The sequence below is a fragment of the Halorubrum rutilum genome (assembly GCF_042665015.1).
Classification (GTDB): domain Archaea; phylum Halobacteriota; class Halobacteria; order Halobacteriales; family Haloferacaceae; genus Halorubrum; species Halorubrum rutilum.
Genome location: NZ_JBHTBL010000004.1, coordinates 156,990 through 213,997, shown reverse-complemented (window position 1 = coordinate 213,997; position 57,008 = coordinate 156,990). Strand labels below are relative to the sequence as shown.

Genomic DNA, 57,008 nt, shown 5'->3' with positions numbered 1-57,008 from the left:
ACGGCGCGGTCGGCGCGGCTGCGCGCGAACGCCTGCTCGATCGTATCTCGGTTCGCCTCGGGCGCGCCCGCCTCGCCGAGCGCCCAGTCGGCGCCGACGTGACCCACGGCCCACGCCGTCTCGCGGACGATCCGCGTGAACCGCGGCGCGTAGTGGCCGCCGCCGAAGCCGACGACGTGGCGGGGACGGGCGTCGGCGGGGTCCTCAGCCCAGGGGTCGGTCGCGTCCTCGGCCCGAGCGTCGGTCGCGTCCCCGACTCGGGCGCCGACCAGATCCGGTCCGGTACCCCGGAGGTCGAGGACCGCCCGCGCGACCGCCTCGGCCGCCTCGGCGTCCTCCCACTGCGGCTCGTCGGACCCGAGTTCGACGAACAGCGAGGGGACCGACACGTCGGTCGGCCCGTGGTGCGTGCACTCGATGCCGACATCGTACCCCTCGGGGGCACGCGCCGCCAGCGCCTCGACGACGCGCTTCTCGGCGCCGGGAGCGGCAATCGCGAGCGTCTCCGGCTCGCCGCCGTACGGCGCCGGGCCGAAGTTGCCGGTGACGTGCGCGGTCAGGAGCTTCCCCGTCTCACCGGAGTGCCTGGAGACGAAGACGAGGAAGTCGATATCGGCGTCGGGTTCGTCGGCGTTTTTCTCGTCGGCCTCGCGGCCGCCGCCGAACGCGGCGGTCGGGTCGTTCAGGTCGATGTGGAGGTCGTCGAACTCCCGCAGCTCGAACCCGTCGGTCCGGTAGTAGGTCCCGCCGCCAGCGGCGTCGGGTCGGGTCTCGTCCTCGCGCTCCTCCCAGTCGCCGACCGCGAGCAGCCGCTCGCCGATGTGTTCGGAGGCGCTGTCGGCCCGGCTGACGACGATCGCTATCACGGACACCGGTCGGGGACGGGACGCCGAATAGGCGTCGGTTTATGCGCGATACGACATCGTGTAGTCGGTATTCGATTCCGGTGCACCTACGCCCAAAGTCGAGTGTATATAAATCGTAGGTGGCGGAGCGCCGACGGACTCCTCCAAAGCCCCAGCCGCTCGGTGATACGTCGTTGACTACGGAACGACGGTGGACACCTCCAAAGCCCCAGCCGCTCGGTGATACGTCGTTGACTACGGAACGACGGTGGACACCTCCAAAGCCCCAGCCGCGAGGGCTCGCGCGCCTTGCTGCGCGCCTCGCTCGTTCGCTCCGCTCACTCGCTGCGGTGCTTACTGCGGCGTGCTTCGCCCTTCCGAGAGACTTCGCCTCTCGTCTTCCCGCTCGCTCCGCTCGCGGGAATCGCGGCTGCCCCTTTAAGTCCACCCCACCCTGCACAGCATCGCACCTCACACCTCTCCAGCCTCGTCGCTGGCGGCAGTAGCCGCCAGCGACTCCCTCGCACGCGCTCTCGCCGGCGGCGGAGCCGCCGGCTGTCAGAGAGACCGAAGGTCTCTCTTTACTCGCGGCCTATCGGCCGCTCGGAGGCGCGCGCCACCGCAAAATCCGGACCGATTTATATTACAACATCGCTCGTCGACGACTGTCGTCTGCGATACCTCGTTCGCCCTCACGGGAACAGCAGGTACGCGAAGACGCCGTAACCGGCGACGAGGACCGCGCCGTCGACGCGGGAGATCCGCTCGCCGCGGTACATGAGTCCGACGAGGAGGGCGGTGAACGCGAGCAGCGCGGGGAACTCGAAGCCGCGGACGCCGGGGGCGACGCCGATCGGGCGAATGACCGCGATGAGCCCGATGACGGCGAGGACGTTGTAGATGTTCGACCCGACGACGTTGCCGACGCTGAACTCGGCCTCGCCGCGCACGGCGGCGACGACGCTCGCGGCCAGCTCGGGGAGCGAGGTGCCCAGCGCGAGCACGGTGAGCCCGATGAAGATGTCCGAGAAGCCGGCCGCCGAGAGCAGCGACTCCCCGCCGTCGATCAGCCACTGCGAGCCGAGCACCAGCGCGGCAATGCCGCCGACGACGGCGGCGACGTCGCGGAGGCTCGCGTCGGGCATCTCGGCGCGCTCCGCGGTGGTGATCCCGGACTGCGTCTGCCGGATCCGGCGCATGACCACGACGGTGAAGACGACGAGCGTCCCGAGCATGAGGAGCCCGCCCGGCCGACCGATGCGGCCGTTCCAGCCGAGCCCGACGAGCAGCAGCGCGGCGAGGGCCATGAACGGCACGTGGCGCTCGAACACCGTCTCGGAGACGTCGAGGGGGCGGATGAGCGCTGAGACGCCCAGCACGAGCCCGATGTTGGCGATGTTCGAACCGAGGATCGTCCCGAGTCCGACATCGGTCGACACCGTCACGGCGCCGAGCAGCGAGACGAACAGCTCGGGGGCGGTCGTCGCGAACGCGATGACGGTGACGCCGACCGTCGACGCCTTCAGGCCGACGGCGAGCGCCAGGTCGCTGGCGCCCTTGACGAGCAGTTCGGCGCCCGCGTAGAGGAGGGCGGCGCCCGCGACGAGAAGCAGCAGTTCCGTGAGCGGCGACCCGAGCAACACGGCTCTCGGTTGGCGGTGTCGTTTTAAAAAGCGTCGTGGTTCGGACTCGCCGAGGCGGTGTGTCGCCGTCGTTGAGGGGGACCCGATTCGGTGGGTTCTCAGGCGTGGGTCGCCCGGAACTGGCCGTGTTTTACGCCGATTGCGAACGCGAGCGCCCCGAAGACGAGCATCGACGGGACAACCATCATCAGCGTGATACGCAGCGGCATCACGCCGCTTCCGATCAGTCCCGCGGCGCCGACCGCGACGATCAGTACCAGAAGCGCCGCCGCGCGTGGGAGGTCAAACTCCATGTCCATGATACGTTCCGGGACCGCCTAAACGTTCGGCTCGACGACGGCCGTCGCGTCGGGCGGGGGCACCCTCTCACGCCTCGATGATCTCGTCGTCGTCCGCCTCGTCCGGCAGCGTCAGTTCGCCCTCGGTCGAGACGACCGCGCGGCCGCCGACCCGGACCGCGTCGCCGTCGACGCGCACCCTGACGTGCCCGGGGCGGTCGACGAAGTGACCCTGCTCGAAGCGGAGCTCGTCGGGGAAGTCGCCGTCGAACGCGTCGACCGCCCGGAGGTACGCCCCGACCGCGCCGTTCGCCGCGCCCGTGACGGGGTCCTCGGGGATGCCGAGCCCGGGCGCGAACGCCCGGCCGTGGAGCGTCGATTCCGCGTCGAGCGCGTCGAACGTGAACGCGTAGATCCCGGCGGCGTCGTGCGCGTCCGAGATCGCCTCGACGGCGGCCGCGTCGGGCTCGGCCTCGCCGAGCCGCTCCAGGAAGTTGACGGGGACGACGAGCCACGGGAGCCCGGTCGAGGCGACGGCGACCGGGAGGTCGGCCCCGACGTCGCGGAGGGCCGCGGGGTCGATCCCGAGCGCGGCGCCGAGGCGGTCGGCGTCGAGCTCGGGATCGTCCACGGCGTCGACCGTCGGCGGGTTCTGTCGCATCCAGACGGTGCCGTCGTCGTCGATCCGGACCTCGAGGTCGCCGACGTTCGTCCGGAGGGTGCGCTCGCCGGCGTCGACCTCGCCCGCGGCGTGCAGGGCGGCGTAGCTCGCGATCGTGGCGTGGCCGCACATCTCGACCTCCGTGGAGGGGGTGAAGTACCGGACCCGCTCGTCGGCGCCGTCGCCCGCGTCGGACAGGAACGCGGTCTCGGAGGCGCCGAGCTCGGCGGCGATCCGCCCCATCCGGTCGTCGCTCAGGCCCGCGGCGTCCGGCACCACGCCGGCGACGTTCCCGGCCAGCGGTTCGTCCGTGAACGCGTCGACGAGCAGCGCGCGTCGCGTCTCCATGCCTCACCCTCGCGGGGGCGCCTGAAAAGGGTCCCGAGCCGGCTCGGGGCGATGTCAACCCTTTTGCCCTCGACGGCGGATGTACCCCTATGGGCCTCTTCGACCGGTTGCGCGGGACCGACACTCCGCGCGTGGCGTTCATCGGGATCGACGGTCTCCCGCACGGTCTCGTCGCCGACAACCCGGACACGTTCCCGACGCTCTCGGCGATCGCCGACGCCGGCGACGGCGGACCGATCGACAGCGTCGTGCCGCCGGAGTCGAGCGCGTGCTGGCCCGTCCTCACCAGCGGTCGAAACCCGGGCGAGACCGGAGTCTACGGCTTTCAGGACCGAGAGATCGGCACCTACGACACCTACGTGCCGATGGGGCGGGACGTGCAGGCGACCCGCGTGTGGGACCGCGCCACCGACGCCGGGCTCGACGCGACGGTGATGAACGTCCCCGTCACGTTCCCCCCGCAGCGGACGGTGCAGCGGATGGTGTCGGGCTACCTCTCGCCCGACCTGGACAAGGCCGCCCACCCCGACGAGCTCCGCAAGTACCTCACGGGGAGCGACTACCGGCTGTCGGTGAACGCGAAGCTCGGGCACAAGGCCGATAAATCGGCGTTCGTCGAGCACGCCCGCGAGACGCTCGACGCCCGCGCCGCCGCCTTCTCCCGGTACGTCGAGCGCGACGACTGGGACCTGTTCGTCGGCGTGTTCACGGCGCCGGACCGGGTCAACCACTTCCTGTGGGGCGACTACGCGGAGTCGGGCGAGTACCGCGAGGCGTTCCTCGACTTCTACGCCGCGCTCGACGAGCACGTCGGTGCGATCCGGGAGGCGCTCCCGAGCGACGTCCGCCTCGTCGTGGGGTCGACGCACGGCTTCGCGCGGCTCCGCTACGACGTCTACTGCAACGAGTGGCTGGAGCGGGAGGGGTGGCTCTCGTACACCGACGGCGACGACCACGGCGCGCTGACGGACATCGACGGCGACACCCGCGCGTACTCGCTGGTCCCCGGCCGGTTCTACCTCAACCTGGAGGGCCGCGAACCGGACGGGGTCGTCCCCGAGTCGGAGTACGAGACCGTGCGCGCCGAGCTGCAGGACGCCCTCGAAGCGTGGGAGGGGCCGGACGGGCGGCCGGTCGCGAAGCGCGTCGTCGAGCGCGAGACCGTCTTCCGCGGCGACCACGACGAGATCGCGCCGGACCTCGTCGTCATCCCGAACGAGGGGTTCGACCTCAAGTCCGGCTTCCGCCCCCACGACGAGGTGTTCGACCCGGACGGCCCGCGGACGGGGATGCACACCTTCGAGGACGCCGCCCTCTTCGTCGACCACCCGGACGCGAAGGTCGAGGACGCGGACCTGCTCGACGTCGCGCCGACCCTCCTGCGGCTCCTCGACGTCGACTACGGCCGGACCGACCTCGACGGCGCGAGCCTGATCTGAGATGGAAGAGACGCCGGACGGGACCCCGGTCGGCGTCGACGACCCGTACGCGGTCGCCGGCGTCTGCGACCACCTGACCGACGACGGTCGGTGTCGGTTCGCGCTGACGCGCGCCGGCGACGACCCCGAGTTCGCCGCCGCGCGCCGCGCCGACGGCTACGCCTGCCACGTCGGCCCCGACGGCGACTGGCGGCGGTGTCCCCACTACCGTTCGACGACGGACGGCCGCGAGTGCCGCCGCTGCGGGCTCGAAGAGGTCCGGATCGCTCACGACGACGCCCGCCCGCTGGTGGAGGAACACCACCTCTCGTACGGCGGCGGGGACGGCGGGGAGGCGGATCGGGAAAGCGTCGACGGCGACGTCGACCGAAACGCCGACGATGACGGGGACGCCGACGGGAATCGCGACGCCGACCGAAACGCCGACGGCGACCGCGCCGCCGACGCCGGCCCCCACGAGATCACGGTCGCGCTGTGTCGCTGGTGTCACACGAAGGTTCACAAGTCGTTCGCGCGGATCGACGACGACGCCAGTCCGGATCCCGAGGCGATCGCGGAACGCGAGGGGCGCCGGAGCAAAGAGCGGTCGGAGTCGGCCTTCGAGACGGCCAGCGAGCGCTTCGACGAGACCGAGTAGCCCGGTCCCCGGTCGCCGCCGGCGTCGAGGCCGGAGACCCGTCTCAGGCGTCGTCCGGCTTCGGCCGGATCAGGTTCGCGAGGGCGACGAGCGCGCCGAGGAACCAGCCGAGGGGCACGGAGATCCCGACCCACATCAGCACGTAGCCGAGGCCGGCGACGCCCCACTGCTCGCCGAACGTCTCCAGGTCGAAGGCGCCGCGGAGCGTCTCGTTGATCCCGCCGACGCCGAGGAGCGTGTCGAGGATCCAGACCGCGAGGTCGTAGCTCGGGTCTAAGACGAAACCGGAGACGGCGGGCGTGAGCAGCCCGGCGACCACCGGCGGGAGGAAGATCGCGGTCATCGCGAACGGGTACGCGAGGAGCACGCTGACGAACCGCCCGCCGACCTTCGAGAAGCCGGCGGCCGCGCCCGCGGAGACGACGGCGACGACGCTGGCGCCGCCGATCCCGAGCATCACCGCGGTCGGCAGCTGGAAGTGCGCGAGGAGGGTGAGCGACCCCCAGACGAGCGTCGCGACGACCACGACGCCCGCCACGCCGATGCGGGCGACGGCCGAATCGAGCTTCGCGGCGTAGAACCGCGTGGCGAACCCGACGAGCAGGAGCGGGTACACGACCGCGACGAGCGGGCCGCCGAGTACCGCCCAGAGGTAGTACCCGACCGTCTGGACGGGCGTCTCCGGTTTCCACTTCCCCAGCACCGAGCTCGGATCGAGCTGCCGCGGGAAGACGACCTCCATCCACGTCTCGTGGAGCCGGACCACGTCAAGGAGGAGCGCTTCCACCAGCCCCGTCTGTCCTCGGCGTTCCATTTGACTCATCTCGCACACGCCGCAACGTGAACTTTGTGCCTTCGCTCGCGGATCCGATACTCGTCGCACCGCCGATTATCGGACCGGGATCCGCGCGCCGATCCGGTTAAGCGTACCAGAAGGCCCCTCCGGAGATGGAGGGACGTGAACCGCTCGCGGCCGCCGCCGCATCGGCGTCCGTCGCCGTCGCGGGGTGTACCGCCGGCGAGGACGGGGCCACGATTCCGACGCGAGCCCGGCTCGGATCCCGTCCGACGCGTCGGTCGGCGGGCGGTCGGGCACCCCCTCGTCCGCACGGACGACGCGGAGTTGATCCGCCGGCTGCTGGAACAAGCTAACCGGCGCGGAATCGGCGGCGAGAGCGTTCCGGTGTCCCTCTGCGTCGCGACCGTCACAAGGGGACGCAATCGCGTTCGCCGGCGTCCACCCGACCGCGACCGACGGCGGTGACGCCCTCCTCTCGCTGATGGAACAGGTCGAACACCGGTCGTCGGAGTGGGCGTCGATCCGGTTTCGAGACCCTCTACCGGCCACACAGTGACGTCTCCGATCTCCCGACCGAAGTCCGTTTGTCAACGACGTTTTCGCGATCGGAAACGTCTCTCTCCGTAACTGATTTAATAAACAATCAACCGAGTGAGCGTGTTCCACGACACGAGACCGTGGCGGCGTAGCGAGCTCGTCGGATGTCGCGGCGCGAGCGCTCCGTAGCTCCGGCTCCGTCGATCGTGGCCCTTCACGATGGACCGAAGAAACCCAACTCAACACCGACCGGTTACCGTCCTCGTCATCTGTGTCATTGTTGTTTCAGTTGCTGCGATAATTATATGCGCAGTACCAGTAGATGGTGTTTTGTGGAACGTTGATCAGGTGGAGAATGTTTCGGTGAGCTCCAGCGAAAATCAGACAATCAGCGGAATAAAAGTATATAGTAAAACAGATCCAGTCAAAATTAAGGTAGGAAAGTTGGTTGAGGCAGGTGCTGAGTTTGATGAGAATAATACTTCCTATGATCTTAAGAATGGTAGGGCGACAGATGATTCAGAAGTTATTATCAAAGATCCAGATACTACTGAGGCAACTATTATCGTGAAATCTTCTGCATTACATGATACAGAGTTATTTGGCGTTGAGATTGAAAATATGAACACTTCGAACCTGAGTATGTTCAATCAGGGACTTAATAGGATAAATAGAGAATTCATATATAATTCATCGCAGTCCGGAATATACAATAAAACAGAATTTTCAGTTCAGCCATCTGCAAATATTTCGGTTAAGTCGGAGTCGTATGATAATGAGACAGATACACTCAGCCTTGATGAGGTCAATCTTGGGGATAATCCAGATAACCAGATAGTCGTTTGGAATAAATCCTCAAATGGAAACCTTACTGAGAGGATCAATACAACCCAAGAGAAGCAAAAATCAATATCATTTGAGAATAGTTCTATTGAAGGCGAAGAAAACATTGCAATTACAATTCAGCCAGAGTGGTCAAGTTCATCAAAAGTAATCTATGCAGTAGATAGTACAACAATTACGATACCAAGGTCTCCGGTACAAACCGCAGAGGATAAAGATACGAATATTACTCTCAACTCAAATTTGACTCAACCAGTTTTGGGAGGTGTATACAATGCTAAAATAGGCCCCACATACAATAAATCAAGAATAAGATTGGTCAAAATTTCTAGCAATAGAACCTTCGCTACAGCGAATCTGTCCACACCAGATTCGGGACGGACAACGATCGGTCTCAACACCTACGCGTTCGGTAACGAGTCACTCACCGACGATCTCATCACGGCGGGACCGAACGCGACCGTCGAGTCCGTTAACGCGACGGCGTCGGACGGGACGCTCCCTCCCGGAGAGTACCGGATCGAAGTTCGTTCCGAGCAGGGACTCGCCACGACGACCGATGAGGCGACCGTCGCGATCGGGAGCCGATCGACGAACGGGATGCGCGCTTACGCGACGACCGACCTCGATCGGGCGGACCTCGGAACGACCGACGCGGTGCGGCGAGCGATCGCGAACGGAACGCTCTCGCCGACCTCGACCGTCGCGCCGAACGAGACCGTGGCGTACGCCGTCAATGCCACGGGATTGAGCGGACTGCCGGCCGCCCGGGGCGCCGCGTTGGAGAACGGCTCGGACCTCGCCCGGCTCGACGGGCTCGCGTTCGGCGTGCGGTCGAACGCGTCGACAACGGCGACGGGGGACGCCGGGTCCGACTCGGACGGGGCGGTTCCGAGGAACGCGTCCGTGCACGTCGACGGGAAGGGGCTCTACCTCGTCGCCGAGGGCGACGACGCGCTCGCGACCGACGAGACGCCCGCCGACGGCGAGGCGTTCACCGCCGAGTTCCGCGTGGAGGACGAACAGCTGCGGGAAGCCGCAGCGGATCCGACGAGCGACCACGCCGCGTCGACGACCGTCTCCTTCGAGGCGGCGACATCGGAGGGCGGCGTCGACCCGAGCGACGGGTCGCTTGAGGTGGATGCCGATCAGACCGGTGAGGCCGGAGGCGGTAGCGGCGGGGGCGGTGGCGGAGCGGGTGGTGGTGGAGGAGGTACCAGCGCCGTGGCGGGCGGTGGTGGTGGCGGCGGTGGCGCGGGTGGCGGCGGTGCCAGTGGTGGCGGCGGCGGGGGTGGGGGCGGCGGAGCCGGTGGGACGCCGGGAGCGGGGTCCTCGGTGGAGAACTCGGAAGCGGGCGGCGGCGGTGACGAGACGCGGGCCGGGGTCGGTCGGACCGGTCTCCGGTTCGTGAGTCAGCGGGGTACGAGCGTCCGGCGGGGTGCGCGTAACGGCCCGGACAGGTCGCCCGTGGCCGTCGCGCCCGCGGGAATCGGCTCCGCCGGCGGGGGCGCTGCGTCGGAGGCGGACGAGAGCGAATCGGCCGTGAGCGAATCGACCGAGAGCGAGTCGGAGGCGAGCGAACCGACCGAGGGCGGCGGTCCGAACTCGCCCGCGCCGGAGTCCGACGCGGACGCCGGAGAGCCGGTGACGCCGGCCTACGAGGACGCGCCGATTCGGGCGACCGCCGAGGACGTGCCGGGGTTCGGGCCGGTCGGCACGCTGATCGCGCTTCTCCTCGCCGGGAAGGTCGCCGGATACCGACGGGGCTCGGAACGGTGAAACCGGAACGAGCCGCGGAGCCGGCGGTATCCTTTTGCTGGACCGCTCCCTTCCGTCGCCTATGAGCGTGACGATCACCCCGCCACGGGAGCGCGAGTGCGAGCTGTGCGGTCGCCGGGAGCGGTGGGACGAGGACGCCACCGGCTGGCAGATAGCCGACGAGCCGGGCGAGGTCTACTGCATCCACGAGTGGGACATCAACGGGACGTTCACGCCGCTTCGGGAGTGACCGACTCCGCGGCCGGGGAGGTCGCCGACTCCGACGCCGTCGGCGATCGGACGCCCGCAGTCCGACGACCGGACACCCACCGTCCGACGACCGGCGTCCCGCTCGATCGACGGGGAACCAGGACGCGCCCGCTCCTCGGTTCGGTGCCGCTCGACCGCCGATCGGTTCGGAGTTGACGAAGCCCAACCGAAACGCCGAATATACGCTCGTCTGAGTGAAGATTCGCCTTCGGATTCGGATCGATATGGTTACCGGGCGTCTAAACTGATCGAACAGGGACCGTGTTAACGGTTATCAACCCCTGATGAATAATTACCTTATATTCCCTAATGTGTGTACGAGGGATCCTACCCGTATCAGGGTCATACCTTTAAGCGATCGTTCGTGAGTGGTAGGTATGACCGAGCCACGTAGTAACACCCGGGGGGGTTCGGAGTCCTCGGGTCGCGGTGGGGGGCTTGCGACGGTAACGGACGAGCGATCGAACTGCGGGATCGGCGGCATCGTCGACCTCGACGGCGACCCGAGCCACGACACGGTGACCGACGCGGTCCGGTTGCTGGAGAACCTCGAACACCGCGGCACCACGGGCGCGGAGGAGAACACCGGCGACGGCGCCGGGATCATGGTCTCGCGCCCGGACGAGTTCTTCCGCGACGTCGTCGACGCCGACCTGCCCGAGGAGTACGCGGTCGGCTCCGTCTTCATGCCGACGGAGGGAAGCGTGCAGGCGGAGATCCACGACGTCATCGCCGAGGTGTTCTCCGTCTACGGGCTGGAGGTCCTGGAGTGGCGTTCCGTCCCGACGGACAACGCGGACCTCGGCGCGACCGCGCTCGACTCCGAGCCGGAGGTCGCGCAGCTGTTCGCCGCGCCCGTCGAGGGCGCCGGCCTCGCCGAGCGGTTCACCAGCGAGGAGACCCGCCCGGACGACGTCGACCCGGAGCTGCTCGGCTTCGACCGCGCCCTGTACGCGGCCCGACGCGAGATCGAGAACGCGGTCGCCGACGTCGACGGCGCCGGGCGCTTCTACGTCTGCTCGCTCGACCGCCAGCGCGTCGTGTACAAGGGCCTGCTGAAGGGATCACAGCTCGCCGACTACTTCCCCGACCTGACCGACGAGCGTTTCGCGAGCCACGTCGCCTTGGTCCACGCCCGGTTCTCGACGAACACGCTCGGCGCGTGGCACCTCGCGCACCCGTACCGCAATATCGTCCACAACGGCGAGTTCAACACGATCCGCGGGAACGTGAACTGGATGCGCGCCCGCGAGAACGACCTCGACCACCCGGCGTTCGGCGCCGAGCTCGACACGATCAAGCCGGTGATCGACGACCCGAACCAGTCCGACACCGCGAGCGTCGACAACGCGGTCGAGCTCCTCCTGCAGGCCGGTCGCGACCTCCCGCACACCCTCCGGATGCTGATCCCGGAGGCGTTCCGCGACGACGACCTGATGGACGCGGCCCGCACCGACTTCTACGACTACCACGCCTCCCTCGTCGAGCCGTGGGACGGGCCCGCCCTCGTCATCGGCTTCGACGGCGAGCAGGTCGCCGGGGTCCTCGACCGCAACGGGCTCCGTCCGTGCCGGTACGAGGTGACCGACGAGAACCGGCTGATCGTCGGGAGCGAGGTCGGCGCGCTGCCGACCGATCCCGCCGACGTGCAACGCCGCGGACGGCTCCAGCCCGGGGAGATCTTCGTCGCCGACCCCGAGGAGGGACGGATCGTCCCGGACGACGAGGTGTTCGCCGAGCTCACCGACGAGAAGTACGGCGAGTGGGTCGAGGAGCGGCAGGTCGACCTCGACGACGTCGCGAGCGAGGTCGACGCCGAGGCGGAGACGGTTGACACGCCCGACGCGCCCGACGAGAGCGACGGGAGCGCCGGGGACGACGAGCCGACCGTCCGGGCGCATCAGGCCGCGTTCGGCTACACGACCGACTCGCTGAACCACCTCGTCGAGCCGATGGCGACGGACGGGAAAGACCCCGTGGGATCGATGGGCGACGACACGCCGCTGTCGGTGCTCGCCGACGTCGACCGCCCGCTGTTCACCTACTTCAAACAGCTGTTCGCGCAGGTGTCGAACCCGCCGATCGACTACATCCGCGAGGAGCTCGTCACCTCGCTGGAGACCCGGATGGGGAACCAGCGGAACCTGCTCGACGAGACCCCCGAGCACGCCGAGCAGATCGTCTCGGACTCGCCGATCCTCACCGACGCCGAGGCGGCCGCGCTGAAGGCGCTCGACGGTGAGCCGGTCGACGGCGACGGGCCGGCGTTCGACTCGGTGACGGTCGACATCACGTACGACCGCGACGCGTCGCTCGTCGACGCCGTCACCCGGATCCGCAACGAGGCCGCGGCCGCGATCGAGGACGGCGTCGACGTGGTCGTCCTCTCCGACCGCGCGGTCGGCCCCGACCGCCTCGCGGTCCCGAGCCTGCTCGCGACCGGCGCGGTCCATCACCACCTCGTCCGGAACGGGCTGCGGAACCGGGCCGGGGTCGTCGTCGAGTCGGGCGAGCCGCACGAGGTCCATCACGTCGCGACGCTCGTCGGCTACGGCGCCGACGCGATCGACCCGTACCTCGCGTACGACTCCATCGCGGACGTCGTCGCGGGGCCGGACGGCGCCGACGAGGACGAGGCCCTGGCGGCGTACCGCGGCGCGCTGGAGGACGGCCTCCTCAAGACGATGGCGAAGATGGGCATCTCGACGATGGAGTCGTATCAGGGCGCCCAGATCTTCGAGGCGGTCGGGCTCGCCTCCGAGTTCGTCGGCGAGTACTTCGAGGGGACCGAGATCCGCACCGAGGGGATCGGGATCGAGGAGATCGAGGACGACCTCCGGACGCGCCACGCGATGGCGTTCGGCGCCGATCCCGAGCTGGCGACCACGGGCGAGTACGAGCACCGCTCGTCGGGGATCAAACACGGTTGGAACCCGCAGACGGTCGGTACGCTCCAGCAGGCGGTCCGGGGCGGCGACTACGAGCAGTACCGGGAGTTCGCGGAGCTGGTGAACGACCAGTCCGAGGAGCTCCAGACGCTGCGCGGGCTCTTAGAGTTCGATTCCGACCGCGACCCGGTCCCGGTCGAGGAGGTCGAGCCGGTCGAGTCGATCGTCGAGCGCTTCTCGACGGCCGCGATGAGCCTCGGGAGCATCTCGCCGGAGGCCCACGAGAACAACGCGATCGCGATGAACCGGATCGGCGCGAAGTCGAACACCGGCGAGGGCGGCGAGCCGCCGGAGCGGTTCGACACCGAGAAGGAGTGTTCGGTCAAGCAGGTCGCCTCCGGGCGGTTCGGCGTCACCGCCGACTACCTCGCGAGCGCGGACGAGCTGCAGATCAAGATGGCCCAGGGGTCGAAGCCCGGCGAGGGCGGCCACCTCCCCGGCGAGAAGGTCAACGAGATGATCGCGCACGTCCGGTGTTCGACGCCGGGCGTCGGGCTCATCTCGCCGCCGCCGCAACACGACATCTACTCGATCGAGGACCTCAAGCAGCTCATCTTCGACCTGAAGGCCGCGAACCCCGACGCCGACGTCAACGTGAAGCTCGTCTCCGAGGCCGGCATCGGCACCATCGCGGCCGGCGTCGCGAAGGCGAACGCGGACGTCGTCCACGTCTCCGGCCACGACGGCGGGACTGGGGCGTCTCCGAAGACCTCGATCAAGAACGCGGGGCTCCCGTGGGAGCTCGGCCTCGCCGAGGCGAACCAGATGCTCCGCGCGACCGGCCTGCGCGACCGCATCCGCGTCACCGCGGACGGCGGGCTCAAGACCGGCCGGGACGTGGCCGTGGCGGCCGCGCTCGGCGCCGAGGAGTACGTGTTCGGCACCGCGTCGCTCGTCACCTCCGGCTGCGTGATGGCCCGCCAGTGCCACGAGAACACCTGCCCGGTCGGCGTCGCGACCCAGCGCGAGGACCTCCGCCAGCGCTTCCCCGGCCAGCCGGACCACGTCATCAACTACATGACGTTCATCGCCCAGGAGCTCCGCGAGATCATGGCCGAGCTCGGCTACACCGAGGTCGAGGAGTTCATCGGGCGGCCGGGGCTCCTCTCGCAGCGCGAGACCGACCACGAGAAGGCGAAGCACCTCGACCTCTCGGCGGTGATCGCCGAGCCCGCGGGCGACGCCCGGACCAAGACCCGCGAGCAGGACGACGCCGACATCGAGGACCTCCTCGACTGGGACCTCATCGACGAGGCGACCCCGGCCATCGAGGACGGCGCGCCGGTCGCGCTCACCCGCGACGTGGCGAACGTCGACCGCGCGGTCGGCGCGACGCTCTCGAACCGCGTCGTCTCCGAGCACGGCGGCGAGGGGCTCCCCGACGACACCGTCACCTGCCGGTTCGACGGCTACGCCGGCCAGAGCTTCGGCGCGTTCCTCGCGCCCGGCGTCACCCTGGAGCTGACCGGCGCCGCCAACGACTACCTCGGAAAGGGGCTCTCCGGCGGTCGGATCGTCGTCAACACGCCGGAGGAGGCCGGCTACGACCCCGCCGAGAACGTCGTCGCCGGCAACGTCGGGCTGTACGGCGCCACCGACGGCGAGGCGTACGTCAACGGCGTCGCCGGCGAGCGGTTCGGCGTCCGCAACTCCGGCGTAAAGGCCGTCGTCGAGGGCGTCGGCGACCACGGCTGCGAGTACATGACCGGCGGCGTCGTCGCCGTGCTCGGCGACACGGGGCGGAACTTCGCGGCCGGGATGTCCGGCGGCGTCGCCTACGTGTACGACCCCGACGACCGGTTCGACGACCGCGTGAACCGCGGGATGGTATCGGTGTCTCGGACGCTCGACGAGTCCGACGAGCGCATGCTCCGCCGCCTTGTAGAGAACCACCGCGCGTACACCGGGAGCGACCGCGCGGCCGAGCTGCTCGACGACTGGCCCGCGACGCTGGACGACTTCGTCCGGGTCTTCCCCGACGCGTACGCCGACGTCATCGCCGAGGGCAAGGGCGCCGACGTGCGCGACGAGCCGCCGGCGCCGGCCGAGGCCGTCCCGGGCGCCGCGACCGACCCGACCGGACAGGCGTCGAGCGACGACTGACGCGGACGGGGGTCGGTCGTCTCTGTCGGTAGTTTTAATCGATCGTCGCCGTCGGGGATGTCGGAACCGACACCGTCCGGTTTAAGCCGGGCGGGGACCTGAATACGACATCGCAGCCGTGACCGACGATGAGTGAGGGAATCTCGGAGGGCGACGCCCTCCGTCGAATGTACCGGATCACCGCCGACCAGGAGCGGTCGTTCGAGGAGAAGCTCCCGGAGCTGTTGGACCTCGGTCGCGCGTACCTCGGCGTGGAGGCCGGCTTCCTCACCGAGATCGACGACGAGACGCAGGTGATCGTGGACGCGCGCGGCGACCACGAACTGCTGCAGGCCGGCCGGAGCTGCCCGCTGTCGAAGGCGTACTGCAGGCGGACCGTCGACCTCGACGGCGCGCTGACGGTCCAGCACGCCCGGGTCGAGGGCTGGGAGAGCGACGCCGCCTACGAGGAGTTCGGGCTGGAGGCGTACATCGGCGCGAAGGTCGTGGTCAACCGCGAGGTGTACGGCACCTTCTGTTTCGCCGACACCGAGGCGCGCGACCGGCCCTTCTCGGACGACGAGGAGACGTTCGTGGAGCTGCTGGCCCAGTGGGTCGGCTACGAGCTGTTCCGGAAGCAGGCGACCGATCGGATGCAGCGCCAGCGCGACCAGTTGGAGGAGTTCACTCGCGTCGTCTCGCACGACATCCGGAACCCGCTCGGGATCGTCGACGGCTACCTCGACATGGCGGAGCGGACCGGCGACCCGGAGCACTTCCAGCGGTGCCGCGACGCGCTCGACCGGATGGAGTCGCTGATCGACGACCTGCTCTTCCTCACGCGGGAGGGACAGACGATCGGCGGTCGCGAGGAGATCGACCTCGCGACGCTCGCCGACGAGTCGTGGTCGTTCGTGAGCGGCGAGGCGGCGACGCTCTCGGTCGAGACCGACCGGGTCGTCCTCGGCGACTGGAGCCGCCTCCAGCAGGTGTTCGAGAATCTGTTCAGGAACGCGATCGAACACGGCGGCGACGACGTGACGGTCCGGGTGGGCGACCTCGCGGACGGGACGGGGATCTACGTCGAAGACGACGGAAGGGGGATCCCCGAGGACGAGCGCGACGACGTGTTCGTCGACGGCTACTCCACGGCCGCCTCAGGCACCGGGCTGGGGCTGACGATCATCCAGCAGGTGGTCTCGGCGCACGGCTGGGAGATCGCCGTGACGGAGAGCGCCGAGGGCGGAGCGCGGTTCGAGATCAGCGGAATGGAGTTCGTCGAGTCGGAGACGGACGACGGCGAGTAGCTGAGGGGCCTAGTTGCGACCTCCGCTAAGTGAGGGTCTGTCTCGGTCGCGGTCGATACGGACACAGTGGCGATCGACTGCGGGAGTGAGTGTTGCAGATTGGTAGTGGCAACAGCGTGTTTAAAACAGAACTGAGCGATGGCGACAATCACTTATAACTGAATGCGGTGCGGTGGCGCGCCTGCGAGCGGCCGCCACCGGCGGCCGCGAGCCAGCCCGCGAGGGACGCGGTGAGCGCTCGCAGAGCGCGAACCGCGAGGCTGGGGAGGCGTGAGGCTGCGGTCGCTGTGCGGGGTGGGACTCAAAGGGGCAGCCGACGAGGACGGCGTAGGCGACGTAAGCACCGGAATGAGGGAGCGAAGCGACCGAATGAGAAGCGCAGCGAGCGTACGCCGTCCTCGTCGGCTGGGGCTTTGGATGCCGTCACCGCAGCAGCGTCGATCACTTATAAAACACCGACAGCAACATCGTAATCCGTCTTACAAATAATCACACTCACAACGTGCTATACCCTCTCCCGCGATCGATCGGGGACTGATCATACGCGAACGGGCCTTTCGGACGAACCCGCCTGAAGGAGATGATTTCATCAGCGCCGTCGGAGAGAGCCGATCGCCGTCAGTCGTGGCGGAAGCAGCGCGAGCCGGTGAACGCCATCGCCATGTCGCGCTCGTCGGCGGCGGCGATCACGTCCTCGTCGTTGACGGAGCCGCCGGGCTGGATCATGGCCTCGACCCCGGCCTCGGCGGCCTCCTCGATCGCGTCCGGGAACGGGAAGAAGGCGTCCGAGGCCATCACGGCGCCCTCGGCGGACTTCCCCTCGGCGTCCTTCTCGGCCTTCATCGCCGCGAGCGTCACGGCGTCGACGCGCGACACCTGCCCCATCCCGACGCCGACCGTCTCGGTGCCGGTCGCGAAGAGGATGCCGTTCGACTTGACGTGTTTGAGCGTCTTCCACGCGAACAGCATCGTCTCCAGCTGCTCGTCGGTGGGCTCGCGCTCGGTGACGACCTCCAGGTCGTCGGCGGTCGGCGACTGCCGGTCGCGCTCCTGGACGAGGCGGCCGCCGACGATCGGCTTCTCGGCGAACCGCTCGGCGAAGCGGTCGCCGCCCTCGCCGAGCGGGCCGACGTCGAGCACGCGCAGGTTCTTCTTCTCGCGGAGCACGTCGAGCGCGCTGTCGGTGTAGCCGGGCGCGACGACGACCTCCTTGAACGAGTCGACGATGGCGTCGGCGGTGTCGGCGTCGCACTCGCGGTTCAGGGCGACGATGCCGCCGAAGGCGGACTTCGCGTCGGTCCGGAGCGCGCGGTCGTACGCGTCCGCGAGGTCGTCGCTCGTCGCGCAGCCGGCGGGGTTCGTGTGCTTGATCACGGCGGCCGCGGGCTCATCGAACTCCTTCACGAGGTCCAGGGCGGCGTCGGCGTCGTTGTAGTTGTTGTACCCCATCCCCTTCGCGCCGGGGTTGAGCTGGTCCGCGCCGACGACGCTCGCCTCCTCGCGGCCGTCGTCCGCGTAGAGCGCGGCGTCCTGGTGCGGGTTCTCGCCGTAGCGGAGCGTCTCGACGCGCTCCTCCGAGACGAACCGGCGCTCGGGGAAGTCGCCGCCCGCGTCGCCCTCGACGGTCACGCCGGTCACCTCGTCGACCGGCCCGTCTCCCCCGGTCGCGCCGCCCTCGCGCTCGACCGTCACGCGACTCTCGGCGAACCACCGGACCGCCCGCGGGTACGCCGTGAACTCCGCGTCGTGAAGCACCCGCTCTTTCAGCGCGTCGACGTCGTCGTCGCCGTAGACGGGGACCGGCTCCTGAGTGACGATCGGGCCGTCGTCGATCGCCTCGGTGACGACGTGGACGGTACAGCCCGTCGTCCGGACGCCGGCGTCGAGCACCTGCTCGTGCGCGTCCATGCCCGGGAACGACGGGAGCAGCGAGGGGTGGACGTTCAGCGTCGTCGGCGCCGCGTCGAGGAACGCGTCGGTGAGCACGCGCATGTACCCGTCGAGGCAGACCAGATCGAAGTCGTAGTCGGCGAGCCGGTCTAAGATTCGTCGCTCGTGAGACGCGCGCGACTCCTCCGGCTCGCGCTCGACGACCTCGGTCGGGATCCGGCGCTCGGTCGCGGCCTCCAGCACGGGCGCCTGCTCCCGGTTCGTCAGGACGACCGACAGCTCCGCGCCGCCCGGCGCGACGTCGGCGATGTGTCTGAGGTTCCGCCCCCGGTTGCTCGCGAGTCCGGCGATCTTCATACGCCAGTTGACCGACCGATCGCGTATATCGATTGCGGTCCGGGGCGTCCGAGTATCCACGTACGCGGATACTATTCCCCGAGCGGGGGCGAAAAGCGGATGTACCTATCCACGTCCGTGCGTCACGCCATCGACACGCTTTTGCTGGCTCCGGCGGCAGTCGCGGACATGACCGACGACTCCGAACCGGCGGGCGACGACGCCGTCGCGGGGCTCCCGCGGTCGGACCCCCTCGCGGCCGTCTCCCCGCTCGACGGGCGCTACGCCTCCCGGACCGCGCCGCTGTCGCCGTACGCGAGCGAGGCCGGGCTCATGCGCGCCCGGACCCGCGTCGAGGTCGAGTACCTGATCGAGCTGGCCGCGCTCGACGCCACGCCGATCGCGCTCGACGACGAGACCGAGGCGGCGCTCCGCGACGCGTACGAGTCGTTCTCCGCCGAGGACGCGCGCCTGATCAAGGCGCTCGAAGTGGAGGGCGCCGAGGGGTACGACGCGACCAACCACGACGTGAAGGCGGTCGAGTACTTCCTCCGCGTGCGGCTGGACGACCTGGAGTCGTCCGGGACGGTCGACGACGCCGAGGCGCTCTCCCCGTGGATCCACTTCGGGCTCACCAGCGAGGACGTCAACAACCTCGCGCACCGGCTTCTCCTGAAGCCCGCGGTGAGCGAGGTCCTGGTGCCCGCGGTCCGCGAGGTCAGGGACGCCCTCGCCGACCTCGCGCGGGAGCACCGGGAGACGCCGATGCTCGCGCGCACCCACGGCCAGCCCGCGACGCCGACGACGTTCGGCAAGGAGATGGCGGTGTACGCCTCGCGGCTCGGCCGCGCGCTCGGGCGAGTCGTCGTCGCCAACGGCGACCTCTCCGGGAAGCTGGCGGGCGCCTCGGGCACCTACGCGGCCCACGACGCCGCCTACCCGGACGTCGACTGGCGGGCCTTCTCCGAGTCGTTCGTGCGCGGGCTCGACTTGGAGCACACGCCGCTCGCGACGCAGGTGAACCCCTGCGACGACCTCGCGGCGCTGTTCGACGCGCTCCGGGGCGTCAACAACGTCCTCCTCGACCTGGACCTCGACGCGTGGCTCTACGTCTCCGACCGCTACCTCGGCCAGCGGGCGGTCGAGGGCGAGACCGGCTCCTCGACGATGCCGCACAAGGTGAACCCGATCGACTTCGAGAACAGCGAGGGGAACCTCTCGAAGGCGAACTCGGACCTCGCGTTCCTCGGCGACTACGTGACGAGCTCGCGGCTCCAGCGCGACCTCTCCGACTCCACCGTCAAGCGCAACGTCGGGGGCGCCCTGGCGCACTGTCTCATCGGCTACTCGAAGGCCGAGGACGGGCTCGCGAAGGTCGTCCCGAACGAGGCGGTGATGCGCGAGGAGCTGGCGGCGACCCCCGAGGTGATCGGCGAGGCCGTCCAGACGATCCTCCGGCGCGAGGGCGACACCGACGCCTACGAGCGCGTGAAGGAGCTGACGCGCGGGCGGTCGGTGACGCTCGACGACTTCCGCGAGCTGTTCGGTGACCTCGACGTCGACGAGGACGTGCGCGAGGAGCTGCGGGCGCTGACGCCGGCGGGGTACGTCGGCGTCGCCGACGAGCTCGTCGACGAGATCGACGGGTAGACGGCGGGGCGAGGAGTCCTCGCGGTCGGCGGGGCGACGCCGCGGTCGCCGGGGGCCCGCAAGAGGTTTGTCGATGGCGCGAGCAGGTGCGGTCGATGCCCTCCGACAACGACGACGAGGCCGAGTACTCCGTCTTCGGCAACGAACCGAGCGACGAGTGGAGCGAGGCCGAAGCCGGCGAGCGCGCCGACCCGGATTCGGTCGAGGCGGGAGCGGGGTCCGGGTCGCTGGCGACCGGAGACGGCGACGGCTGTCCGAAGTGCGGGAGCGAGGAGACGGAGACGGACGAGATCGCGACCAGCGGCACCGGTCTCACGAAGCTGTTCGACGTGCAGAACCGGTCGTTCGTCGTGGTCTCGTGTGCGAACTGCGGCTACTCCGAGCTGTACAAGGGCCAGTCGACGGGGAACGCGATCGACTTCTTCGTCGGCTGAGCGCGACGGGAGGACCGCGGTCCGTGGCCGTCCCGCGGCGACGAGAGCGACCGATTTATGTCGGCAGCGATACCGGTTCCGAGCGCGTATGGTCTCCCGCAGAAGCCCCTCCGACCTCCCGGTCGTCGGCGTCGTCGCCGACGGTCGAACGTACAGGCACCTGTTGTACCTCCTGCTCGCGGCCCCGCTCGGGTTCGCCTACTCGGCGCTGTTCGCGTTCGGCGTCGGGGTCGGGCTGGCCCTCTCGGTCGTCCTCGTCGGGCTCGTGGTCCTGTTCGTGACCCTGATGGGCGCCCGGCTCGCCGCGGGCTTCGAGCGCCGGCTCGCGAACGCCCTGCTCGGGACCCACCTGCTGCGCCCGGACGACCTCGCCGACGCCGACGGCGCGCTCGCCGGGGTCAGGACGTACGTCGACGCGCGCTCGACGTGGGCGGGCGTCGGGTTCCTCTCGCTGAAGTTCTGGGTGAGCCTCTTCGCGTTCGTCCCCTTCCTCCTGCTGGCGAGCGCGCTGCCGCTGGTCGTCGCGCCCCTCCGGTACCCCTTCGAGGCCGAGTTCGCCGAGGTCAACGGCGAGCCCGTGACGTGGGCGATCGACACGCTCCCCGAGGCGCTCGTCGCGCTGCCGATCGGCGTCGCCGGCGTCCTCCTCGCGCTCCACCTCGCGAACCTCGTGGCGTACGTCGCCCGCCGGATGGCCCTCGCGCTGCTCGGCCGGCCCGAGCCGACCGGGTCGCGGAGGACGGTCTCCGGCGCCGGCGACGAGCCGCCCGCCGTCGACGACGCCGATGCCACCGAAGCCCAGCTCTCCGACGACGACGGGGACCCGACCCCCGACGTCGACGGCGACGATTCCGACGTCGACGGCGACGATTCCGACGACGGCGGGGTCGATCCCGACGGCGACGGCGAGTTCGACTTCGTCGACGACCCCGAGGGCGACGCCGCCGACCGGGAGTCCGGCGGACGCGACGACGGCTCCGGCTGACTCGGGGACCGCTCCCCGAGCGACTTATTCGCGTGCGGTCGTCAGGGTGGGTATGGCACCGTCGCTGGTCAACGCCGCCTTCGGCGCGCTGCTCGCGGCGGCCCTGCTGGGCGCCGCGTTCGACCGGCGCTCGGTCGCGGTCGTCGTCGCGAGCGCGGTCCTCCCGGACCTCGACGCGGTCGCGAGCCTCGCGGTCCCGGGCGCGACGAACGCCCTCCTCCACGCCGTCTGGCTCCCGCTCGCCGCCGGAGTCGCCCTCTACTGGGACACCCGGGTCGCCGACGCGTCCCGGCTCCGCGGCCGGGCCGGGCGACGGGGCGTCCGGATCGCGTGGGTCGCGCTCGCGGCGTTCCTCGTCGCCGGCGTCGGCCCGGACCTGTTCGGCGGCGAGGGCGTGAACCTGCTGTACCCGCTCCACGACGCCTACTACCTCGTGGACGGGGGGCTCCTCTTCTCGACCGAGGACGGGGTCGTCCAGACGTTCGTCGCGTTCGGCGGGCAAGGGCCGGGGATCCTCCCGCTGGAGACGCTCGGGACGACGGAGTCGTACGTCGTCTCGACCGGGATCAACCCCGACGGCGGGACGGGGCTCTCGCTCGGCGCCGACCGCGAGTTCGACCTCGTCCGGGCGGGGTGGCAGCTGGTCGTCGTCGCGAGCGCGGTCGCGTCGCTGTCGGTGCGGTTCCGGCGGGAGGGTCGGACGGGCCGAACGGGTCGGTCGAACCCGACCGGAGACGACGCGGAGGTGCGCCGGTAGATGGTCTCCTCGGTCGTCCACGCCGGCTTCGCGCTGCTGCTCGCGGCCGGGCTGCTCGGCGACTACTACGACCGGCGGGCGCTCGCCGTCCTGCTCGCGGTCGTCGTGATCCCCGAGGCGGACAGCTTCCTCGGGTTCGTCATGTCCGGAGCGCACCGCACGGTGGGACACAACCTCGTGTTGCCCGCGGCGGCGGCGGCGCTGCTCTACTACGACACCCGCCTCCGCGAGCGGTCCGCGCTCCGCGAGCGCCTCGCGGAGCGGTGGATCGCGGTGGCGTGGGTCGGCCTGTTCGTCCACGTCTTCGCGCACGTCTCGCTCGATTGGGTCCACCTCGAAGGGGTGAACGTCCTCTGGCCGCTCCGGGACCGGTTCTACGCCCTCGACGGGGAGATACTGCTGTCGACCGCGGACGGCTTCGTCCAGACGTTCGTCGACCTGCGGACCGACCCGGAGACGGGGCGCCGGGCGGTCGACGCCGGGGCCACGGGAACCACGGAGACGGTCCACGTCAACAACCCGGTCGAGCCGCGCGATCCCGCCGACGAGGTCGAGGAGCCGGTCGAGCGGATCTTCCCGGTCGCGAGCGCCGGCTGGCGGCTCTACCTGGTCGGGACCGGGCTGTTCGTGCTTGCCGCCCGGCGACTGCAGGACCGGACGCCGGGAGGAGACGGGGACTGAGGAGCGCTGGAGAGGAACCGAGGTCGGGCGCCGGCGGACGGATATAAAAGGCCCACATAGTATGGCGAGGGGGTGAACCCCTCGGAGGGCGTACCGTCCGGTGATGAGCCCTGGCTCACGCGACGACGAGCGCCTCGCCGGCGCGGAGATCGCGGTGGTCGGCGCCGGGTTCGGCGGCCTCTCCGCGGCCGCGTACCTCGCCGACGCCGGCGCGGACGTGACGGTGTTCGAGCGCAACGAGCATCCGGGGGGGTACGCCGGCCGGATCGAGCGCGACGGCTTCCGGATCGACACCGGCCCCTCGTGGTACCTCATGCCGGAGGTGTTCGACCGCTTCTTCGGTCACTTCGGGCGGTCGACCGACGAGTTCTACGAGCTGACCGAGCTCGACCCGCTCTACGAGGTGGTCTGGAAGGACGGCGACCGGGCGACGATGCCCGCCGACCGGGAGGGACAGAAGGCCCTGTTCGAGTCGTACGAGGCGGGCGCCGGCGACCGGCTCGACGCGTACCTCGACGACGCCGCGGAGGCGTACGAGCTCGGGATGGACCGGTTCGTCTACCCGAGCCGGTCGCGGCTCCGGGACCTGGTCGACGCGGACGTGTTGCGCTCGGGGCGCGCGCTCCCGAAGCTCCAGGCGATGGACGACTACGTCGGCGACTACTTCGACCACGAGAAGCTGCGGCAGATCGCGGAGTACAAGCTCGTCTTCCTCGGCGGGTCGCCGTACAACACGCCGGCCATCTACACGCTGATGAGCCACGTCGACATGAACCTCGGCGTCTATCACCCGACCGGCGGGATCGCGAGCGTCGTCGACGGGATGGCGGCGCTCGCGACCGACCTCGGCGCCGAGATCCGCACGGAGACGCCGGTGACCGGGATCGAGCCGTCGGTCGCGGCGGCGGGCCCGAAGTTCGAGGTGGAGTTCGACCCGTCCGGAGCCGGGTCCGGGGGCTCGGCGTCGACCGGTCGGTTCGACCGCGTCGTCGCCAACGCGGCCCCGCCCCACGTCGAGCGCGACCTCCTCCCCGACGAGCACGCCCGCCGCGAGGCGTACTGGGAGTCGCGGACGTACGCCCCCTCGGCGTTCCTCATGTACTTCGGCGTCGAGGGCGACGTCGACCTCGACCACCACGCGCTCGTGTTGCCGACCGACTGGCGGCCGCACTTCGACTCGATCTTCGACGACCCGGCGTGGCCCGACGACCCGGCCTACTACGTCCACGTCCCCTCGAAGACGGATCCCGAGGCGGCGCCCGAGGGTCACGAGGCGGTGTTCGTCCTCGTCCCGCTGGCGGCCGGGCTCGACGACGACCCGGAGACCCGCGAGCGCTTCCGCGAGCTGGTGCTCGACGACCTCGCCGAGCACGCCGGCGTCGACTTCCGCGACCGGATCGTCTTCGAGGAGACCGCCTGCGTCGCCGACTTCCGCGAGCGCTTCAACGCCCCGCGGGGCACCGCCCTCGCGCTCTCGCACACGCTCGGGCAGACCGGACCGCTCCGCCCGGCGCACCGGGCGCCGGGCGTCGATGGGCTCTACTACGTCGGCGCGTACACGAACCCCGGGATCGGGATGCCGATGTGCCTGCTCAGCGGCGAGCACGTCGCCGAGGCCGTGATCGAGGACGCCACCGGCGGCGGGGTGTTGCCGTCCGTGGTGCCGACGTCGACGCTGCGGTAGGGCCGACGGTCGGGGGTCGACGCGGTCGGTCCGGACGCGGCGCGCTCAGTCCGACCCGTCGACCGCCTCCTGCACGGCGGCCCAGTGCGTGATCGTCCCGTCGTCGCCCGGGAGGGGTCGGAGCGAGACGCGGTTCAGGAACGGGGTCCCGTCGCGTCGGTAGTTCCGGATCTCGACGGTCACCGGCTCCCAGATCGACACGGCCTCGCGGAGGTCTTCGACCGCGTCGGCTCCCGTCTCCGGGCCCTGTAACAGCCGCGGGTTACGCCCGCGGAGCTCCGCGAGCGAGTAGCCGGTGCGTTCGCGGAACGTCCGGTTCGCGTACCGGATCGGGGTGTCGCGGTACGCCGGCCCGCAGAGCGTGACGCCGACCGGCGCGTCGTCGAGGAGCCGGACGCGCTCGATGAGGCGTCGGTCGCGCTCGGTGAGGTCACCGTCCTCGGCGACCGCCGGAGGCGCGGCCGTCTCCGAACCCCTCCAGGGGAGATCGCGGGGGTCGAGCCGGCGAGCGCGGTCCTGGCCGTCGACGTCGCCGCGGGCGAGGAGATCGCGGAACGCGCGTCGGGCGCTCGCCTCGTCGCACGCGAGGAACTCCAGGATCGCTTCTCTGAGCCCCATCGCGGCCTCAGAAGTCCCGGCCGGTCGCGGCGTCGGGGAGGTCGTACCGCTCGACCGGGAGCCCGAGTTCTTCGAGCGCGACCTCTAAGTGTTCGGTCGCGATGTACTCGTCGCCGGCGGCGACGCGGGCCGCCTGCGCGTGCGCGAGCACCTCGCCCTTCCGGTCGTCCGGAACGTCGAACTTGTCGGCGGCGAGCTCGATGACGAGCCCGTTGTGGTCGTGGGTGTACAGCGAGTGGAAGGCGCCGCGGTCGTACTCGCTCACCTCGTGGCCGGCGTCGAGCAGGCGCTCGCGGATCGCCGGGAGCTCCTCCGGATCGATGCTGAACGCGAGGTGGTGGACCGCGCCGATACCGGGGTCTTGCGTCTCCACCGAGTCGCGGGACTCGTCGACGAAGAAGGTGACCAGCCGCCCGTCGCCCGCGTCGAAGAAGAGGTGTTCGACCTCCTCGCGGTCGAGGTTGGGCTGTCTGATCACCAGGGGAAGCCCGAGCACGTCGCGGTAGAAGGCGACCGTGTCGTCCGCGTTGCTCCCGATCAGCGTGACGTGGTCCCAGCCGGTCGCGTGCAGCAGGCTGTCCGGCCGCTCCGCCGTGACCTCGTGCGTCGGCATACAGTGACCCACGGGAGCGTCCCTCATGAGTCCGCGGTAACACCGATGTCAGTCGCCGAGCGCGGGACGGACCGAACCGGCGGAGGGTAAAACGGCGGTTTGGGGTTCCCGACCGGTTATGTCCGCCGGAGCGGAAGACCGGGACGTGCGACGGAACTCGCCGCGCGCGGTCCGCCGCGCCGCGCTCGCGACCGAGACGTGTACGCTGCCGGACGGCCGGACGCTCGCCTACGCCGTCGGCGGAGACGGCGACGGGACGCCGGTGGTCGCGCACCACGGGACGCCGGGGTCCAGGCTGTTCGGGTCGCTGCTCGCCGACGCCGCCGCCGCGGAGGGCGTCCGACTCGTCGTTCCGGACCGGCCGGGGTACGGGCGCTCGTCGCCCCCGCCGGACGACTGGACCCCGCGGGACTGGCGGGAGGACCTCGCGGCGCTCCTCGATGCGGAGTCGGTCGAGCGGGGCGGGGTCGTCGGCTTCTCCGGCGGCGGGCCGTTCGCGCTCGCGGCCGCCGCGGACGACCGGGTGGACCGCGTCGGGCTGGTCAGCGCCGTCGTTCCGCCGGCCGACGTGGGCCTCGTGAGGCTGTCTCGGGTCCCGTTCGCCGTTCGCGCCCTGTTCCGACTGTCGGGCGCGTACGCGTCGGTCGCCGGGCCGAGCGCGGTCGTCGGGCAGTACACGGACCGCTCGGTGTCGGAGGCCGTCTCGCGGGCGGTCGCCGACGACTTCCACGAGGGTCTCCGGCAGGGAGCGGCGGCGGTCGCCCGGGAGAACCACTCGTTCGGCGACGAGTGGTCCGGTCTCGACCGAGCCCCGGTCCCCGTTCGCGCCTGGCACGGGACCCGCGACGAGAACGCGCCGCTGTCGGCCGTCCGGGCGCTCGCGGACGAGAGCGGCGTCGGGCTCACGACCGCTGAGACGGATCATCTCGGAACGCTGCTCGATCATCGGCGTGAACTGTTGCGGTGGGTCGGCGACGCGTAGCAGCGGAGCGGGGCGTAGGAAGGGGCTGGGCGTGGCAACGAGCGAAGCGGGCGGACTCGCGGGGGTCCCGTGAGCGGAGAGGGACCTCCGGTCCCTCTTGCAGCCGGTGCGAAGCGCCGGCGACGCCAGCGAACGGGACCACGCGAGGGAAGGAGACGGACGAAGTGAGTCGAGTGGACTCGCGGGGATTTGAACCCCGGGCCTTCCCCGTGCCAGGGGGATGATCTACCACTGATCTACGAGCCCTCGGAGGCGTTCCATCGTTCCCCGCTTGATATATTAAGGCCTTCGACTCGGCGATGACGGGGCTCCCGTCTCGCGGGCGCGGGCCGCCGACCTCAGATCCGCTCGGAGTCGACGTACACGTCGAGGTCGACGTCGCGCGTCGACCCCTCCAGGTCGCGGACGGCGCGCTGAACCACGCGCTCGGCCTCGGTCCGGATGAGCGGAATCGCCTTCTTCAACACCCAGTCGAAGGAGACGAGCCGCGGGAGGTCGAGCGCGTCCGGGCTGGCCGACCCGGGATCGAACTCGACTTCGAGCGCGACCTCACAGGCCGGCGAGTCGGCGCGATCCGCCTCGGCGTCTCGGCTCTCGGCACCGCCGTCCGACTCGGGCGGCGTCACGCGCCAGCAGCCGCCGGCGTCGATGTCCTTGGTGATCTCCCAGTCGATCCGTTCGGGCGGCTCGACGCCGGTCACCCGCGAGTGAGCCGTGTAGGTGATCTTCCACCACGCGAAGGTGAGCGCGTAGCGGGTACCGGGGCCGCCGTCCCCTTGAACCGTCCGCACGTCGTCGAGGTACTTCGAGTAGCGCGCGTAGCCCGGGAAGTCGAGCAGGAACTCGTACACCTCCTCGGGGTCGGCGTACACCTCGGTGCTCACGACGAGTTCGTCCACGTACGCCCGTTCGGGCGGCGGGTAATAAGCAGTCCGCTCATGTGTAGGACATTGTTGATGTAGTGCCGTCTTGCGATTCTGGTATCAGGCAATCTAGATAAGAATCATCTATCTGAGTGGTCTACCAGTCATTTCCCATCACCACCACCTTCGAGGGAACTGTATCAACAATCTCCTACGGAAGAGCGTAAGCAGTCCGGCGATACTATCTGAGAGATGACCGAATTGCTCGTCGGGACGTGTTTGGCGTGAAGGTGAGGTCTACCGAAGCCCCGGCCGGTTATTTATAAACAGCTACTGCGAGGTCGTCGGTGAACACCTCCAAAGCCCCAGCCGCGAGGAGGACGCACGCTCGCTGTGCGCTTCAGTCGCTCGCGATGCTCGCTCCTTCCAGTGCTTGCGTCGCCTCCGTCCTCCTCGCGGCTGCCCCTTTGAGTCCCGCCCCGCACAGCAACCGCACCTCACGCCTCCCCAGCCTCGTCGGTCGCCCTCCGCTTCGCTCCGGGCGACCGACTCCCTCGCGCACTCTGCTCGCGCCCAGATGGGCGCTCGCAGGTGCGCGCCACCGCGTTGTCTTTATAATGTATAGTCGTGCTCGCCGGTCTCGGAGTCGAGGAACGCGGTGAGCAGGTCGATCGTCGCCTCGATGTCCGCGCCGTCGGCGGTCTCGGTGACGGTATGGAGGTACCGCGTCGGGACCGAGATGGCGCCGACGGGCTTCGCGCCGGCGGTGTTCTGGAACCCGGCGGTGTCGGTGCCGCCCGCGGGCAGCACCTCGTGCTGGTGGTCGATCCCCTCGGCTTCGGCCACGTCGGTGAGTCGACCGTGGACCTTCGGGCTGGTGATCACCGAGGAGTCCTTGAGCTTGATCGCGGTCCCCTCGCCCAGCTCGGTCACGGCGTCGGCGGGGTCGCCGATCTGGGGGACGTCGTTGGCGACGGTGACGTCCAAGGCGACCGCGAGGTCGGGGTCGACGTCGACGCCGAGCGCGCTCGCGCCCCGGAGCCCCACCTCCTCCTGGACCGTCGCCGCGAAGTGGACCGTCACGTCCGGGTCGTCGATGCGGCGGGCGGCCGAAAGCATCGCGAACACGCAGACCCGATCGTCGAGCGCCTTCCCCGTCACCCGGTCGCCCATCCGCGTCGTCGTCTGGTCGAGGGTGACGAGGTCGCCGACGCCGACGAGTTCCTCGACCGCCTCCGGGTCGCGCCCGAGGTCGATGAAGACGTCTTTCACCTCGTCTTCCGTCTCCTTCTGTTCGTCCGTGAGCGTGTGCGGCGGCACGGAACCGATGACGCCGGTGAGGTCCTCCTCGCCGTGCACGGTGACGCGCTGGGCGCGGAGCACCCGCGCGTCGAACCCGCCGAGCGGATCGACCTGAACGAACCCCTCGTCGGTGACGTGCCGGACCATGAAGCCGATCTCGTCCATGTGGGCCGCGACCGCGACCGAGTAGTCCGAGTCGCCCTCGACCGTCCCGACCACGTTCCCCATCGCGTCGGTGCGGACCCGGTCGGCGACGTCGGCGAACTCGCGGCGGACGATCTCCCGGACGTCGTCCTCGTACCCCGGAACCCCGCGGGCCTCGGTCAGCTCTCGGAGCAGGTCGAAGTCGAAGTCGAACGACATGGACGGGGGTTGTGGCCCGACGACAAAGACTGGCCGGTTCGGACGCCGCCGTCGTCGCTCCCGCGCCCCGACGCTAACCCTCTCCCGCGCCCCGCCGGCGACGCCCTCGCGCTCTCTCGCCGGGTCCTCGTCGTCGCTTGCAAATAGCAAACTCGTTTACCGTTGTTCCGCAACCCTTTTGCGGCGGCTTGCGGGAAGGAACTGTATGAGCGACGTCAGAGCGGAACTCCGCGAACAGTTCCTGGACGCGTTCGGCGGCGCCGACTTCCCCGTCGAGAACCAGATGGACCTCGTCCCGGCGCTCCCGGACGGCCCGGCGACGCGGTTCGAGGCCGGCGACGTGAGCCTGACGGCGATGGAGCTGGCCGCGAAGCTCGGCAGCGAACAGGAGTTCCCCTACGCCACCGCGGAGGAGCTCGTCGACGACATCCTCGACGGCCTGGAGTCGAAGGGGATGATCTGACGCCGGCGCCGTCCTCCCGATCGGTCGGCTCCGGCCCGGAGCGCGTCCCTCGTCGGACCGCCGGCCCGGCGAGGGGTTGATAGGCGCCGAGCCGTTACGGGGGGCGTGGTCGTCGAGCTCATCAGCGTGGTGCCGCCGTGGATCCTGATAGGGATCGCGCTCGGCGGGGTCGCGTCCGCGCTCGCGGCGCTCGCCTTCTATCTCGGCAACCGGTTCGTCGCCCCGAGCGTCGCCGCGGCCGACGGCGACCGGACCGCAGCGGGCGACGAGCGACGACGCGAGGAGATCCGGGAGTACCTGACCGCGATCGACGAGCGGTTCAGCGAGGACCACGCGCTCGGCGAGGTGGCCGTCCCCTTCTACCTCCCCGAGCGCGAGGTCGCCATCACGTTCGACGCGCACGACTACTTCCGGCTGGAGGGCGAGGGCGTCTACACCGTCCTCTGCGAGCACGAGATGCCGGGGCGCGGGCTCGGTCGTCGCCTCCCGTTCGACGTGATCGAGCCGGACTGGGGGCCGGATCCGGCCGCCGAGGGCGGCGGTCGCGACCCGGTCGCCGCGGCGTTCGCGGAGCTCGACGTCGACCGCGACGCCGACGCCGACGAGGTGAAGCGCGCCTACCGGGAGCGCGTCAAGGAGACCCACCCGGACCAGGGCGGCGACGAGGAGTCGTTCCGGCGCGTCCGCGAGGCGTACGCGACCGCCCGCAACCACGCCGGCGGCGCGGGCGAGGAGGGCGCCCGGAAGCGACCCGCCGCCCGCGCCGACCGCACCGAGCCACCGGCGGGCTTCGGCCGGTGACGGGGGTCGCGTTCGCCGAGCGCGCGGCGTACCTCGACCGCCACGACGCGCTCGTCGTCGCCGACCTCCACGTCGGCCGCGGAGAGGCCTCCGCGGTCTCCCTCCCGATCGGCGAGCGCGAGGACCTCGTCGACCGCCTGACGGCGCTCCTGCATGGGTTCGACCCCGCGACCGTCGTCGTCGCCGGCGACGTCGTCCACACCTTCGACCGAGTCACCGACCGGAGCCGCGGAACGCTAGCTGCGCTCCGCGACGCCTGCGAGGGGCGCGGCGCCGACTGCGAGCTCGTCGCGGGCAACCACGACGCGGCCCTCTCGGGCGCGTGGGACGGCCCGATACGCGAGGAGTACGTCCTCGGCGCGGCGGACGGGGAGGGAGACAGCGCGGTCGACGCCGACCCGGACGCCCCTCGCACCGTCGTCTGTCACGGCCACGAGGCGCCGTCGGCGAGGGGGGACCGGTACGTGATCGGCCACGTCCACCCGACGATCGAGATCGAGGGCGACCGCCGCCCGTGTTTCCTCCGCGGCGAGGGCGCCTACCGCGGCGCCGACCTGCTCGTGCTGCCCGCGTTCACCCGGCTCGCGCCGGGCGTGGCCGTCAACGACATGCGGACGAACGCGTTCGATTCCCCGCTCGTCACCGACGCGGACCGGCTGGCGCCGGTCGTCGTCGACCCGGGGGACGACGCGGACGACGCCGGCGGCGCGGACGGCGAGGGAGGCGGCCGCGGAGAACCCCTTCGGTTCCCGCCGCTCGGGGAGTTCCGCGAGCTGTTGTGAACGCTTTTGTCGTCGCGTGCGTATCGTGAGCTATGAACACGGAGAACGCCTGCCTCGGCTGCGGCGAGCCGTTCGACTGGGGCGAGGGCGAGTGCCCGGAGTGCGGCTGGGACCGCGACGAGTGGGCCGCGAGCGGCCGGCACGGGCTGGAGAAGGAGGGCCACGGCGAACCGGACGAGGACGGCGAGTCGGGAGGCGGCGGACTCGGGGGACTCGGCCCGATCCGCTGAGTCCGGGAGGGCGCGGCGGCGGGGCGACGACCACCCGGCCGCGGCTCAGTCGTCCGTGGAGAGCGTCCAGGTCGAGGTGAACTCGTCGACGTCGCCGTCGTACGCGAGCGACCCGTCGGCGTCCGACCGGTCAACGTACGACGCCCCGGACCCGTCCGGGCCGTCGGGCCCGTGGCGCGCGCGGTGAAGCGCGTCGCAGACGGCGCCCTGTCCGCCCATGTTCACGCTCGCGAGCCGGGACCGCTTCTGGACCACGTCCAGCCGGTCGGCCGGGATCGGGTCGCCCTCCGGCGTCAGGAACAGCGTGTCGTCCGGCGCCGTCACGTGCCCGCTCGTCGTGACGCGGTCGAGGTAGTCGGCGATCGGCGCGGCGTCGACGACGATCGACAACCCGCCGAGGTCGACGTGCGCCTCGTCCCCGGCGACCGTCAGGTCGGAGCGGACGAGCGAGACGACCTGCTCGGGGTCGGCCCCCGCGTCGAGCAGGGTCTGAACCGCCTCGCGCTGCGTGGAGACGCGGGCCTTGTCGGCGATGGCTGCCCGGACTTCGGCCACCCCGCCGTCGGCGTCCGGGAACGTCTCGCCGAAGCCGTCGCGGGCGTTGACTCCCGTCGTGATCTCCTCGCCGTGCATGTGGTCGCACAGCTCGATCCGGCTCTCGCCGACCCAGTCGAGCGCCTCGACCTCGTCGCGGGCGTCGACCGCCATCATCCACGCGAAGGCGGGCGAACACCACGCCGTCGGGAGCGTGAACCGGACCTCGACGCGGCCGCCGTCGACCTCGATCGCGTCGATGTAGTCCAGCTCGACGATGGAGCGGGCGAGCTCCGGGTCCTCCACGCGGTCCAGTCGCTCCCTGACGGCCCGTACTCCCGTGGGATCCCCGCCGGAGTCGGTGGCGGGGTCGCCGGTCGGATCCCCGCCGGCGTCGCCCGTCCGGCCTGCGCTGCTCCCCGACATCAGTCCGCCGCGGCCCCCGCGTCGCCGCCGTAGTGAGCGCCGAGGTCGAACCGCTCGGTGATGTCGTCGTCGCGGAACTGCCGCTTCTTCGCCTCGATGTCGATGTCGTACAGCTCCGCGGCGTTCTCGCCCATGATCTTCTTCATCGTGTCGACGTCGAGCTCGACCCCGTACTCGTCTCGCTGCTCGTCGGTGAGCTCCGCGTTCATCACCTGGTCGACGAGCCAGTCCGGGTTCCACAGCGCGTAGTCGGAGCCGAACAGGATCCGGTCCTCGCCGAGCCAGAAGAGGAGCTCGCCCATGATCTCGCCGAACTTCCGCTCGCGGTGGGTCGACATCGCGGAGGCGACCGCGAGCCCGCCGTAGACGTTCGGCTCCTGGGCCGCGATCCAGCAGAAGTCGTCGAGCCGCGGGAGGCCGACGTGGTTGACGATGAAGTTGAGCTCCGGGAACGAGGAGGCGGCGTCGTCGACGTCCTCCACGTCGAACGCGTCGCGGTTGAGCGGGCGGATCGTCGGCCCCTTGTGGGCGTTGATGTTCTCGATGCCGAGCTCCGCGCACTTCTCTAAGAAGTCGAAGGCGTCGTCGCTGTCGAGCCGCCACCCCTTCGAGTCGCCGCGCCACTCGGCGGTGTACAGCTTCACGCCGGGGATGTCGTACTCCTCCTTGAGGTGTTCGAGGTAGCGGAGTCCCTCCTCGCCGTCGCGCGGGTCGAAGCTCCCGTTCAGGACGAACCGCTCCGGGTACTCCTCGGCAAGTTCGGCGTTCTGTTCGGTCGTGTTGAACCCCTCGTCGTAGAAGTCGTCGAGGTACGTCGGCTGGAAGATCGCCATGTCGGCGGCCGCGTTCCCGAACAGGTCCTCGGTCATCCTGTCGGCGCCGTAATGCCGGTAGGTGTCGATGTCCCACTGCTCCTCCTCGGGAGTGAACCCGGTGTGGTAGTCGTAGAAACACTGGAGGAACTGCTCGCCCCCCTCGTGGATGATGTTCTCCTCCCGGGCGTCCCACATGTGGACGTGGCCGTCGATGACGAAGATCTCCTCGCCGTCCATCTCGTACATACGAGTAGCCGTGGGGAGTGGTCACACATAACTATAAGGATTGTTCAGGTAAATTACGGATCGGGTTTCCCGTTTCCCGATTGACTCCGTCGGGTGTCGGCTCCGGCCACCGTCGTCTCCGCACCGCAACGCGTGGAAACAGCAAAGGAGGTCCGGTGAAAAGGCGGGGCGCATGGAACGGGAGATCGACGCCGTCGTCGACGAGCTGACGCTCGGCGAGAAGCTCCGGCTGGTTCACGGTGCCGTCGACCCCGAGGGGAAGGCGACGGGCTACCTCCCCGGCGTCGACCGCGTCGATATCCCGCCGCTGGCGCTCGTCGACGGACCGCTCGGCGTCCGGGTGAACGGGGGGCGCGCGACGGCGTTCCCCGCCTCGGTCGCGCTCGGCGCGACGTGGCGGCCCTCGCTCGCCCGTCGCTTCGGCCGAGCGCTCGGCAGGGAGGCGGCCGCCCACGGTCAAGACGTCGTGCTCGCGCCCGGAGTCAACGTCGCCCGGGTGCCGACGGGCGGGCGCAACTTCGAGTACTACGGCGAGGACCCCCACCTGACCGCGCGGACCGCCGTCGCCGCGATCGACGGCGTCGAGTCGGCGGGGGTCGGCGCGACGGTCAAACACTACGTCGCGAACAGCCAGGAGACGGACCGGTACGAGGTCAGCGCGGCGGTCGGCGAGCGGGCCCTCCGCGAGATCTACCTGCCGGCGTTCCGCGCGGCGGTCGAGGAGGCGGACGTGACGTCGGTGATGACCGCGTACAACCGGGTCAACGGGACGCATATGAGCGACCACGAGCGCCTCCTCTCGGACGTGCTGAAGGGCGAGTGGGGGTTCGACGGCTTCGTCGTCTCCGACTGGTGGGGCACTCGGAGCACCGTCGGGGCGGCGCGCGCCGGCCTCGACGTCGAGATGCCCGGGATCTCCCCCGAGGCGTTCGCTCCCGACGACGTCGACCTCGGCGAGGCGTCCGAGGCGATGCCGCCGGTCCCGGACGTGCCGGCGCTGTTCGGCGAGCCACTCCGCGAGGCCGTCGAGTCGGGCGAGCTCGACGAGGCCGTCGTCGACGAGAAGGTCCGGCGGGTCCTGCGTGGCATGGCCTCGATCGGGCGGTTCGGCAGCCGGCCGGAGGGCGAACTCGACACGGCAGCACACCGGCGGCTCGCGCGCGAGATCGCCGCGGAGGGCGCGGTCCTCCTCCGGAACGACGGCGTGCTCCCGCTCGACGGGGTCGACTCGCTCGCGGTGATCGGCCCCAACGCGGACGCCGCCAAGCTCGGCGGCGGGGGCTCCTCGGAGGTGTCGCCCTTCGTCCGGACCTCCCCCGTCGAGGGGATCGGGGCCAGGGACGTCTCGGTCGCCGTCGAACGGGGGATCGAGCCGGTGTCGGAGTCGCGGGTGTTCGACGCGGGGACCGGCGACGCGGCGCCCGACCCGAGCGTCGACGACGCGGTCGACGCGGCCGCGGCGGCCGACTGCGCCGTCGTCGTCGTCCAGGACGACGCGACGGAGTTCCGGGACCGGCCGGGGCTCGCCCTCCCCGGCCGACAGGACGACCTGATCGAGGCGGTCGCCGGGGTCGCCGACCGGACGGTCGTCGTCCTCCGGACGAGCGGTCCCGTCGAGACGCCGTGGGCGGACGCGGTCGACGCCGTGCTCGAAGCGTGGTACCCCGGGCAGGCCGACGGCGAGGCGCTCGCCGACCTGCTCTTCGGCGACGCCGAGCCCGGCGGACGCCTCCCGGTGACCTTCGGGCGCACCGCGGCCGACTACCCCACGAGCGACGACGCGGCGTTCCCGGGAGTCGACGGCGTGGCCCGGTACGACGAGGGCGTCTTCGTCGGCTACCGGTACTTCGACGAGCGCGGCGTCCGCCCCCGCTTCCCCTTCGGCCACGGGCTCTCGTACGCCGCGTTCGCCTACGGGGAGCCGTCGGTGACCGAGGACGCGGACGGGTTCGCCGTCGCGGTCCCCGTCGAGAACACCGGGGACCGCCGGGGGAAAGCCGTCGTCCAGGTGTACGCCGGGAAGACCGCCGCTCCGGTGCCGACGCCGAAACGCGAACTGGTCGGGTTCGAGGCGGCGACGATCGAGGCCGGCGAGCGGCGCGCGGTCGAGGTGTCGGTCGACCGCTCGGCGTTCGAGTACTACGACGAGGGGGCCGGCTGGACGCTCGCGACGGGAGAGAACGCGCTCTTCGTCGGCCGTTCGTCGCGGGACGTCGTCGCGGCGGTCGACGTCTCGGTCTGACCGCCCGCGGGGCGGCGCCCGCCGTCTCCCTCGGCCTCCCGGCGCGACAATACTTAGTCGTCACCCGCGTAGGGGCGGCCATGGAGACGGACTCGCTGACTGAGACGCTCGAAGACGCGGGGCTGTCGCCGTACCAGGCGGCGGTGTACGTCGCGCTCATCGAGCTGGGGACCGCGTCGGCGACGGACATCGCCGACGCGAGCGGGGTCCCGAACGCGCGCGTCTACGACGTGATCGACGCCCTGGCCGAGCGCGAGTACGTCGAGAAGTACGAACAGGGAAGCCTCAAGGCGCGCGCACACAGCCCCGCCGAGGTCCTCGACGACCTCCGGAACAGGGCGGACCGGTTCGAGACCGCGGCGGACGAGATCGAAGAGCGGTGGGAGCAGCCGCCGCTCGAACGGTCCAGCGCGAGCATCGTCAAGCAGTTCCAGACCGTCATCGACCGCGCGCGGCTGTTCATCGAACGGGCGGAGACGCGCGTGTACCTCTCCGTGACGCCCGAACACCTCGAACGGCTTCGCGACTCGCTGCGGGAGGCCCACGAGCGCGGCGTCGTCGTCCACCTCCTCGTCTACACGGAGTCGGGCGGCGATCCGCCGCCGACCGAGTCGGTGGCCGGACTCTGTCGGGAGGCGCGGTACCGGCGACTGCCGGCGCCGTTCGTCGCCTCGGTCGACCGGCAGAGCGCCTGTTTCTCGCACCACCCCGACGCGGTCAATCAGTACGGGGTGCTCGTCAACGACGAGGAGTACACGTTCGTCTTCCACTGGTTCTTCATGACGTGTCTGTGGGTGCACGGGACGCCGATACACACCGAGCGCCGGGAGACGCCGCCGATCGAGTACGTCGACATCCGCCAGCTGGTGCGCGAGGCGCGGCCGATCATCGAGTCCGGGGCGACGATGACCGTCCGCATCGAGGGGACGGACCTGAACGCCGGCGAGCCGCGGACGATCACGGGTACCGTCGAGGGGGTCCGGTCCGTCGTGGAGGGGAAGGAGTCGGACCCGCAGGTCGCCGGACAGGTCATGCTGGACGTCGACACCGGCGAGGAGCGGGTCAGCGTCGGCGGCTGGAACGCCGTCGTCGAGGACCTCGAAGCGAACCGCCTCGTCGTCACCGATATCGAGGGCGCCGACGACTACCCGCCGCTGCGCGCGGGGACGGCGACCGCCGAGGAGCCCGGCGAGTGAGCGCGGGCCGCGGCGCGAGGTCGATCCCCGACCGGGACCGGGTCACGACCCGTCGACCAGCTCCGCGACCGTCCCCCGGTCGGGGAGCGCGGTCATCCCGCCGCCCCGCGTCGTCGAGAGGGCGGCGACCGCGTTGGCGAACGCGAGGACCGCGTCCGGACCGGCGCCGTCGGTGAGCGCGGCGATCGCGCCCGCGGCGAACGCGTCGCCGGCGCCGGTCGTGTCGACCACGTCGCCCACCTCGTAGCCGGGATGCGACCACTCGCCGGCGCCCCACGCGGCGCCCTCGTCGCTGACGAGGCGCGCGCCGGAGCTGCCCTCGGTCAGGAGGAGCACGTCCGGTCCGGCGTCGAGGATCTCCCGCGGCGCGGCCGGGAGCCCGGCGCCGTCGAGGTCCTCGCGGGTCGCCTTGAGGACGTCCGTCGCCGAGAGCATCCGCCGGACCGTCGGGGCCGGGTCGGTCTCCCACAGCTCGGGGCGGACGTTCGGGTCGAAGAAGACGCGGCAGCCTCGGGCCCGAGCCCGCTCGACGAGGTCGAAGGTCGCCGATCGCGCCGGCTCGGCGGTCAGCGTGACGCCGCCCACGGCGACGGTGTCGACCGATTCGAGCGTCTCGTCGTCGACGACGCTCGTGTCGAGGCGCCTGTCGGCCGTGTCCGAGCGGTAGAAGGTGAACTCCCGGTCGGCGTCGGGACCGTGCGAGACGAACGCCAGCGCCGTCCGACTGTCGGGGACGGCCGTGACGAACCGGTCCGGGATCCCCTCGCGGTCGAGCACGTCCCCGAGGTGCGCGCCGAACGGGTCGTCGGCGAGCGCGGTGCAGAACCACGGCGTCCGGTCGAGCCGCGCGAGGCCGACCGCCACGTTGGCCGGCGCCCCGCCCGCCCGTCGGGAGAACGACTCGACGTCGCCGAGCGACCCGGGACTGTCCGGAATGAAATCGATCAGGGTCTCGCCGGCGACGAGGACGTCACGCGTCATGCGACACCACGCGTGGAGAGCGGGACGACCGGCACGCTCAGTCGGCCTGCACGCCGTCCTCGCCGGCTTCGATGTCCGCCTCGGAGACGACGCCGTGCGAGATCGCGTCGCCGGTCCGGTCGTCGAACAGGTGGATCCGAGCGCGGTCGAAGACGACGTCGACGTCCTCCTCCTCGCCGATGTCGGTCGCGGGGTCGACGCTCATCAGCAGTCCCTGTCGCTCCTCGAAGTCGGCCGTCTCCTCGTCGACCGATTCGAGGATCGGTTTCAAGTAGACGAATATCTCGTCGCCCATCGGTTCGAGCACGTCGGTCTCGACCGAGAACGCTCGGCTCGGGTCCGCGGCCTCGGCGCTGTTGTCCGTGAGGTAGATGTCCTCCGGACGGATCCCGACCTCGACCGGGTCGCCGGTCCCCACGCCGTCGATCGCGGCGGTGTCGAAGGAGACGGAGTAGCCGTTCGCGTCGAGGCTGTCCTCCCCGACGCTCGCGTCGAAGAAGTTCATCGACGGCGACCCGATGAAGCCCGCGACGAACCGGTTGGCCGGCTGGTTGTAACAGACGAGCGGCGGGGCGATCTGCTGGAGCTCGCCCTTGTTGAGCACCGCGATCCGGTCGGACATCGTCATCGCCTCCGCCTGGTTGTGGGTGACGTAGATGATCGTCGTGTCCAGCTGCTTGTGGAGCCGCTGGAGCTCGGTCCGCATGTTGACGCGCAGCTTGGCGTCGAGGTTCGCCAGCGGCTCGTCCATCAGGAACACGTCCGGGTCGCGGACGATGGCCCGCGCGATCGCGACGCGCTGGCGCTGTCCGCCGGACATCTCGCTCGGCATGCGGTCGAGCATTCCCTGCAGCCGGACGACCCGCGCCGCCTCGTCGACGCGCTCGTCCATCTCCTCTTTCGGGAAGTCGCGCAGGCGGAGCCCGAAGGAGATGTTGTCGTACACGTCCATGTGCGGGAACAGCGCGATGTTCTGGAACACCATCGCGATGCCGCGATCCTTCGGCGGGAGGTTCGTCACCTCGCGGTCGCCGATCAGGATCTCCCCCGACGTCGGCTTCGTGAGCCCCGCGACCGTTTCGAGCGTCGTGGACTTCCCGCAGCCCGAGGGACCGACGAGGCAGATGAACTCGCCGTCCTTCAGGTCGAGGTTCATGTTGTCGACCGCCGTTACGTCGTCGTACTGTTTCGTGACGTCCGTGAGTTTGACTCGTGCCATGTGGTATCACTCCTTGAGCGCGCCCTGCGTGAGGCCGCTGATGATCTTGTCCTGTGCGACGACGACGAGGATCGCGACCGGAACGATCGCGATCAGGCTCGCCGCCGCCTGGAGGTCGTACCGGACCGTGTACTGCGTCTGGAACGCGATGACGCCGTCGACCACCGGCGCCCACTCCGCGGCGCTGTTGCCGGTCATCAAAAAGGAGAAGAAGAACTCCGTGTACACCGTGATGAAGGTGAGGATGCCGGCGGTCGCGACCCCGGGAGCCGAGAGCGGCATGATCACGCGGAACAGCGCGCCGAGCCGCGTCGTCCCCTCCACCCTGGCCGCCTCTTCGAGCCCGTCCGGGATCTGGCCGTAGAACGTCGTCAGGATGAAGATCGCCAGCGGCATCGTGAACGCGCTGAGCGGCGTGACGACCGCGCCCGGCGTCCCGTACAGCTCCACCGGGAGGGTGAACAGCCCGAGCATCGGGACCTGCTGGTTGAACGCCCGGAACAGCGGGATGAACAGCGTCGCCGGCGGGAAGAAGCTGAGCACCAACAGCGAGAAGAGGAGCGGCGTCTTCCCGCGGAACTCCAGGCGCCCGAACGCGTACCCGGCGAGGCTCCCGACGAGGAGCACGAACACCGTCACGGTGAACGCGTAGAACAGGCTGTTGAACATGAACCGCGCGAACGGGACCTGCACGAACACCTGCACGAACGCCGACAGGTCGATCGTCGTCGGGACGAGCGGGATGTCGGTCTGTCCCGGCGGCGCCATCGCGACGTTGAACAGCCAGTACAGCGGGAACAGCGAGGTCGTCAGCAGGACCCCGCCGAGGAACACTAACATCACGGCGTACGCCTTCTCGGGGTTTCGGATCCAGTCGTCGGCCCACCGCCCGACGCGGGACTTGTTCTCGCCGTCGCCGCCCGTTTCGTCGCCCGATCCGTCGAACGTTTCCGCGTCTTCGTGGTTGCGTGCGTCGATGCTCATGTTACGCTAACCCCAGGCTCTGGTTGCTCTGTCGGATGAATATCAGGTACACCATGATGAACAGTCCGACGACGATGGCGATCAGCACGCTCACGGCGGCCGCGGAGCCGTACAGCGTCGCCGAACCGAACATCAGCTGGGTGACGAGACAGGTCATCGACGGGACCGTCGAGCAGCCGACGGTGGTCGACTCGATGATCCCGTACACCCGCAGCGCGCCCATCGTCCGGAACAGCATCGCGACCATCAACACCGGGAACACCAGCGGGAACGTGATGTAGCGGAACCGCTGCCACCGGGAGGCGCCCATCACGTCGGCCACCTCGTACAGGTCCTGATTGACGCTCTCCAACCCCGCCAAGATCAGCAGGGCCATGAACGCCGAGGTCTTCCAGATGTCCGCCACCGTCACGATCACGAAGCTGTCGAAGGTCGTGTTGAGCGGGAGCTGGGAGAAGATCCCGAGCTGCTGGAGGGGCTCGGTCAGCAGTCCGTACCCCGGCCGGAACAGCAGGAAGAAGATCATCCCCTGGATGACGATCGGGATCGCCCACGGCAGGATGATGAGCAGCCGGACGAGCCGCCGGCCCTTGTACTCGGCCTTCATCAGCATGGCGTAGAGGAACCCGAGCAGCGTCTCGCCCGTGACGCTCAACACGGCGAACAGGACCGTCACGAACAGCGCCTGCTCCAGGATCGGCGTCTGGAACGAGGGGTCCACGAACGCCGCCGGCGCGAGCGCGTTGGTGTTCGTGAGCAGCTGGACGTAGTTCTGTAGCCCGACGAACTCCCCCAGGTTGCCGCCGGTGATCACGTCGGCGAAGAACGACATCCTGACGGCCGAGGCCAGCGGCCAGAACGCGAACAGCAGCAGCACGACGAACGCCGGAGCCAACAGCAGGTACGCGTACGCCTGCTCGCTCAGGTTCTCCGTCCACGTCCCGAGCCGCGTCAGGACCCCGCCCGATCCCTCGGCGATCTCCGGCCGCCCCTGTTCAGTCGCCATGGCGACCTCCACCTCCGCGTCCGATCGCCCGTCGTGGTCCGAGCATCGACCCCTTGTATATCGTGCGAATATTTATCATTATTGTTTGTTTTATATACGGATCACCTCCCGGAGACGCGAGACGCCCCGGGAGCCGACTCGTCGGCGGTCGTCACCCCGACTGCTCTTCTATCGCCGAGATCTGCTCTTGCATCGCCGCCGCCGCCTCCTGCGGGCTCTTCTCCTGGCGGAGCGCCGCGTTGACCTCGTTGGCGACGATGCTCCGCTGGTTCGGCCACACCGAGGTCGTCGGCCGGGGGATGAGGTTCTCCGCCGCGTACTGGAGCGCCTCGAAGTACGGCCCGTACGTGTCGCTCTGCTCGACGTAGCTGTACAGCGACGGCTTCGGCGGCATGAAGTTCGCCGTGTCGAACTGGTACTCGAGGACCGAGTCCTCCCACCACGCCTTGATCACTTCCTTCGCCGACGCCATGTTGTCGGTAAAGGGGTTCATCGACATGATCCATCCGCCCTGCGCGTGCCAGGAGCCGTTCGGGCCCGCCGGGAGCGGCATCACGCCGAGCTCCATGTCCGTCCCCTCGAAGGCCGTCTCGGCCCCGCCGATGGAGTAGGTCCAGTTGCGCTGGGTGACCGCGGCCCCGCTCTCGAAGGTGCTCTTCGTGTCGGGCTCGGACCAGCCGGCCACCTCCTGCGGGGAGATGGCCGCGATGTCCATCGGGGCGCTCCCCGTGCCGTGGATGGTGTCGACCGCGGCCTCGACCCCGTCGATCGACTCCTCCGTGTCGAGGGTGACGGGGCGGTCGCCGATCGGACCGAAGAGGTTGTCCTGCCCGCCGAAGAAGGCGCCGCCCATGCTCGTGAGGAACTCGTTGAACGTGCAGCACGCCAGGCCGGCGTAGTTGTTCCCCTGCCAGAGGTGGCCGTACTCGACGTCGGCCCCGCTCATGACCTCGGAGACGATCTGCGAGAACTCGCCCCACGTCGGCGGCTCCCCGCGCCACGTCTCGAAGTCGGAGTCGCCGTAGCCCGCGTCCCGGAACAGGTCCTTCCGGTAGGTGATGGTCGGGTAGTCCGGGAACACCGGGACCGAGTACAGGTCGCCGGTCTCGGGGTGAGTCCCCGTGTTGATCATCGACTGGACGCCCTCCTCTCTGACGCGGGAGATGAACTCCTCGTCCATCTCCTCTTCGAGGTTGACCAGGTCGCCGCGGACGATGAACGGGATCGTCCACCCGTTGTCCGTCAACACCAGGTCTGGGTCGGACTCCTCCGCGTTGATCGCGGTCCGGAGCTGCTGCTGCTTGCTGCCGGTGTCCTGCGGCGGCCGGGTCATCTCGATCGTGATCGAGTCGGGCACGCCCGCCTCGTGCAGGACCTCGGGGAACCCGGCGTCGACGAACTGCGGCCCGGAGAAGACGGTGACCGTCCCGCCGATCTCGTCGCCCGACGAGCCGGTCGTTCCGCCGGATCCCCCGTCGCCGCCGCCGGAACAGCCCGCTAGCCCGGTCACGCCGATCGCGCCGGTTGCCGTGATGTATTGCCGCCGTGAGACGCCGGTCTCGCTGTCGTTGCCAGACATACTGCGTACGTGAGGAACGATCATTAATATAATTAAGGTGGTTTACAACCGGTGTTGTAAAGAAAATTCCACCGGGGGACGGCGGCCGCTACACGGGGAGAGGACCGACCGTTTTCGCCACCGACCGGTTCCCGCCGCCGATCGACCCTCGCCACCAACCGGTTCCCGCCGCCGATCGGCCGGTGTCGGACGCGGTATCGACGCGCGTTCCCGGGCCGATCCCCCTCGGATCAGTCCTTTCCCGGGGCGGGCCACCGCGGCGTGATCGGGGCCTCGATCCGCGACAGCTCCTCGTCGGTCAGTTCGACGTCGAGCGCGCCGACGTTCTCTTCGAGGTGCTCCGCCTTCCGCGGCCCGATGATGGGCGCGTCGACGACCTCCTTGTGCAGCAGCCACGCGAGGCTCACCTGCGCGGGCGTCGCCCCCTTCGCGTCGGCGATGTCCCGGACCGCCTCCAGCACCGCCCAGTTCTCCTCGGTGAACCGCCGCGCGGTGTAGTCGTCGGTCGCCGCCCTCCCGGACTCGGGCTGCTGGTCCCGCGAGTACTTCCCCGTCAAGAAGCCGCCCGCGAGCGGCGACCACGGGAGCACGCCGATCCCCTCGGCGGCGCACACCGGTAACACGTTTGCCTCCTCGTGCCTGTCGACGGCGTTGTACTCCGGCTGCATCGAGACGAACCGTTCGCGGTTCTCGACGTCGGCGGCGTACAGCGCCCGGGCGAACTTCCACGCCGGCATCGTGCTCGCCCCGACGTAGCGGACCAGCCCCTCGTCGACGAGGTGGTCCAGCGCCGAGAGCACCTCCTCGACGGGCGTGTCGTCGTCCCAGCGGTGGATCTGATAGAGGTCGATGTAGTCGGTCCCGAGCCGGTCGAGCGACGCCTCGGCCTGGTCGAGGACGTGCTTCCGCGAGAGCCCGCGCCCGTTCGGTCCGTCTCGCATCCGGTGGTACACCTTCGTCGCGACGACCAGCTCCGAGCGGTCGTATCCCTCGATCGCCCGCCCGACGATCTCCTCGCTCTCGCCGCGCGAGTAGACGTTGGCCGTGTCGAGGAAGTTGATCCCGAGCTCCAGCGCGCGGTCGATGATCGCCCTCGACTCCGACTCCTCGTGGATCATCCACGGCTCCTCCGTGCCGAAGTTCATGCACCCGAGCGCCAGCCGGGATACCTCCAGTCCCGTCTCGCCGAGCGTGGTGTACTCCATGTCGGTCATCGCTCGCGCTACCAGAGGGAGCGATAAAAAAACCACGCGGCTGGACCGGCGCGCGGGAGAGCGTCGCTTCCGACGACCCCGACGGGAGGCGACGCCGGCGCAACGTTGATACCGCGACGGCGGATAGCTCGCGGGGATGCGTTCGTCGTTCGGGGCTCGACTGCGCCGGCCCGAGCACACCGGCGAGAACCGCTGTTGGCCGTGCACGGTCGTGAACGTCGCGCTCGTCGGCGTCTGCGCCGGAGGACTCGGCGTTGCCGTCGCCCCGTTGGTCGGCGTCGCCGCCGCGGGAGGCGGCCTCGCGCTGGTCTGGCTCCGGGGGTATCTGGTCCCGGGGACGCCTCGGTTCGCGCCGCCGCTCGTCGCCGCGCTTCCCGGGGGAGCGGCGGTGTTCGACGAGGCGTCGGCGGGGACGGGCAGTCCTCCGAACGAGGGGGGATCGCTCGGGACCGCGGACGGTCCGGACGACCCCGAGGACCTGCTCGCGCGCCTCGTCGAGAGCGGCGTCCTCGAAGTAAACGACGGGACCGTCGTCCCCACCGCGGCGTTCGACGAGCGGTGGCGCGCGGAGATGGACGAGCTGCGGGAGCGGACCACGGCGGAGCTGGCCCGCGCCGCGCTCGACGCCTCGCCGGCGGCCGAGGGGAGGGCGGTCGACGGCGAGTGGGTCGCGCTCTCGCCCGAGGGCGGCGGCGTCGTGGACGAGACCTGGCTCTCCCGTCCGGTGGCGATCGCCGAGGTCGCCGGCTACCGCGCGACCGGGTCGTTCCTCTCGGACGACGGGACCCGGTTGGCGGCCGCCCGGACGAACCGGATGCTGCTCGACGACTGCCCCGACTGCGGCGCCGCGCTGGAGCGGGGAACGGACATGTCGTGTTGCGGCGGTCACACCGGTCCCGGCGAGGAGCCGTCTCCGACGCTCGCCTGTCCGGACTGCGAGGTCCGGCTGTACACCTTCGACTGAGCCGGCCGGGCGCCCCCGACCGTGGCGGAGCAGCCCGCGTCGGGCGGAACGGGCGGGGACGGGGTCTCGCCCTCGGACGACCGTGCAGAGGGGCGGGGACGCGGCGCGGCGGAGCTCGGACCGGGACCAATAAGTGAACCTGCCACGGACGGGGCCGTAACCGAAATGACTGAGAACGACGCCGGCGCCCGGCGCGACGCGGAGGGCTGGCGGCCGCCGCGGTGGACGCGGTCGCAGGCCGCGCGGATCGAGCGCACGCCAGAGACCGTCGCGCCGGTCATCGAACCGCCCGCGGAGGACCCCGCCGCGGACCTCCACATCTGGGACACGTGGCTGCTTCGGGACCGCCACGGGGAGATCGCCGAGGTCGACGGCTGGCGGGTGCTCTTCTCGCTGACCGCCCCGGAGGAACTGCTGCCCGGGAAGCGTCACGACGTCGCCGAGATCCGGTTCTTCTACTCCCGGAACGGGACCGAGTGGCACGGCGGCGAGCCCGTCTTCGACGCCGACGCGCTCGGGCAGCGCCAGTGGGCCGGCTCCGCGCTGTACGACGACGGCGACCTCTACCTCTACTACACCGCCGCCGGCGACGAGTCGGCCGAGGAGCTGAACTACAACCAGCGCATCGCCGTCGGGCACGGCGGCCGGTTCGCGGCCGACGACGACGGCGTGCGGAGCGAGGGCCCCTGGACCCACGAGGTCCTCCTCGAACCGGACGGGGAGTGGTACGAGAGCGAGGACCAGTCGCGGGGGATGATCTACACCTTCCGCGACCCCTGGTTCTTCGAGGATCCGAACACCGGCGAGACGACCCTGCTGTTCGAGGCGAACACGCCGGTCCCGACCGACAGCGGGCGATGCGGCGGCGACGAGGCCCAACAGGAGTTCAACGGGAGCGTCGGCGTCGCGGCGTCGCGGAGCGGCGACCCCCTCGACTGGGAGCTCGAACCGCCCCTCCTCGACGGCGTCTGCGTCAACCAGGAGCTCGAACGCCCCCACGTCGTCGCCCGCGACGACCGATACTACCTCTTCTTTTCGAGCCACATGCACACGTTCGCGCCCGGGCTCCGCGGCTTCGACGGCCTCTACGGGTTCGTCGCCGACTCGCTCCGCGGGGAGTACGAACCGCTGAACGGGTCCGGGCTGGTCGTGGCCAACCCGGCGGGAGTCCCCTTCCAGGCGTACTCGTGGATGGCGTTCCCATACCGCGACGAGGTGCTCGTGCAGAGCTTCTACAACTACCGCGAGTTCGCCGGCGAGTCGCTCGACGGGATCGCGGACCTCTCGGAGGCCGAACAGCGACGCCGGTTCGGCGGCACGCTGAGTCCGACGCTCAGGCTCGATGTCGGCGACGACCGGACGCGCATCCACGGCACGCTCGCCCACTGGCACATTCCCACGGCGCGCGAGGAGCTCCCGGCCACCGACGGGTATCGACCGCCGGACGACGTCGACCCGGACGAGGGGTACGTGGACCGCCCCGACACCCGGATGGACCGACACCGCACCGGCAGGTACCCGCGGAACGGCTACTGAGGCTCCGCGTCGGTCCCCGCCGAGGCGGGTCGCGTCGGCGGCGTGATCGCGGGTTCGAGCTCCCGGATCTTGAGGGCGGAGACGGTCGCCCGCCCCCCCTCGGCCCTCACCGACAGCCCCGTGCTGTCCGCGTCGGGGTACACCCGGCTCGTGAGGCAGTGCCGGTCGTTCGCGAACAGCTCGATCACCGACCCGTCGAGGAACGCGCGGAGCGACAGCGGCTCGTCGTACGGCGTCACGGGCATCCGTTGTGCGTCGCTCGCGCCGATTCCCTTCCGGCTCGACGCCGCGCGGTCGACCGTCAGCTCGTTCTCCCGCGTGTAGCGGATCGCCGTCCGCTCGTCGCGGTCCGCGGACTCGAACACCGAGAGCTCGAACGCCGAGGCGTCCTCCAGCGACACCTCCAGTTCGACCTCCAGCGTCCGGCCGCTCGCCTCCAGCGCGTGGCGGTCGTCGTCGACGACCGGCGGGACCGCGGCGGGCAGATCGCGCCGCCGGAGCCGGTCCACCTCGGCCGCGGGTCGCTGCCGGAGCCGGCCGTCGTCGCCGAGCGAGAGCACCCGCGGGAGCGAGAGCGCCCCGGACCAGCCGGACTCCCACTGCGCGCTCGCGTCGCGCGTCTCCGGGAGCCACCCCCACGTCAGGTGTCGGTCACCGTCCCGGAGCGACTGCGGGGCGTAGAAGTCGCCGTGGTCGAGCAGTCCGCGGTGGGCGACGTCGAACTCCCCGTCCGCGACCGTCCCGAGGAAGTAGACGACGTCCTCGTAGTTGGAGACGTGAAGGAGCGAGCGATCGCCGAGGTCCAGCAGCTCGGGACACTCCCAGACGGCCCCGTGGCCGTCGTCGCCGGTCAGCAGCGGCCCCTCGTACGTCCACTCGCGGAGGTCCGGCGACGCGTACAGGAGGGCCGTGCCGCCCCGGTCGGCGATCCCGCTCCCGATGAGCTGGTACCACCTGTCGCCGTCCCTCCAGACCGCGTGGTCGCGGAACTCGATCTCCCAGTCCTCGGTGGAGAGGAGGTCGAGGTCGGACGGCGGCTCCTCGATGACGGGGTTGCCCGGGTCCTTGTCCCACTCCGAGAGGTCAGGGTCCGCGCTCGTCGCGAGACACGGGAGCTGCCACCGCCCGTCGCCGCCGGTGTAGAGGACCGTCGGCGTCCCGCCGTCGTCGACCGCGCACCCCGACCAACACCCGTGCCGGTCGGGGCCGTCCGGCGACGGCGCGAGCGCGATCGGCTCGTCGCTCCAGTGAAGCAGGTCGTCGCTGACGGCGTGGCCCCAGTGGATGGCGTTGTGAAACGGCCCCGCGGGGTTGTACTGGTAGAACAGGTGGTACCGCCCGTCCCAGCGGATCAGGCCGTTCGGGTCGTTCAGCCAGTTCGCCGGCGGCGTGAAGTGATAGCGCGGCCGCGCGGAGTCGTCGGCGAACGCCCGGCGCATCGCCGTCAGCTCGTCGGCCGTCTTCGGGCGACCGGGCTGGTCGCCGGCGGCGACCGCGGACAGGCACCCGGAGACCAGCTCCGAGCGCGCGTCGGCGACGGACGGGTCGGCGGGCTCGTCGAACGCCAGCGGCGCGCCGACGCCGACGACGCCGCCGCCGCGGTCCCACGAGACGACCGTCATCTCGTTCGGCACGTCCCGGTCGCCGCGGAGGGTCGACGCGAGCACCTCGCCGCGCGCGGGGACGACGGCCTCGTAGCGGGCCGTCGGGACCGCCCCGCGGTCGCAGGTCGGAACGCGGATCGAGTCGAACGCCGCGATCGCTCGGTGGTCGCCGTACAGCGTCCGCCAGAGCACGCCCGTCGGCTCGGCGACGCTCTCGACGCCGACGGCGTCCGGGGCCACCGGGTCGATCCCGAGGTCGTCGACGGCGGCCATCGCCCGAAGGGTGAGCAGCAGCCCCCCGCCGTCGTCGAGGAAGGCGTCGACGGCGTCCGTCGAGCGCGTCGAGAGGGGGTCGTCTCCGAGCGGCGCGTCGCGGTGCCACCACAACACGTCGCAGCCGTCCGTCGCCTCGCCGACCTCGGCGAGGGGAACCCGCACGGCGTCGACCGGCCGCTCCTCTAACCACGCCAACGCCGCCCGCTGTTCGTCCGACGGCGCACCGTCGCAGACGAATCCGACCCGTGTCCCGTGGCCAGCCATGTGGGATACAATTCGGTGCCGAGTGAAAGTCGTACCGTCTCCGGGTCAGACGGGCGCGCGGAACCCTCCGCGACGGGACGAGTCGTTGACGCCCGGAACCACTCGACGAGACGAGTCGTCGACGCTCGGAACCACTCGACGGGACGGATCGCCGGTACCATAACGAACGTTTATGACGGAGGCTGTGAGACAATACGTCACATGCAAGCCGCCAGACTCCACGAGTACACCGACGACATGAGCGAGGGGCTGACGATCGACGAGGTAGACCGACCGCACGCGACGGGCGCGAGCGACGTGATCGTCGAGGTCGAGGGCGCGGGGTGGTGTCAGACGGACAATCACATCATCGAGGGGATGTGGGAGGAGTACGTCCCGCAGGACCTCCCGATGACGCTGGGCCACGAGAACGCCGGCACCGTCGTCGAGACGGGCGAGGACGTCGAGATCGTCTCGGAGGGCGACCCCGTGATCTGCCACCCGGTCCAGACCTGCGGCACCTGCCGGCCCTGCCGGCTCGGCGAGACGATGTACTGCGAGAACGACGCGTTCAACGGGCTCACCGTCGACGGCGGCTTCGCCGAGTACCTCCACACGGGCGAGCGCTCGGTGATCCCGCTGCCGTCCGGCGTCGAACCGATCGACATCGCGCCCCACGCCGACGCCGGGATCACGGCGTACCACGCCGCGAAGAAGGCGGTCGCCGACCTGAACCCCGGCGACCACGCGGTCGTCATCGGCGTCGGGGGGCTGGGCCACATCGGCCTGCAGTGCCTCGACGCGATGAGCGCGGCCCGGATCACCGCGGTCGACCTGAAGGAGTCCGCGCTCGACCTGGCCGACGGCTACGGCGCCGACCACCTGATCAACCCCTCGGAGGCGGACGTCCCGGCCGAGATCGAGGGGATCACCGACGGGACGGGGGCCGCGCAGGTCCTCGACTTCGTCGGCGAGGACGTCACGACCGCGTACGCGCCCGACATCACCGCCGCCGGCGGCGACCACCACATCATCGGCTACGGCGGCCACGTCCACGAGCCGGCGCAGGCGCTGGTGAACGGCGAGTTCTCCTTCGTCGGCAACATCGTCGGCCGGTACGCGGAGCTCCAGGAGCTCGTCGCGCTCGTCGAGCAGGGCGACGTCGACCTCCACACCAGCCGGTACGACCTCGGCGACGTGAACACGGTCGCGGAGAAGCTCGAACACCGCGAGATCGACGGGCGCGCCGTGATCACGCCGTGATCCGATAGCTCAAATCCGCGTTTCACCCACGCCAAACGCTTTCCCCCCGGCCCGCGAGCCCCGGGTATGGGCGATTCGCTCGGATCCGAGTCGAGGCTCTCGTCGTCGCAGCGGTGGGCGCTGCTCGCCGGCGGCTACGCGTTCGGCTGTGCGACCCTCACGGCGGTCCTGCTCTCCAGCGCGCTCGGCCTGTTCGCGGAGGTGATCGGGCTCCCGACCGCCTTCGCGATGCCGCTCCTCGCGGCCCCGGCGCTCGTCGCCGGCGCGAGCGTCTGGTGGGCGCTCGTCGAGCGGCCGGGGACCGTCACGTACCTCCGCGGGGCCGCGTTCGGGCTGGTCAGCGCGCTCGTCACCGGGGGCTTCTGGACCGCTCGGTTCGCGTCCGTCTGGAGCGTCGAGATGCTGACCGCCGGTCCCGTCCCGCTGCTCGTCGGGTTCGTGTTCGGCGCGGTCGCCGTCGCGGGCGTCCTCGTCGGGCTCCCCTTCGCGTTCGTCCGTCGCCGGAGTCGGGAGCGGTCGGCGGCCGCCGCGACCGCTAACTCCTTGTGATCGGCGCGCACACCGATCGCGTATGGACGAGAACGGTACCGGCGCGAACGCGCCGGCGGACGCCGCCGCGCACGGGCGCGAGGACGCGACCGATCCGCTCGCGGACGCGGACGTCTTCAGGGTGCTCGGGCCGGACGGCGGTCCCCTGCCGGACGCGACGGTCCCGGACCTCTCCGACGAGCGGTTCCGCGCGATCTACCGCGACCTGGTCACCACGCGCCGCTTCGACGAGCGCGCGGTGAGCCTCCAGCGACAGGGGCGGATCGGGACGTACGCGCCCTGCGCCGGGCAGGAGGGGTCGGCGGTCGGGTCGACCCACGCGCTCGCCGACCGCGACCTGATCAGCTACCAGTACCGCGAACACGGCGCGGTCGTCGTCCGCGACCTGCTCTCGGCGTACCTCCCCTACTGGATGGGCCACGAGTCCGGGACCGAGGCGATCGCCGACGGCAACGTCTTCCCGCTGAACATCGGGATCGCGGCGCACCTCCCGCACGCGGTCGGCGCCGCCTGGGCGTTCGACTACCGAGACGAGGACCGCGTGGTCGCCGCGCACTTCGGCGACGGCGCGACGAGCGAGGGCGACTTCCACGAGGCGATGAACTTCGCCGGCGTCTTCGACACGCCGACCCTCTTCTGCTGTCACAACAACGGCTGGGCGATCTCGATCCCCGAGTCGCGCCAGACCGCGAGCGACACCTTCGCGGAGAAGGCGGCCGCCTACGGCTTCGAGGGCGTCCGCGTCGACGGGATGGACCCCCTCGCGAGCTACGCGGTCACGCGGGAGGCGGCCGAGCGGGCGCGGGGCGACGCGTCGGACGGTGACACCGCCCGTCCGGTCCTCGTCGAGTTCGTCGAGTACCGGTTCGGCGCGCACACCACCGCCGACGACCCGACCGCCTACCGCGACCCCGACGACGTGGACCCGTGGCGCGCGCTCGACCCGCTCGACCGCATGGAGGGCTTCCTGCGGGAGACCGGGCGGATCGACGACGAGGGGGTCGCGGCGATCCACGACGCGGCGGACGAGGTCGTCGCCGACGCGATCGACGTCGCGGAGTCGGTCGAGGCCGACCCGAGCGACATGTTCGACCACGCGTACGCCGAGCTCCCGCCCGAAATTCGGCGCCAACGCGACGAGCTGCTCGCGGCGGTCGACGAGCACGGGGAGGCGTCGTTCCGGCGGGAGGAGTAGGGGCGCTCGGGGAGCGTCCCGCGGCGGCTACAGGTGCTCACCGGCCGCGGCGGCCGCCCGCCTGCCGCTCTCCAGCGCGCCCTGGATCGACGACCACTCCGTGTAGTCGCCGGCGAGGACGACGGGTCCCTCGGGGTCGTCCGGGTCCGGGAGGTCGGCGTGGACGCCCGGCGGCTGCGCGAACTGCGCGAACCGGAGCCGGTGGACGTCGAGCGTCTCCAGTCCCTCGAAGGCGCGCTCGGGGAACCACGCTTCCAGCGCGTCGCGGACGTCGTCGCGGAGCGCGTCGGCGGGGCGGTCCAGCGACCCCTCGCCGAGGAACGTCGCCGCGAGCAGCGCACGGTCGTCGGGGGCGTACTCGGGCGCGACCTCGGACATCGGGACCACGGCGTTCGGCGACTCGGTCGCGGCGTTGAGCAGTATCCGCCCGCCGGTCTCGAACGACTCCCCGGCGGGGAGCGCGTACCAGCCGGTGACGTTCGGCACGCCCTCGGTCGGGATCGACCCGACGCCCGTGAGGCGCCGGGCCTCGGGCGGGGTCGCCGCGACGACGACCGCGTCGGCCTCGCGCGTCGAACCGTCGGCGAGTTCGACGGTGGCGCCCTCGGCGTCGCCGCTCCCGGTCCGGAACGGGATCCGCCCTTGTCTCGCGATTCGAACCGACTCCACGTCCTCGCCCGTCTCGATGTCGACGCCGGCCTCCCGGGCGCGGGCGGCGAGCGCCTCGGGGATCGCGGCCATCCCCTCGGCGGGGACGCCGATGCCGCCGCGGCTCATCGCGCGGAACGTGTACTCGAACACCGCCTTCGAGGTCGCGAGGCTCCGGTCGAGCGTGATCCCGCCGTAGAACGGCTCCACGAAGTGCTCGACGTAGTCGTCGGCGAACCCCCAGTCCCGCAGGTACTCGCGGATCGGGGCGTCCCGTCCGGCGAAGAAGTCGTCCTCGTCGCGCTTCGAGAGGTCGTACCGCAGCGCGAGCGTCCGGAGCTTGTCGGAGAACGACACCTCGTCGTTCAGGAGCGAGGGGATCGCGCCGCGAGGGTCGCGAAGCGGGTCCGAGAGCGTCGAGCGCGACCCCGGCCGGCAGATGGTCGCGCCCGGCGCGAACGTCCGGAGGTCGAGGCCGTCGGCGTCGAGCCCGCCGGCGTCGAGCTCGCCGGTGTCGAGCTCGCCGGCGTCGAGCTCGCGCTCGACCGCCGGGTAGCTCGTGAACAGCACCTGGAAGCCGCGGTCGAGCGTGAAGCCGTCGACCGTCTCGCTCCGCACGCGCCCGCCGACTTCGGGGCGTCGCTCGTACAGCGTCACGTCCGCGCCCGCCTCGGCCAGCCGGCTCGCCGCGACGAGCCCCGCGAGCCCGCCGCCGACGACGGTGACGTCTCCGGTCATACGTGAGGTATCGAGTTGTGGGTTTATAAGCGCCTGCGAGTCGGGTCCGTCGCGGTGACCAGCCCGAAGCCCCAGCCGCGGGGAGGCCGTACGCTCGCTGCGCTCCTCGCTCGGTCACTCCGTACCTTCGCTGCGGTGCTTGGCGTCGCCTACGGCCTCCCCGCGGCTGCCCCTTCGAGTCCCACCCCGCGCAGCGCGGCACCGCAGCCTCACACCTCCCCACCCTCGTCAGTCGCCTCCGCTTCGCTCCGGCGACTGACTCCCTCGCGGACGGTTCGCGGTCGCCGATGGCGACCGCTCACCGGCGCGCCACCGCATCCGGGAGTGAGAAGCGATTAGTCGCCGCCGCCGCAAGGGTTCGTATGGAGTCGACGGAGACGACGACGGCGTTCCGCGGGCTGGAGAGTCGCGCGTCGGGGCGCGTCCACGAGACGGCCGACCCGACGGCGGTGTCGGCCGAGGAACAGGCGCGGGGGCTCGACCCCGCCTACGACTACGACGCGGTCGACCCGGAGGCGCTGCTGGCGGGGCCGCGCGACGGACCGGCGGGGGCGGGCCGCGGCCACTGGCGCTTCGACGCGCTGCTCCCGTTCCCGGCCGGGACGGCGCTCTCGGCGGGCGAGGGCGCCACGCCGCTGGTCCCGACGGAGCGGCTCGCGGACGTGCTCGGCGTAGAGTCGGTGTATGTCAAAGATGAGGGACGGAATCCCACCGGAACGGTGCTCGACCGCGGGCTCTCGGTCGCGCTCACCGCGGTCGCGGCGCGGGCGTCTGAGGGTGCCGACGTCGAGCCGCTCGCGTGCGCGAGCCCGGGCAACGCCGGGCAGTCGATGGCGGCGTACGCGGGGCGGGCCGACCTGCGCTCGTACGCGTTCGTGCCCTCCCGGTGCGCCTTCTCGAACAAGGCGATGACGAACGTCCACGGCGGGGACATGCGCGTGGTCGGCGGACGGTTCCCGGACGCGGCCGCGGCGGTCGACGAGCAGCTGGAGACAGAGTACACCGACCTCGGCGAGTTCGCGACGCCGTACCGCCACGACGGCGTGAAGACGCTCGCGTTCGAGCTCGTCGCCGACCTCGGCGAGGCCCCAGACGTCGTCGTCGTCCCGACCGGGTCCGGCGAGGTGATCGCCGGCGTTCACAAGGGGTTCACCGAGCTGGAGCGGGTCGGCGCGATCGGCGCGGTCCCGCGGATCGTCGCCGCGCAGGCGGCGGGCTGCGCGCCGATCGCGGCGGCGGTCGAGCGCGGCCTCGACGAGCCGGAGCCGTGGGAGACGCCGGACACGATCTGCGGCGAACTGGAGATCGCCGACCCCGCGGGGGGCGCGGCCGCGGTCGAGGCGGTCGCGGAGAGCGGGGGGACCGCCGTGGGCGTCGAGGACGAGGACGTGCTCGCGAGCGCGGTCGCCGTCGCGCAGAACGAGGTGATGGAGATGGGCGCCACCGGCGGCGCTGCTCCGGCCGGCGCGTGGGCGCTCAAGGAGGAGGGGTTCTTCGACGGAACGGAGACGGTCGTCCTGATCAACAGCGACGCCGGGCTCAAGACGCCGGACGTGCTCCGCAGCCACCTGATGGGACAGGGGATCTGAGCCGCGGTCGACGCCGTCCGGTCTCCTCATCGCCGACGGCACTCCTCGCCGGCGAGCGCCGCCGAGAATCAGGGCCGCCGGGGATCAGGGCCGCCGTTCGAACTCCGGGTCGAACAGCCGCGCCGACATCGGCGCCGGGTCGCCCTCGGTGAGGTTGTACCCGGAGAAGTCGGTGACGCCCGCCTCGCGGAGCAGCTCCTCGTCGTAGAAGCTGTTACCCGTACACTCCGCCGGATCGCGAGCGAGGATTTCGAGCACCGCGTCGGAGACGACCTCGGGGGTGCGCCAGTCGTCCTCGGTCCCGAGCCCGAAGTAGCGCGTCGCGCGGGTGTCGATCGTCGTCACCGGCCAGAAGGTGTTACAGCCCACGTCGTCGCCGGCCAGCTCCTCGGCGAGCGAGAGCGTGACGAACGACATCCCGAGCTTCGACCACGCGTACGGCGCCTTCCCCGGCGACCGGTCGGTCGTGACCGGGGGCGCGTTCGTCAGCAGCCACGCCCCGTCGAGGCCCGCGAGGTGGTCGGCGAACGCGTGCGCGACGAGGTGGGTCCCCCGGACGTTCACGTCGGTCAGGAGGTCGAAGCGGTCGGCCGGCAGGTCGGCGATATCCGCCAGCTGGATCGCGCTCGCGTTGTTGATCACGACGTCGACCTCGCCGAACCGGTCGATCGACTCCTCGACGACGGCCTCGACGCGGTCCTCGTCCCGGAGGTCGAGTTCGAGCGCGAGCGCCTCCGGCCCGCGCTCGCGCACCTCGCGGGCCGTCTGCTCGACCGACCCCTCCAGCTCGGAGTCGTCGGCGTCCGTCGTCTTACCCGTCGAGACGACGTTACAGCCGTGATCGGCGAGAGCGAGCGCGATCCGCTTGCCGATGCCGCGAGTGGCTCCGGTGATAAAGGCCGTCGAGCCGGCGAGGTCGGGGGCCGCGAGTGCCATGGCTCCGATCCGGCCGACCGGCGTATAGTTCCCCGTGTCGAGGCCGCGCGACCCAGGGAACCGTTTTTACGTCGGCCCGCGTACGTGCGGACATGTACGTCCGCGACGCCAAGAACCGTGACGAGGCGTGGTTACTGGACGCGATCGAGCGGCTCGGGCTCGACGACGTCGCCTTCCGGTCACGGGACTACGTGATCGCGGTCGACCAGGAGTCGGGCGACCGGGCCGGGTTCGGCCGGCTGCGCCTGCACCGCGGCGACGAGGGCGAGGAGAACCGGATCGAGCTCACCGGGATCGGCGTGCTCCCCGAGTGGCGCGGCCGGGGCGTCGGCGCGCACGTGGTCGAGCGCCTCGTCGACACCGCGGCCGCGGACGGGTTCGAGACGGTGTACGTGCTCACCGACCAGCCCGACTACCTGACCCAGTTCGGCTTCGAGGCGGTCGACACCGACGCGCTCCCGCCGGCGCTCTCCGACCGGCTCGACGAGAAGCGCGAGTTCCTCGGCGGGGGCGTCGTCGGCCTGCGGCTCCCGGTCGACGAGTTCGAGATGCCCGACCGGTTCCGCGAGGCGTTCAAGGAGGCCGAGCCGGCGGCGGCCGCCGAAGAGGAGACGACGGAGTCGCCGGAGGACTTCGGGATCGATCCCGAGTCGGCCACGTACAAGTACGACACCGGACGCTGAGGCCGAGTGGGACCCGGCGCGCGACCCGCCCCCGCGACCCCGGCGCTTATCGCCCCGCCGACCGACGGCCGGGTATGGACCTGATCGAGGCCGCGCGCGACGCGCTCGACGACGCGCACGTCCCGTACTCCGAGTACCGCGTCGGCGCCGCGCTCCGGACCGCCGACGGCACGGTTTACACGGGCTGTAACATCGAGAACGCGAACTACTCCAACAGCCTCCACGCCGAGGAGGTCGCGCTCGCGGAGGCGGTGAAGGACGGCCACCGCGAGTTCGACCGCATCGCCGTCGCCTCCGGCGTCCGCGACGGCGTCACCCCCTGCGGGATGTGCCGGCAGACGCTCGCCGAGTTCGCGGCCGACGACCTCGTCGTCGTCTGCGACGAGGGCGGCGGCGAGACCAGCGAGTACACGCTGGGCGAGCTGCTCCCCAACACCATCTCCGAGGGCACGCTCGACGACGCGAGGGGGGCCTGAGGGCGGGAGGGGCCCGCCGAACGACCGGGGATCTCCG

48 protein-coding genes and 1 tRNA gene (1 of these 49 only partly in view) are annotated in these 57,008 nt (G+C 70.6%); 27 read left to right on the top strand and 22 right to left on the bottom strand.

The annotated features are described in order from the left end of the window. From ACFQMF_RS05280 to ACFQMF_RS05265, 4 genes are all read right to left on the bottom strand, one after another. A protein-coding gene (locus tag ACFQMF_RS05280; protein ID WP_256408606.1) for a D-aminoacyl-tRNA deacylase crosses the window boundary here: on the bottom strand, nt 1-866 show its 5' portion. It extends 625 nt beyond the left edge of the window; only the first 866 of its 1,491 coding nucleotides appear in the window; the start codon lies at nt 864-866; the stop codon falls past the left edge of the window. A gap of 671 nt (nt 867-1,537) precedes the next feature. Further along, nucleotides 1,538-2,488, bottom strand: coding sequence for a calcium/sodium antiporter (locus ACFQMF_RS05275; protein WP_256408607.1), 951 nt, complete (start codon nt 2,486-2,488; stop codon nt 1,538-1,540). Between the two features lie 98 nt (nt 2,489-2,586). After that, the gene (locus tag ACFQMF_RS05270; protein WP_256408608.1) at nt 2,587-2,781 is read right to left on the bottom strand and encodes a DUF7333 family protein; all 195 of its coding nucleotides are present in this window, start codon (nt 2,779-2,781) and stop codon (nt 2,587-2,589) included. A gap of 73 nt (nt 2,782-2,854) precedes the next feature. Further along, complete coding sequence (locus tag ACFQMF_RS05265; protein WP_256408609.1) at nt 2,855-3,775, bottom strand: PhzF family phenazine biosynthesis protein; 921 nt, start codon at nt 3,773-3,775, stop codon at nt 2,855-2,857. An 89-nt stretch (nt 3,776-3,864) separates the two neighbouring features. Between ACFQMF_RS05265 and ACFQMF_RS05260 the strand changes: the two genes are divergently transcribed. Together ACFQMF_RS05260 and ACFQMF_RS05255 are read left to right on the top strand one after the other, a co-directional pair. Next, nucleotides 3,865-5,214: an alkaline phosphatase family protein gene (locus ACFQMF_RS05260; protein ID WP_256408610.1), complete on the top strand. Its 1,350-nt coding sequence runs from the start codon at nt 3,865-3,867 to the stop codon at nt 5,212-5,214. A gap of 1 nt (nt 5,215) precedes the next feature. Continuing rightward, nucleotides 5,216-5,851: a DUF7097 family protein gene (locus tag ACFQMF_RS05255; RefSeq protein WP_256408612.1), complete on the top strand. Its 636-nt coding sequence runs from the start codon at nt 5,216-5,218 to the stop codon at nt 5,849-5,851. A gap of 43 nt (nt 5,852-5,894) precedes the next feature. Here the strand turns inward: ACFQMF_RS05255 and ACFQMF_RS05250 are convergent, their stop codons facing one another. Further along, nucleotides 5,895-6,638, bottom strand: coding sequence for a hypothetical protein (locus tag ACFQMF_RS05250; protein ID WP_256408905.1), 744 nt, complete (start codon nt 6,636-6,638; stop codon nt 5,895-5,897). Nucleotides 6,639-7,406: 768 nt separating this feature from the next. On the opposite strand from ACFQMF_RS05250, the gene ACFQMF_RS05245 reads away from it, so the two are divergent. From ACFQMF_RS05245 to ACFQMF_RS05230, 4 genes are all read left to right on the top strand, one after another. Beyond that, complete coding sequence (locus ACFQMF_RS05245; protein WP_256408613.1) at nt 7,407-9,809, top strand: hypothetical protein; 2,403 nt, start codon at nt 7,407-7,409, stop codon at nt 9,807-9,809. 61 nt (nt 9,810-9,870) lie between these two features. Further along, nucleotides 9,871-10,038 carry an HEWD family protein gene (locus ACFQMF_RS05240; RefSeq protein ID WP_256408614.1) on the top strand — a complete coding sequence of 56 codons (168 nt, stop codon included), beginning with the start codon at nt 9,871-9,873 and terminating at the stop codon, nt 10,036-10,038. A 397-nt stretch (nt 10,039-10,435) separates the two neighbouring features. Continuing rightward, nucleotides 10,436-15,109, top strand: coding sequence for a glutamate synthase large subunit (gene gltB / locus ACFQMF_RS05235; RefSeq protein ID WP_256408615.1), 4,674 nt, complete (start codon nt 10,436-10,438; stop codon nt 15,107-15,109). A gap of 128 nt (nt 15,110-15,237) precedes the next feature. Then, the gene (locus ACFQMF_RS05230) at nt 15,238-16,395 is read left to right on the top strand and encodes a sensor histidine kinase (RefSeq protein WP_256408616.1); all 1,158 of its coding nucleotides are present in this window, start codon (nt 15,238-15,240) and stop codon (nt 16,393-16,395) included. Between the two features lie 618 nt (nt 16,396-17,013). Here the strand turns inward: ACFQMF_RS05230 and purN are convergent. Beyond that, complete coding sequence (purN, locus tag ACFQMF_RS05225) at nt 17,014-18,642, bottom strand: phosphoribosylglycinamide formyltransferase (RefSeq protein WP_256408617.1); 1,629 nt, start codon at nt 18,640-18,642, stop codon at nt 17,014-17,016. Nucleotides 18,643-18,810: 168 nt separating this feature from the next. On the opposite strand from purN, the gene purB reads away from it, so the two are divergent. From purB to ACFQMF_RS05195, 6 genes are all read left to right on the top strand, one after another. After that, nucleotides 18,811-20,271 carry an adenylosuccinate lyase gene (gene purB / locus ACFQMF_RS05220; protein ID WP_256408618.1) on the top strand — a complete coding sequence of 487 codons (1,461 nt, stop codon included), beginning with the start codon at nt 18,811-18,813 and terminating at the stop codon, nt 20,269-20,271. A gap of 95 nt (nt 20,272-20,366) precedes the next feature. After that, the gene (locus ACFQMF_RS05215; RefSeq protein ID WP_256408619.1) at nt 20,367-20,705 is read left to right on the top strand and encodes a zinc ribbon domain-containing protein; all 339 of its coding nucleotides are present in this window, start codon (nt 20,367-20,369) and stop codon (nt 20,703-20,705) included. Nucleotides 20,706-20,793: 88 nt separating this feature from the next. Then, nucleotides 20,794-21,690 carry a sensor domain-containing protein gene (locus tag ACFQMF_RS05210; RefSeq protein WP_256408620.1) on the top strand — a complete coding sequence of 299 codons (897 nt, stop codon included), beginning with the start codon at nt 20,794-20,796 and terminating at the stop codon, nt 21,688-21,690. A gap of 52 nt (nt 21,691-21,742) precedes the next feature. Beyond that, the gene (locus ACFQMF_RS05205; RefSeq protein ID WP_256408621.1) at nt 21,743-22,447 is read left to right on the top strand and encodes a hypothetical protein; all 705 of its coding nucleotides are present in this window, start codon (nt 21,743-21,745) and stop codon (nt 22,445-22,447) included. Beyond that, entirely contained in the window at nt 22,448-23,128 is a 681-nt protein-coding gene (locus ACFQMF_RS05200) for a metal-dependent hydrolase (protein WP_256408622.1), read from the top strand. Between the two features lie 103 nt (nt 23,129-23,231). Next, nucleotides 23,232-24,812: a phytoene desaturase family protein gene (locus ACFQMF_RS05195; protein WP_256408623.1), complete on the top strand. Its 1,581-nt coding sequence runs from the start codon at nt 23,232-23,234 to the stop codon at nt 24,810-24,812. Between the two features lie 45 nt (nt 24,813-24,857). Here ACFQMF_RS05195 and ACFQMF_RS05190 read toward each other — a convergent pair whose 3' ends face one another. Both ACFQMF_RS05190 and ACFQMF_RS05185 read right to left on the bottom strand, forming a co-directional pair. Continuing rightward, entirely contained in the window at nt 24,858-25,430 is a 573-nt protein-coding gene (locus tag ACFQMF_RS05190; protein ID WP_256408624.1) for a PAS domain-containing protein, read from the bottom strand. Nucleotides 25,431-25,437: 7 nt separating this feature from the next. Then, entirely contained in the window at nt 25,438-26,043 is a 606-nt protein-coding gene (locus tag ACFQMF_RS05185) for a VOC family protein (RefSeq protein WP_256408625.1), read from the bottom strand. Nucleotides 26,044-26,188: 145 nt separating this feature from the next. Between ACFQMF_RS05185 and ACFQMF_RS05180 the strand changes: the two genes are divergently transcribed. Next, the gene (locus ACFQMF_RS05180; protein ID WP_256408626.1) at nt 26,189-27,025 is read left to right on the top strand and encodes an alpha/beta fold hydrolase; all 837 of its coding nucleotides are present in this window, start codon (nt 26,189-26,191) and stop codon (nt 27,023-27,025) included. 174 nt (nt 27,026-27,199) lie between these two features. On the opposite strand, the gene ACFQMF_RS05175 is transcribed toward ACFQMF_RS05180, so the two are convergent. The 3 genes from ACFQMF_RS05175 to ACFQMF_RS05165 all read right to left on the bottom strand — a co-directional run bounded on the left by ACFQMF_RS05175 (nt 27,200) and on the right by ACFQMF_RS05165 (nt 29,553). Beyond that, nucleotides 27,200-27,271, bottom strand: a tRNA-Ala gene (locus ACFQMF_RS05175). 92 nt (nt 27,272-27,363) lie between these two features. After that, nucleotides 27,364-27,924 (bottom strand): SRPBCC family protein, encoded by a 561-nt coding sequence (locus tag ACFQMF_RS05170; protein ID WP_256408627.1) that lies wholly within the window; start codon nt 27,922-27,924, stop codon nt 27,364-27,366. A gap of 576 nt (nt 27,925-28,500) precedes the next feature. Beyond that, nucleotides 28,501-29,553, bottom strand: a complete 1,053-nt coding sequence (locus tag ACFQMF_RS05165; protein ID WP_256408628.1) for a M42 family metallopeptidase — start codon at nt 29,551-29,553, stop codon at nt 28,501-28,503. A 205-nt stretch (nt 29,554-29,758) separates the two neighbouring features. On the opposite strand from ACFQMF_RS05165, the gene ACFQMF_RS05160 reads away from it, so the two are divergent. From ACFQMF_RS05160 to ACFQMF_RS05145, 4 genes are all read left to right on the top strand, one after another. Then, nucleotides 29,759-30,016: an MTH865 family protein gene (locus ACFQMF_RS05160; protein WP_256408629.1), complete on the top strand. Its 258-nt coding sequence runs from the start codon at nt 29,759-29,761 to the stop codon at nt 30,014-30,016. Nucleotides 30,017-30,121: 105 nt separating this feature from the next. Further along, a complete protein-coding gene (locus tag ACFQMF_RS05155) occupies nt 30,122-30,817 on the top strand; it encodes a J domain-containing protein (RefSeq protein ID WP_256408630.1) in 696 nt (231 codons plus the stop codon). Beyond that, entirely contained in the window at nt 30,814-31,599 is a 786-nt protein-coding gene (locus tag ACFQMF_RS05150; RefSeq protein WP_256408631.1) for a metallophosphoesterase, read from the top strand. The genes ACFQMF_RS05155 and ACFQMF_RS05150 overlap by 4 nt, the downstream gene beginning before the upstream one ends. A gap of 32 nt (nt 31,600-31,631) precedes the next feature. After that, nucleotides 31,632-31,829, top strand: coding sequence for a hypothetical protein (locus ACFQMF_RS05145; protein WP_256408632.1), 198 nt, complete (start codon nt 31,632-31,634; stop codon nt 31,827-31,829). A 45-nt stretch (nt 31,830-31,874) separates the two neighbouring features. On the opposite strand, the gene ACFQMF_RS05140 is transcribed toward ACFQMF_RS05145, so the two are convergent. Both ACFQMF_RS05140 and ACFQMF_RS05135 read right to left on the bottom strand, forming a co-directional pair. Then, complete coding sequence (locus tag ACFQMF_RS05140) at nt 31,875-32,789, bottom strand: metal-sulfur cluster assembly factor (RefSeq protein ID WP_256408633.1); 915 nt, start codon at nt 32,787-32,789, stop codon at nt 31,875-31,877. Then, on the bottom strand, nt 32,789-33,850 hold the full coding sequence (locus ACFQMF_RS05135; protein WP_256408634.1) for an amidohydrolase family protein: 1,062 nt from the start codon (nt 33,848-33,850) through the stop codon (nt 32,789-32,791). The genes ACFQMF_RS05140 and ACFQMF_RS05135 overlap by 1 nt, the downstream gene beginning before the upstream one ends. A gap of 172 nt (nt 33,851-34,022) precedes the next feature. Here ACFQMF_RS05135 and ACFQMF_RS05130 point away from each other — a divergent pair, with 172 nt between their 5' ends. Together ACFQMF_RS05130 and ACFQMF_RS05125 are read left to right on the top strand one after the other, a co-directional pair. After that, nucleotides 34,023-36,092: a beta-glucosidase gene (locus ACFQMF_RS05130; protein ID WP_256408635.1), complete on the top strand. Its 2,070-nt coding sequence runs from the start codon at nt 34,023-34,025 to the stop codon at nt 36,090-36,092. Nucleotides 36,093-36,172: 80 nt separating this feature from the next. Next, on the top strand, nt 36,173-37,288 hold the full coding sequence (locus tag ACFQMF_RS05125) for a TrmB family transcriptional regulator (RefSeq protein ID WP_256408636.1): 1,116 nt from the start codon (nt 36,173-36,175) through the stop codon (nt 37,286-37,288). A gap of 42 nt (nt 37,289-37,330) precedes the next feature. Here ACFQMF_RS05125 and ACFQMF_RS05120 read toward each other — a convergent pair whose 3' ends face one another. The 6 genes from ACFQMF_RS05120 to ACFQMF_RS05095 all read right to left on the bottom strand — a co-directional run bounded on the left by ACFQMF_RS05120 (nt 37,331) and on the right by ACFQMF_RS05095 (nt 44,262). Then, on the bottom strand, nt 37,331-38,269 hold the full coding sequence (locus tag ACFQMF_RS05120; RefSeq protein WP_256408637.1) for a carbohydrate kinase family protein: 939 nt from the start codon (nt 38,267-38,269) through the stop codon (nt 37,331-37,333). Nucleotides 38,270-38,306: 37 nt separating this feature from the next. Beyond that, complete coding sequence (locus tag ACFQMF_RS05115; RefSeq protein WP_256408638.1) at nt 38,307-39,488, bottom strand: ABC transporter ATP-binding protein; 1,182 nt, start codon at nt 39,486-39,488, stop codon at nt 38,307-38,309. Between the two features lie 6 nt (nt 39,489-39,494). After that, nucleotides 39,495-40,472 (bottom strand): carbohydrate ABC transporter permease, encoded by a 978-nt coding sequence (locus tag ACFQMF_RS05110; protein ID WP_256408639.1) that lies wholly within the window; start codon nt 40,470-40,472, stop codon nt 39,495-39,497. A gap of 1 nt (nt 40,473) precedes the next feature. Next, the gene (locus tag ACFQMF_RS05105; RefSeq protein ID WP_256408640.1) at nt 40,474-41,478 is read right to left on the bottom strand and encodes a carbohydrate ABC transporter permease; all 1,005 of its coding nucleotides are present in this window, start codon (nt 41,476-41,478) and stop codon (nt 40,474-40,476) included. Nucleotides 41,479-41,629: 151 nt separating this feature from the next. Further along, nucleotides 41,630-43,057 carry an extracellular solute-binding protein gene (locus tag ACFQMF_RS05100; protein WP_256408641.1) on the bottom strand — a complete coding sequence of 476 codons (1,428 nt, stop codon included), beginning with the start codon at nt 43,055-43,057 and terminating at the stop codon, nt 41,630-41,632. Between the two features lie 230 nt (nt 43,058-43,287). Next, nucleotides 43,288-44,262 (bottom strand): aldo/keto reductase, encoded by a 975-nt coding sequence (locus tag ACFQMF_RS05095; RefSeq protein ID WP_256408906.1) that lies wholly within the window; start codon nt 44,260-44,262, stop codon nt 43,288-43,290. A 145-nt stretch (nt 44,263-44,407) separates the two neighbouring features. On the opposite strand from ACFQMF_RS05095, the gene ACFQMF_RS05090 reads away from it, so the two are divergent. Continuing rightward, on the top strand, nt 44,408-45,235 hold the full coding sequence (locus ACFQMF_RS05090) for a DUF8054 domain-containing protein (RefSeq protein WP_256408642.1): 828 nt from the start codon (nt 44,408-44,410) through the stop codon (nt 45,233-45,235). 165 nt (nt 45,236-45,400) lie between these two features. Next, nucleotides 45,401-46,771 carry a glycoside hydrolase family 68 protein gene (locus tag ACFQMF_RS05085; RefSeq protein ID WP_256408643.1) on the top strand — a complete coding sequence of 457 codons (1,371 nt, stop codon included), beginning with the start codon at nt 45,401-45,403 and terminating at the stop codon, nt 46,769-46,771. Here ACFQMF_RS05085 and ACFQMF_RS05080 read toward each other — a convergent pair. After that, nucleotides 46,765-48,915 carry a GH32 C-terminal domain-containing protein gene (locus tag ACFQMF_RS05080; RefSeq protein WP_256408644.1) on the bottom strand — a complete coding sequence of 717 codons (2,151 nt, stop codon included), beginning with the start codon at nt 48,913-48,915 and terminating at the stop codon, nt 46,765-46,767. The genes ACFQMF_RS05085 and ACFQMF_RS05080 overlap by 7 nt on opposite strands. 201 nt (nt 48,916-49,116) lie before the next feature. Here ACFQMF_RS05080 and ACFQMF_RS05075 point away from each other — a divergent pair, with 201 nt between their 5' ends. The 3 genes from ACFQMF_RS05075 (at nt 49,117) to ACFQMF_RS05065 (ending at nt 51,901) form a co-directional block, all read left to right on the top strand. Next, nucleotides 49,117-50,157, top strand: coding sequence for an NAD(P)-dependent alcohol dehydrogenase (locus ACFQMF_RS05075; protein ID WP_256408645.1), 1,041 nt, complete (start codon nt 49,117-49,119; stop codon nt 50,155-50,157). A 66-nt stretch (nt 50,158-50,223) separates the two neighbouring features. Beyond that, a complete protein-coding gene (locus tag ACFQMF_RS05070) occupies nt 50,224-50,706 on the top strand; it encodes a hypothetical protein (protein ID WP_256408646.1) in 483 nt (160 codons plus the stop codon). Between the two features lie 22 nt (nt 50,707-50,728). After that, complete coding sequence (locus ACFQMF_RS05065) at nt 50,729-51,901, top strand: thiamine pyrophosphate-dependent dehydrogenase E1 component subunit alpha (protein WP_256408647.1); 1,173 nt, start codon at nt 50,729-50,731, stop codon at nt 51,899-51,901. A 27-nt stretch (nt 51,902-51,928) separates the two neighbouring features. Here the strand turns inward: ACFQMF_RS05065 and ACFQMF_RS05060 are convergent, their stop codons facing one another. After that, nucleotides 51,929-53,287: an NAD(P)/FAD-dependent oxidoreductase gene (locus ACFQMF_RS05060; RefSeq protein ID WP_256408648.1), complete on the bottom strand. Its 1,359-nt coding sequence runs from the start codon at nt 53,285-53,287 to the stop codon at nt 51,929-51,931. Between the two features lie 362 nt (nt 53,288-53,649). Between ACFQMF_RS05060 and ACFQMF_RS05055 the strand changes: the two genes are divergently transcribed. Then, nucleotides 53,650-54,876, top strand: coding sequence for a pyridoxal-phosphate dependent enzyme (locus tag ACFQMF_RS05055; protein ID WP_256408649.1), 1,227 nt, complete (start codon nt 53,650-53,652; stop codon nt 54,874-54,876). A gap of 84 nt (nt 54,877-54,960) precedes the next feature. Here the strand turns inward: ACFQMF_RS05055 and ACFQMF_RS05050 are convergent, their stop codons facing one another. Further along, a complete protein-coding gene (locus ACFQMF_RS05050) occupies nt 54,961-55,812 on the bottom strand; it encodes an SDR family oxidoreductase (protein ID WP_256408650.1) in 852 nt (283 codons plus the stop codon). A 92-nt stretch (nt 55,813-55,904) separates the two neighbouring features. Between ACFQMF_RS05050 and ACFQMF_RS05045 the strand changes: the two genes are divergently transcribed. Together ACFQMF_RS05045 and cdd are read left to right on the top strand one after the other, a co-directional pair. Continuing rightward, nucleotides 55,905-56,495, top strand: coding sequence for a GNAT family N-acetyltransferase (locus tag ACFQMF_RS05045; RefSeq protein WP_256408651.1), 591 nt, complete (start codon nt 55,905-55,907; stop codon nt 56,493-56,495). Between the two features lie 74 nt (nt 56,496-56,569). Then, the gene (gene cdd, locus ACFQMF_RS05040; protein WP_256408652.1) at nt 56,570-56,971 is read left to right on the top strand and encodes a cytidine deaminase; all 402 of its coding nucleotides are present in this window, start codon (nt 56,570-56,572) and stop codon (nt 56,969-56,971) included. The last annotated feature ends 37 nt before the right edge of the window (nt 56,972-57,008 follow it).

Bases quoted from the DNA above. Each gene is read 5' to 3' on its own strand.
- ACFQMF_RS05255 (WP_256408612.1), top strand. From the start codon at position 5,216: ATGGAAGAGACGCCGGACGGGACCCCGGTCGGCGTCGACGACCCGTAC.
- ACFQMF_RS05070 (WP_256408646.1), top strand. From the start codon at position 50,224: ATGGGCGATTCGCTCGGATCCGAGTCGAGGCTCTCGTCGTCGCAGCGG.
- ACFQMF_RS05055 (WP_256408649.1), top strand. From the start codon at position 53,650: ATGGAGTCGACGGAGACGACGACGGCGTTCCGCGGGCTGGAGAGTCGC.
- ACFQMF_RS05230 (WP_256408616.1), top strand. From the start codon at position 15,238: ATGAGTGAGGGAATCTCGGAGGGCGACGCCCTCCGTCGAATGTACCGG.
- ACFQMF_RS05065 (WP_256408647.1), top strand. From the start codon at position 50,729: ATGGACGAGAACGGTACCGGCGCGAACGCGCCGGCGGACGCCGCCGCG.
- ACFQMF_RS05140 (WP_256408633.1), bottom strand. From the start codon at position 32,789: ATGTCGGGGAGCAGCGCAGGCCGGACGGGCGACGCCGGCGGGGATCCG.
- ACFQMF_RS05205 (WP_256408621.1), top strand. From the start codon at position 21,743: ATGGCACCGTCGCTGGTCAACGCCGCCTTCGGCGCGCTGCTCGCGGCG.
- ACFQMF_RS05075 (WP_256408645.1), top strand. From the start codon at position 49,117: ATGCAAGCCGCCAGACTCCACGAGTACACCGACGACATGAGCGAGGGG.
- ACFQMF_RS05060 (WP_256408648.1), bottom strand. From the start codon at position 53,287: ATGACCGGAGACGTCACCGTCGTCGGCGGCGGGCTCGCGGGGCTCGTC.
- ACFQMF_RS05125 (WP_256408636.1), top strand. From the start codon at position 36,173: ATGGAGACGGACTCGCTGACTGAGACGCTCGAAGACGCGGGGCTGTCG.
- ACFQMF_RS05135 (WP_256408634.1), bottom strand. From the start codon at position 33,850: ATGTACGAGATGGACGGCGAGGAGATCTTCGTCATCGACGGCCACGTC.
- ACFQMF_RS05080 (WP_256408644.1), bottom strand. From the start codon at position 48,915: ATGGCTGGCCACGGGACACGGGTCGGATTCGTCTGCGACGGTGCGCCG.
- ACFQMF_RS05265 (WP_256408609.1), bottom strand. From the start codon at position 3,775: ATGGAGACGCGACGCGCGCTGCTCGTCGACGCGTTCACGGACGAACCG.
- ACFQMF_RS05185 (WP_256408625.1), bottom strand. From the start codon at position 26,043: ATGCCGACGCACGAGGTCACGGCGGAGCGGCCGGACAGCCTGCTGCAC.
- purB (WP_256408618.1), top strand. From the start codon at position 18,811: ATGACCGACGACTCCGAACCGGCGGGCGACGACGCCGTCGCGGGGCTC.
- ACFQMF_RS05270 (WP_256408608.1), bottom strand. From the start codon at position 2,781: ATGGAGTTTGACCTCCCACGCGCGGCGGCGCTTCTGGTACTGATCGTC.
- ACFQMF_RS05130 (WP_256408635.1), top strand. From the start codon at position 34,023: ATGGAACGGGAGATCGACGCCGTCGTCGACGAGCTGACGCTCGGCGAG.
- cdd (WP_256408652.1), top strand. From the start codon at position 56,570: ATGGACCTGATCGAGGCCGCGCGCGACGCGCTCGACGACGCGCACGTC.
- ACFQMF_RS05165 (WP_256408628.1), bottom strand. From the start codon at position 29,553: ATGTCGTTCGACTTCGACTTCGACCTGCTCCGAGAGCTGACCGAGGCC.
- ACFQMF_RS05260 (WP_256408610.1), top strand. From the start codon at position 3,865: ATGGGCCTCTTCGACCGGTTGCGCGGGACCGACACTCCGCGCGTGGCG.
- ACFQMF_RS05240 (WP_256408614.1), top strand. From the start codon at position 9,871: ATGAGCGTGACGATCACCCCGCCACGGGAGCGCGAGTGCGAGCTGTGC.
- ACFQMF_RS05045 (WP_256408651.1), top strand. From the start codon at position 55,905: ATGTACGTCCGCGACGCCAAGAACCGTGACGAGGCGTGGTTACTGGAC.
- ACFQMF_RS05200 (WP_256408622.1), top strand. From the start codon at position 22,448: ATGGTCTCCTCGGTCGTCCACGCCGGCTTCGCGCTGCTGCTCGCGGCC.
- ACFQMF_RS05115 (WP_256408638.1), bottom strand. From the start codon at position 39,488: ATGGCACGAGTCAAACTCACGGACGTCACGAAACAGTACGACGACGTA.
- ACFQMF_RS05195 (WP_256408623.1), top strand. From the start codon at position 23,232: ATGAGCCCTGGCTCACGCGACGACGAGCGCCTCGCCGGCGCGGAGATC.
- gltB (WP_256408615.1), top strand. From the start codon at position 10,436: ATGACCGAGCCACGTAGTAACACCCGGGGGGGTTCGGAGTCCTCGGGT.
- ACFQMF_RS05110 (WP_256408639.1), bottom strand. From the start codon at position 40,472: ATGAGCATCGACGCACGCAACCACGAAGACGCGGAAACGTTCGACGGA.
- ACFQMF_RS05085 (WP_256408643.1), top strand. From the start codon at position 45,401: ATGACTGAGAACGACGCCGGCGCCCGGCGCGACGCGGAGGGCTGGCGG.
- ACFQMF_RS05210 (WP_256408620.1), top strand. From the start codon at position 20,794: ATGGTCTCCCGCAGAAGCCCCTCCGACCTCCCGGTCGTCGGCGTCGTC.
- ACFQMF_RS05245 (WP_256408613.1), top strand. From the start codon at position 7,407: ATGGACCGAAGAAACCCAACTCAACACCGACCGGTTACCGTCCTCGTC.
- ACFQMF_RS05120 (WP_256408637.1), bottom strand. From the start codon at position 38,269: ATGACGCGTGACGTCCTCGTCGCCGGCGAGACCCTGATCGATTTCATT.
- ACFQMF_RS05215 (WP_256408619.1), top strand. From the start codon at position 20,367: ATGCCCTCCGACAACGACGACGAGGCCGAGTACTCCGTCTTCGGCAAC.
- ACFQMF_RS05050 (WP_256408650.1), bottom strand. From the start codon at position 55,812: ATGGCACTCGCGGCCCCCGACCTCGCCGGCTCGACGGCCTTTATCACC.
- ACFQMF_RS05100 (WP_256408641.1), bottom strand. From the start codon at position 43,057: ATGTCTGGCAACGACAGCGAGACCGGCGTCTCACGGCGGCAATACATC.
- purN (WP_256408617.1), bottom strand. From the start codon at position 18,642: ATGAAGATCGCCGGACTCGCGAGCAACCGGGGGCGGAACCTCAGACAC.
- ACFQMF_RS05105 (WP_256408640.1), bottom strand. From the start codon at position 41,478: ATGGCGACTGAACAGGGGCGGCCGGAGATCGCCGAGGGATCGGGCGGG.
- ACFQMF_RS05145 (WP_256408632.1), top strand. From the start codon at position 31,632: ATGAACACGGAGAACGCCTGCCTCGGCTGCGGCGAGCCGTTCGACTGG.
- ACFQMF_RS05190 (WP_256408624.1), bottom strand. From the start codon at position 25,430: ATGGGGCTCAGAGAAGCGATCCTGGAGTTCCTCGCGTGCGACGAGGCG.
- ACFQMF_RS05095 (WP_256408906.1), bottom strand. From the start codon at position 44,262: ATGGAGTACACCACGCTCGGCGAGACGGGACTGGAGGTATCCCGGCTG.
- ACFQMF_RS05090 (WP_256408642.1), top strand. From the start codon at position 44,408: ATGCGTTCGTCGTTCGGGGCTCGACTGCGCCGGCCCGAGCACACCGGC.
- ACFQMF_RS05160 (WP_256408629.1), top strand. From the start codon at position 29,759: ATGAGCGACGTCAGAGCGGAACTCCGCGAACAGTTCCTGGACGCGTTC.